57 protein-coding genes and 2 tRNA genes (2 of these 59 only partly in view) are annotated in these 55,599 nt (G+C 58.9%); 28 read left to right on the top strand and 31 right to left on the bottom strand.

What is annotated here, in order from left to right:
* Nucleotides 1-303, top strand: partial view of a TrmH family RNA methyltransferase gene (locus ACN0SY_RS19180; protein ID WP_417690052.1) — the 3' portion only. Its footprint begins 501 nt before the window's first position; 303 of the gene's 804 nt are visible here — the last part of the coding sequence; its start codon lies off the left edge, out of view; it ends in the stop codon at nucleotides 301-303.
* A 26-nt stretch (nucleotides 304-329) separates the two neighbouring features.
* Here ACN0SY_RS19180 and ACN0SY_RS19175 read toward each other — a convergent pair whose 3' ends face one another.
* Both ACN0SY_RS19175 and ACN0SY_RS19170 read right to left on the bottom strand, forming a co-directional pair.
* Nucleotides 330-686, bottom strand: a complete 357-nt coding sequence (locus tag ACN0SY_RS19175; RefSeq protein ID WP_417690050.1) for a bleomycin resistance protein — start codon at nucleotides 684-686, stop codon at nucleotides 330-332.
* A gap of 88 nt (nucleotides 687-774) precedes the next feature.
* Nucleotides 775-1,083: an antibiotic biosynthesis monooxygenase family protein gene (locus tag ACN0SY_RS19170; protein WP_417690048.1), complete on the bottom strand. Its 309-nt coding sequence runs from the start codon at nucleotides 1,081-1,083 to the stop codon at nucleotides 775-777.
* A gap of 224 nt (nucleotides 1,084-1,307) precedes the next feature.
* Between ACN0SY_RS19170 and ACN0SY_RS19165 the strand changes: the two genes are divergently transcribed.
* The 4 genes from ACN0SY_RS19165 (at nucleotide 1,308) to ACN0SY_RS19150 (ending at nucleotide 4,072) form a co-directional block, all read left to right on the top strand.
* Nucleotides 1,308-1,383 (top strand) — tRNA-Thr (locus ACN0SY_RS19165).
* A gap of 277 nt (nucleotides 1,384-1,660) precedes the next feature.
* Complete coding sequence (locus tag ACN0SY_RS19160; protein ID WP_417690046.1) at nucleotides 1,661-2,542, top strand: trypsin-like serine peptidase; 882 nt, start codon at nucleotides 1,661-1,663, stop codon at nucleotides 2,540-2,542.
* A gap of 123 nt (nucleotides 2,543-2,665) precedes the next feature.
* Entirely contained in the window at nucleotides 2,666-3,466 is an 801-nt protein-coding gene (locus tag ACN0SY_RS19155; protein WP_417690044.1) for an NAD kinase, read from the top strand.
* A gap of 93 nt (nucleotides 3,467-3,559) precedes the next feature.
* Nucleotides 3,560-4,072 carry an Hpt domain-containing protein gene (locus tag ACN0SY_RS19150; protein ID WP_417690042.1) on the top strand — a complete coding sequence of 171 codons (513 nt, stop codon included), beginning with the start codon at nucleotides 3,560-3,562 and terminating at the stop codon, nucleotides 4,070-4,072.
* Nucleotides 4,073-4,130: 58 nt separating this feature from the next.
* Here ACN0SY_RS19150 and ACN0SY_RS19145 read toward each other — a convergent pair whose 3' ends face one another.
* From ACN0SY_RS19145 to ACN0SY_RS19130, 4 genes are all read right to left on the bottom strand, one after another.
* Nucleotides 4,131-5,264 carry a DUF2336 domain-containing protein gene (locus ACN0SY_RS19145; protein WP_417690040.1) on the bottom strand — a complete coding sequence of 378 codons (1,134 nt, stop codon included), beginning with the start codon at nucleotides 5,262-5,264 and terminating at the stop codon, nucleotides 4,131-4,133.
* A 97-nt stretch (nucleotides 5,265-5,361) separates the two neighbouring features.
* Nucleotides 5,362-6,384, bottom strand: a complete 1,023-nt coding sequence (locus ACN0SY_RS19140; RefSeq protein WP_417690038.1) for a transglycosylase SLT domain-containing protein — start codon at nucleotides 6,382-6,384, stop codon at nucleotides 5,362-5,364.
* Between the two features lie 249 nt (nucleotides 6,385-6,633).
* Entirely contained in the window at nucleotides 6,634-7,236 is a 603-nt protein-coding gene (locus ACN0SY_RS19135; protein ID WP_417690036.1) for a flavin reductase family protein, read from the bottom strand.
* A gap of 6 nt (nucleotides 7,237-7,242) precedes the next feature.
* Nucleotides 7,243-7,836 carry a nitroreductase gene (locus tag ACN0SY_RS19130; protein WP_417690034.1) on the bottom strand — a complete coding sequence of 198 codons (594 nt, stop codon included), beginning with the start codon at nucleotides 7,834-7,836 and terminating at the stop codon, nucleotides 7,243-7,245.
* A gap of 203 nt (nucleotides 7,837-8,039) precedes the next feature.
* On the opposite strand from ACN0SY_RS19130, the gene ACN0SY_RS19125 reads away from it, so the two are divergent.
* On the top strand, nucleotides 8,040-9,080 hold the full coding sequence (locus tag ACN0SY_RS19125) for a hypothetical protein (protein WP_417690032.1): 1,041 nt from the start codon (nucleotides 8,040-8,042) through the stop codon (nucleotides 9,078-9,080).
* Nucleotides 9,081-9,108: 28 nt separating this feature from the next.
* Here the strand turns inward: ACN0SY_RS19125 and ACN0SY_RS19120 are convergent, their stop codons facing one another.
* The 7 genes from ACN0SY_RS19120 to ACN0SY_RS19090 form a co-directional block, all read right to left on the bottom strand.
* Nucleotides 9,109-9,927, bottom strand: coding sequence for a lysophospholipid acyltransferase family protein (locus ACN0SY_RS19120; protein WP_417690030.1), 819 nt, complete (start codon nucleotides 9,925-9,927; stop codon nucleotides 9,109-9,111).
* Between the two features lie 142 nt (nucleotides 9,928-10,069).
* Complete coding sequence (gene thrS, locus ACN0SY_RS19115; protein WP_417690028.1) at nucleotides 10,070-12,052, bottom strand: threonine--tRNA ligase; 1,983 nt, start codon at nucleotides 12,050-12,052, stop codon at nucleotides 10,070-10,072.
* Nucleotides 12,053-12,499: 447 nt separating this feature from the next.
* Nucleotides 12,500-13,963: a RimK family protein gene (locus ACN0SY_RS19110; protein ID WP_417690026.1), complete on the bottom strand. Its 1,464-nt coding sequence runs from the start codon at nucleotides 13,961-13,963 to the stop codon at nucleotides 12,500-12,502.
* Between the two features lie 6 nt (nucleotides 13,964-13,969).
* A complete protein-coding gene (locus ACN0SY_RS19105) occupies nucleotides 13,970-15,091 on the bottom strand; it encodes a GNAT family N-acetyltransferase/peptidase C39 family protein (protein ID WP_417690024.1) in 1,122 nt (373 codons plus the stop codon).
* Between the two features lie 186 nt (nucleotides 15,092-15,277).
* A complete protein-coding gene (locus tag ACN0SY_RS19100) occupies nucleotides 15,278-17,062 on the bottom strand; it encodes a B12-binding domain-containing radical SAM protein (RefSeq protein WP_417690022.1) in 1,785 nt (594 codons plus the stop codon).
* 91 nt (nucleotides 17,063-17,153) lie between these two features.
* Nucleotides 17,154-17,471: a membrane protein insertion efficiency factor YidD gene (yidD, locus tag ACN0SY_RS19095; protein WP_417690020.1), complete on the bottom strand. Its 318-nt coding sequence runs from the start codon at nucleotides 17,469-17,471 to the stop codon at nucleotides 17,154-17,156.
* Between the two features lie 56 nt (nucleotides 17,472-17,527).
* Nucleotides 17,528-17,995, bottom strand: a complete 468-nt coding sequence (locus tag ACN0SY_RS19090) for an iron-sulfur cluster assembly scaffold protein (RefSeq protein WP_417690018.1) — start codon at nucleotides 17,993-17,995, stop codon at nucleotides 17,528-17,530.
* A 323-nt stretch (nucleotides 17,996-18,318) separates the two neighbouring features.
* Here ACN0SY_RS19090 and folE point away from each other — a divergent pair, with 323 nt between their 5' ends.
* Both folE and hisI read left to right on the top strand, forming a co-directional pair.
* A complete protein-coding gene (folE, locus tag ACN0SY_RS19085; protein ID WP_417690016.1) occupies nucleotides 18,319-18,945 on the top strand; it encodes a GTP cyclohydrolase I FolE in 627 nt (208 codons plus the stop codon).
* Nucleotides 18,946-18,983: 38 nt separating this feature from the next.
* Entirely contained in the window at nucleotides 18,984-19,439 is a 456-nt protein-coding gene (gene hisI / locus ACN0SY_RS19080) for a phosphoribosyl-AMP cyclohydrolase (RefSeq protein WP_417690015.1), read from the top strand.
* 51 nt (nucleotides 19,440-19,490) lie between these two features.
* On the opposite strand, the gene ACN0SY_RS19075 is transcribed toward hisI, so the two are convergent.
* Both ACN0SY_RS19075 and ACN0SY_RS19070 read right to left on the bottom strand, forming a co-directional pair.
* Nucleotides 19,491-19,922 (bottom strand): CBS domain-containing protein, encoded by a 432-nt coding sequence (locus ACN0SY_RS19075; RefSeq protein ID WP_417690013.1) that lies wholly within the window; start codon nucleotides 19,920-19,922, stop codon nucleotides 19,491-19,493.
* Between the two features lie 104 nt (nucleotides 19,923-20,026).
* Complete coding sequence (locus ACN0SY_RS19070; protein WP_417690011.1) at nucleotides 20,027-20,782, bottom strand: rhomboid family intramembrane serine protease; 756 nt, start codon at nucleotides 20,780-20,782, stop codon at nucleotides 20,027-20,029.
* A gap of 494 nt (nucleotides 20,783-21,276) precedes the next feature.
* On the opposite strand from ACN0SY_RS19070, the gene ACN0SY_RS19065 reads away from it, so the two are divergent.
* From ACN0SY_RS19065 to ACN0SY_RS19055, 3 genes are all read left to right on the top strand, one after another.
* The gene (locus ACN0SY_RS19065; protein ID WP_417690009.1) at nucleotides 21,277-21,942 is read left to right on the top strand and encodes a PAS domain-containing protein; all 666 of its coding nucleotides are present in this window, start codon (nucleotides 21,277-21,279) and stop codon (nucleotides 21,940-21,942) included.
* A 109-nt stretch (nucleotides 21,943-22,051) separates the two neighbouring features.
* A complete protein-coding gene (locus ACN0SY_RS19060; protein WP_417690007.1) occupies nucleotides 22,052-22,693 on the top strand; it encodes a PilZ domain-containing protein in 642 nt (213 codons plus the stop codon).
* 505 nt (nucleotides 22,694-23,198) lie between these two features.
* Nucleotides 23,199-23,813 (top strand): transglutaminase-like cysteine peptidase, encoded by a 615-nt coding sequence (locus ACN0SY_RS19055; RefSeq protein WP_417690005.1) that lies wholly within the window; start codon nucleotides 23,199-23,201, stop codon nucleotides 23,811-23,813.
* A gap of 167 nt (nucleotides 23,814-23,980) precedes the next feature.
* Here the strand turns inward: ACN0SY_RS19055 and ACN0SY_RS19050 are convergent, their stop codons facing one another.
* Together ACN0SY_RS19050 and ACN0SY_RS19045 are read right to left on the bottom strand one after the other, a co-directional pair.
* Nucleotides 23,981-24,508: a gamma carbonic anhydrase family protein gene (locus ACN0SY_RS19050; protein WP_417690003.1), complete on the bottom strand. Its 528-nt coding sequence runs from the start codon at nucleotides 24,506-24,508 to the stop codon at nucleotides 23,981-23,983.
* Nucleotides 24,509-24,530: 22 nt separating this feature from the next.
* On the bottom strand, nucleotides 24,531-24,854 hold the full coding sequence (locus ACN0SY_RS19045) for a DUF6949 family protein (RefSeq protein ID WP_417690001.1): 324 nt from the start codon (nucleotides 24,852-24,854) through the stop codon (nucleotides 24,531-24,533).
* Between the two features lie 235 nt (nucleotides 24,855-25,089).
* Between ACN0SY_RS19045 and ACN0SY_RS19040 the strand changes: the two genes are divergently transcribed.
* A complete protein-coding gene (locus ACN0SY_RS19040; RefSeq protein ID WP_417689999.1) occupies nucleotides 25,090-25,806 on the top strand; it encodes a hypothetical protein in 717 nt (238 codons plus the stop codon).
* A gap of 92 nt (nucleotides 25,807-25,898) precedes the next feature.
* Here ACN0SY_RS19040 and ACN0SY_RS19035 read toward each other — a convergent pair whose 3' ends face one another.
* A complete protein-coding gene (locus tag ACN0SY_RS19035; RefSeq protein WP_417689997.1) occupies nucleotides 25,899-26,117 on the bottom strand; it encodes a DUF3126 family protein in 219 nt (72 codons plus the stop codon).
* A 77-nt stretch (nucleotides 26,118-26,194) separates the two neighbouring features.
* The gene (cysE, locus tag ACN0SY_RS19030) at nucleotides 26,195-27,061 is read right to left on the bottom strand and encodes a serine O-acetyltransferase (protein ID WP_417689995.1); all 867 of its coding nucleotides are present in this window, start codon (nucleotides 27,059-27,061) and stop codon (nucleotides 26,195-26,197) included.
* A 157-nt stretch (nucleotides 27,062-27,218) separates the two neighbouring features.
* On the opposite strand from cysE, the gene ACN0SY_RS19025 reads away from it, so the two are divergent.
* Nucleotides 27,219-28,025 carry an enoyl-CoA hydratase gene (locus tag ACN0SY_RS19025; RefSeq protein ID WP_417689993.1) on the top strand — a complete coding sequence of 269 codons (807 nt, stop codon included), beginning with the start codon at nucleotides 27,219-27,221 and terminating at the stop codon, nucleotides 28,023-28,025.
* 201 nt (nucleotides 28,026-28,226) lie between these two features.
* Here the strand turns inward: ACN0SY_RS19025 and ACN0SY_RS19020 are convergent, their stop codons facing one another.
* Together ACN0SY_RS19020 and ACN0SY_RS19015 are read right to left on the bottom strand one after the other, a co-directional pair.
* Entirely contained in the window at nucleotides 28,227-29,099 is an 873-nt protein-coding gene (locus ACN0SY_RS19020; protein ID WP_417689991.1) for an alpha/beta fold hydrolase, read from the bottom strand.
* Between the two features lie 5 nt (nucleotides 29,100-29,104).
* Entirely contained in the window at nucleotides 29,105-29,860 is a 756-nt protein-coding gene (locus tag ACN0SY_RS19015; protein ID WP_417689989.1) for an alpha/beta fold hydrolase, read from the bottom strand.
* Nucleotides 29,861-30,085: 225 nt separating this feature from the next.
* On the opposite strand from ACN0SY_RS19015, the gene ACN0SY_RS19010 reads away from it, so the two are divergent.
* From ACN0SY_RS19010 to ACN0SY_RS18990, 5 genes are all read left to right on the top strand, one after another.
* Complete coding sequence (locus ACN0SY_RS19010) at nucleotides 30,086-30,331, top strand: zinc-finger domain-containing protein (protein WP_417689987.1); 246 nt, start codon at nucleotides 30,086-30,088, stop codon at nucleotides 30,329-30,331.
* A 70-nt stretch (nucleotides 30,332-30,401) separates the two neighbouring features.
* Nucleotides 30,402-31,586 (top strand): FAD-dependent monooxygenase, encoded by a 1,185-nt coding sequence (locus tag ACN0SY_RS19005; RefSeq protein WP_417689985.1) that lies wholly within the window; start codon nucleotides 30,402-30,404, stop codon nucleotides 31,584-31,586.
* Nucleotides 31,587-31,694: 108 nt separating this feature from the next.
* Complete coding sequence (locus ACN0SY_RS19000; protein ID WP_417689983.1) at nucleotides 31,695-32,438, top strand: competence/damage-inducible protein A; 744 nt, start codon at nucleotides 31,695-31,697, stop codon at nucleotides 32,436-32,438.
* A 34-nt stretch (nucleotides 32,439-32,472) separates the two neighbouring features.
* Entirely contained in the window at nucleotides 32,473-32,982 is a 510-nt protein-coding gene (gene gpt / locus ACN0SY_RS18995; protein ID WP_417689981.1) for a xanthine phosphoribosyltransferase, read from the top strand.
* A gap of 222 nt (nucleotides 32,983-33,204) precedes the next feature.
* Nucleotides 33,205-33,870 (top strand): L,D-transpeptidase family protein, encoded by a 666-nt coding sequence (locus ACN0SY_RS18990; protein WP_417689979.1) that lies wholly within the window; start codon nucleotides 33,205-33,207, stop codon nucleotides 33,868-33,870.
* 9 nt (nucleotides 33,871-33,879) lie between these two features.
* Here the strand turns inward: ACN0SY_RS18990 and sfsA are convergent, their stop codons facing one another.
* The 3 genes from sfsA to ACN0SY_RS18975 form a co-directional block, all read right to left on the bottom strand.
* Nucleotides 33,880-34,584, bottom strand: a complete 705-nt coding sequence (gene sfsA, locus ACN0SY_RS18985; protein WP_417689977.1) for a DNA/RNA nuclease SfsA — start codon at nucleotides 34,582-34,584, stop codon at nucleotides 33,880-33,882.
* A gap of 59 nt (nucleotides 34,585-34,643) precedes the next feature.
* Entirely contained in the window at nucleotides 34,644-36,128 is a 1,485-nt protein-coding gene (locus ACN0SY_RS18980; RefSeq protein ID WP_417689975.1) for a TrkH family potassium uptake protein, read from the bottom strand.
* Nucleotides 36,129-36,354: 226 nt separating this feature from the next.
* Nucleotides 36,355-36,439: transfer RNA gene (locus tag ACN0SY_RS18975), tRNA-Leu, on the bottom strand.
* Between the two features lie 206 nt (nucleotides 36,440-36,645).
* Between ACN0SY_RS18975 and map the strand changes: the two genes are divergently transcribed.
* The 3 genes from map to ACN0SY_RS18960 all read left to right on the top strand — a co-directional run bounded on the left by map (nucleotide 36,646) and on the right by ACN0SY_RS18960 (nucleotide 40,700).
* The gene (gene map / locus ACN0SY_RS18970; RefSeq protein ID WP_417689973.1) at nucleotides 36,646-37,476 is read left to right on the top strand and encodes a type I methionyl aminopeptidase; all 831 of its coding nucleotides are present in this window, start codon (nucleotides 36,646-36,648) and stop codon (nucleotides 37,474-37,476) included.
* 52 nt (nucleotides 37,477-37,528) lie between these two features.
* The gene (gene radC, locus ACN0SY_RS18965; protein WP_417689971.1) at nucleotides 37,529-38,239 is read left to right on the top strand and encodes a RadC family protein; all 711 of its coding nucleotides are present in this window, start codon (nucleotides 37,529-37,531) and stop codon (nucleotides 38,237-38,239) included.
* 166 nt (nucleotides 38,240-38,405) lie between these two features.
* Nucleotides 38,406-40,700: an EAL domain-containing protein gene (locus ACN0SY_RS18960; protein ID WP_417689969.1), complete on the top strand. Its 2,295-nt coding sequence runs from the start codon at nucleotides 38,406-38,408 to the stop codon at nucleotides 40,698-40,700.
* Nucleotides 40,701-40,725: 25 nt separating this feature from the next.
* Here the strand turns inward: ACN0SY_RS18960 and meaB are convergent, their stop codons facing one another.
* Nucleotides 40,726-41,676, bottom strand: a complete 951-nt coding sequence (gene meaB / locus ACN0SY_RS18955) for a methylmalonyl Co-A mutase-associated GTPase MeaB (protein ID WP_417689967.1) — start codon at nucleotides 41,674-41,676, stop codon at nucleotides 40,726-40,728.
* A gap of 50 nt (nucleotides 41,677-41,726) precedes the next feature.
* Nucleotides 41,727-44,393, bottom strand: coding sequence for a pyruvate, phosphate dikinase (gene ppdK, locus ACN0SY_RS18950; RefSeq protein WP_417689965.1), 2,667 nt, complete (start codon nucleotides 44,391-44,393; stop codon nucleotides 41,727-41,729).
* A gap of 278 nt (nucleotides 44,394-44,671) precedes the next feature.
* Here ppdK and ACN0SY_RS18945 point away from each other — a divergent pair, with 278 nt between their 5' ends.
* Complete coding sequence (locus ACN0SY_RS18945; protein ID WP_417689963.1) at nucleotides 44,672-46,468, top strand: tetratricopeptide repeat protein; 1,797 nt, start codon at nucleotides 44,672-44,674, stop codon at nucleotides 46,466-46,468.
* A 10-nt stretch (nucleotides 46,469-46,478) separates the two neighbouring features.
* Nucleotides 46,479-47,366, top strand: coding sequence for a 4-(cytidine 5'-diphospho)-2-C-methyl-D-erythritol kinase (locus ACN0SY_RS18940; RefSeq protein ID WP_417689961.1), 888 nt, complete (start codon nucleotides 46,479-46,481; stop codon nucleotides 47,364-47,366).
* 2 nt (nucleotides 47,367-47,368) lie between these two features.
* On the opposite strand, the gene ACN0SY_RS18935 is transcribed toward ACN0SY_RS18940, so the two are convergent.
* Nucleotides 47,369-48,385: a polyprenyl synthetase family protein gene (locus ACN0SY_RS18935; protein ID WP_417689959.1), complete on the bottom strand. Its 1,017-nt coding sequence runs from the start codon at nucleotides 48,383-48,385 to the stop codon at nucleotides 47,369-47,371.
* Between the two features lie 154 nt (nucleotides 48,386-48,539).
* On the opposite strand from ACN0SY_RS18935, the gene ACN0SY_RS18930 reads away from it, so the two are divergent.
* Both ACN0SY_RS18930 and ACN0SY_RS18925 read left to right on the top strand, forming a co-directional pair.
* Nucleotides 48,540-48,779 carry a DUF2007 domain-containing protein gene (locus ACN0SY_RS18930; protein WP_417689957.1) on the top strand — a complete coding sequence of 80 codons (240 nt, stop codon included), beginning with the start codon at nucleotides 48,540-48,542 and terminating at the stop codon, nucleotides 48,777-48,779.
* Complete coding sequence (locus ACN0SY_RS18925; protein WP_417689955.1) at nucleotides 48,776-49,594, top strand: tRNA1(Val) (adenine(37)-N6)-methyltransferase; 819 nt, start codon at nucleotides 48,776-48,778, stop codon at nucleotides 49,592-49,594. Before ACN0SY_RS18930 ends, ACN0SY_RS18925 begins: the two co-directional genes overlap by 4 nt.
* A gap of 36 nt (nucleotides 49,595-49,630) precedes the next feature.
* Here ACN0SY_RS18925 and ACN0SY_RS18920 read toward each other — a convergent pair whose 3' ends face one another.
* The 3 genes from ACN0SY_RS18920 to ACN0SY_RS18910 all read right to left on the bottom strand — a co-directional run bounded on the left by ACN0SY_RS18920 (nucleotide 49,631) and on the right by ACN0SY_RS18910 (nucleotide 50,884).
* Complete coding sequence (locus ACN0SY_RS18920; protein ID WP_417689953.1) at nucleotides 49,631-49,903, bottom strand: usg protein; 273 nt, start codon at nucleotides 49,901-49,903, stop codon at nucleotides 49,631-49,633.
* A gap of 127 nt (nucleotides 49,904-50,030) precedes the next feature.
* Complete coding sequence (locus ACN0SY_RS18915; protein WP_417689951.1) at nucleotides 50,031-50,387, bottom strand: c-type cytochrome; 357 nt, start codon at nucleotides 50,385-50,387, stop codon at nucleotides 50,031-50,033.
* An 83-nt stretch (nucleotides 50,388-50,470) separates the two neighbouring features.
* Nucleotides 50,471-50,884, bottom strand: a complete 414-nt coding sequence (locus tag ACN0SY_RS18910; protein ID WP_417689949.1) for a rhodanese-like domain-containing protein — start codon at nucleotides 50,882-50,884, stop codon at nucleotides 50,471-50,473.
* Nucleotides 50,885-50,977: 93 nt separating this feature from the next.
* Between ACN0SY_RS18910 and ftrA the strand changes: the two genes are divergently transcribed.
* The 3 genes from ftrA to ACN0SY_RS18895 all read left to right on the top strand — a co-directional run bounded on the left by ftrA (nucleotide 50,978) and on the right by ACN0SY_RS18895 (nucleotide 54,302).
* Complete coding sequence (gene ftrA, locus ACN0SY_RS18905; protein ID WP_417689947.1) at nucleotides 50,978-51,961, top strand: transcriptional regulator FtrA; 984 nt, start codon at nucleotides 50,978-50,980, stop codon at nucleotides 51,959-51,961.
* A 126-nt stretch (nucleotides 51,962-52,087) separates the two neighbouring features.
* Nucleotides 52,088-53,032, top strand: coding sequence for an AAA family ATPase (locus tag ACN0SY_RS18900; RefSeq protein WP_417689945.1), 945 nt, complete (start codon nucleotides 52,088-52,090; stop codon nucleotides 53,030-53,032).
* Nucleotides 53,033-53,078: 46 nt separating this feature from the next.
* On the top strand, nucleotides 53,079-54,302 hold the full coding sequence (locus ACN0SY_RS18895) for a vWA domain-containing protein (protein WP_417689943.1): 1,224 nt from the start codon (nucleotides 53,079-53,081) through the stop codon (nucleotides 54,300-54,302).
* A gap of 927 nt (nucleotides 54,303-55,229) precedes the next feature.
* Here the strand turns inward: ACN0SY_RS18895 and ACN0SY_RS18890 are convergent.
* Nucleotides 55,230-55,599, bottom strand: the 3' portion of a protein-coding gene (locus tag ACN0SY_RS18890) for an LrgB family protein (RefSeq protein ID WP_417689941.1). Its footprint extends 350 nt past the window's final position; 370 of the gene's 720 nt are visible here — the last part of the coding sequence; its start codon lies beyond the right edge, outside the window; its stop codon occupies nucleotides 55,230-55,232.

Below are 55,599 nucleotides of genomic sequence, written 5' to 3'. Positions count from 1 at the left end.
GCACTCGACATGATCCGTCATGTGCGCGTCAGGAACATGGCCCGTTTCGTCACGGAGATGGGTGAGCAGGGCTTCCAGTGTATTGCGCTGGACAGTGACGGCCCCGCCACGCTCGAGGACACCGTCTTCACCGACAAGACCGTTCTGGTGCTCGGTTCTGAAGGCAAGGGCGTCCGTCAGGGCGTGCGCGAGGCCTGCAGCACCCTCGCACGGCTCGACATGCCAGGCGAAATCAGATCGCTCAACGTGTCGAACGCTGCAGTGCTCTCACTCTATCTTGCGCGCTCCAAGATGGGCCTTTGAAGCCCCGAACCTGCGAAGTTGGATGATCAGGGGATCCGCGCGAAGGTCAAAAGATTTCCGTGCGGATCATGAATATAGAACTCCTTCATGTCCCAGGGGCGAACCTCATAATCGCTTAGCCCCGGTACTTTTCGTTCCGAAAACTCTGCATAGAGCGCATCGATCCCGCCGCCACGCAGGTAGCAGCTCGAGTTTTCGCAAAACACTCGCTGGTCTGTCTTCCAGAAATGCAACTCAATCTGCACGCGGCGTAGAATGAGCCGCGTCGCGCTCGAGTAGACGACACCAAATCCAAGCTCGTCACCATAGAACGCTTGGGTTTCGTCAAAATCGAGGGACGGCAACACAGGCAGGACTTCGATCGCCATATCACTCGTCGGCATGTTCTGCTCCCAATGGATAAAGAGAAAACGGATCGCGCAAAGTTCGCGCGCACGGCCGGCTGACTTTTAATTCCCAACCTTGGTCAGGTCACAAAACGGACTCAAAGCCTTCGAAATTTGGTGCGCCCGCGTAGAGGCCCTTGTTTTGCCCTGCATTCTTGTGTGCGTTGCGAAACTGCTCGGATTTCGTCCAGGCAACAAAGTCCGCCTTGCTGTCCCAAATCGTGTGGGATGCGTAAAGAACGGTTGCTCCGTCTTCAGCCTCGGGGCCCTTCAGGAGGTCGAACGTCCTGAAGCCAGACATCTCGCTTAGCTGCGAATCCCGATTTCGCCAGACGGCTTCGAAATCGCTTTCCTTGCCCTTGTTTACACGGAAACGATTCATGGCCACAAACATGACAACCTCTTTCTAATCAATATTGGCTTCCGACGCTTTGGCGGCTTCGAGCTACTAAGGCCTCGCGCGCCCTGATTTAATATGAATATAATTCTCATATTAAAATAGATTTTGCCAAATATGATTGCGTGAAAATGGAGAACCCTTGGACAACCAACCAAATTGGGAAGAAATTCAATTCGGGACTGGCAATTCAGATTCAATCTGCTAGAAGCCTTCCCGGCGCCGGTATAGCTCAGCTGGTAGAGCACGTGATTTGTAATCTCGGGGTCGCGGGTTCGAATCCTGCTGCCGGCACCATTTTTCCCATTCCTATCGTTTCGCTTGCCTGACGGCGTCCGAAAGCCTCTTCACGAAGGTTTAAGGACCCTGTCTCAGGCTGCTCCTGCGTTGCAGACTGCCATAGGGCCGCATCACGGTGACTTGGAACCGGCAGGAGTCTGTCCACTCCCTGACGGCAGAGCAGATCGTTTGCACGCTGAAGGCCAACGTGGGTGTGATCATGCATTTCCCGGAACTGCCGCGAGCCTCTCGCCATAAAGCCAGGACATCGTCGCCGTTCGATCGGCCGCATATTATGACGCGCCTGATCCGGGCCCAAGCCGCCTTCGTCATTGCGACCCTGTCAATTACACCTTCACTTGCGGCTCCAACCCGTAAGACGGAAACGCGAGAGCCCAAAAGACTCCAGGTCATCGATTCGCGGGATTCGCCCTGGCAATCGATCGGCCGGGTCAATGTTGCCGGCTATCGACGGACGTTCATGTGCACCGGAACGCTGATAGCGCCGAAGATCGTGCTGACCGCCGCACACTGTCTGTTCAACGGCATTTCGGGTGCAGCGTTCAATCCAAAGGATGTGATCTTCCTCGCAGGCGTGCGGCGTGACCAGTATTCAGCGCGCCTGACAGCAGATTGCTTCAAGATCCACGAGGCCTATTCGCCTGGCAAATCTCCTGAGCTCAAGAACCTCTATTCGGATGTCGCCCTGATCATCCTGAAGGAGCCGGCAGAGCTGCCACCCGTGCCTCAAATGGAAGCTTCCCTTCTGGAGCCTGCACCTAGGGACGCCGTGCTTGCCACGGCCGGATATCATCGTGACCGCCGCTTCCTGCCGACATTCGACCCGAAATGCAGTATAATCGGCGACGTCTCCGGCAGCTGGATTACCAATTGCGCCTCCAAGCAGGGAGCGTCCGGCGGCCCCGTTTTCATCCGCAACGAAGAAAAACTTCACGTTGCAGCCGTCATGTCGGCAACAGCCGGCAACAACACATCGGTTGTGGTCCCGCGTGCGCAGTGGCAGGCCCTCCTCCAAAATCCCGTTTGCCCGCCCGCAGTTGACCCATTGCTGGACGCGATCCAGACAGGCGAGAGTGACCAGAGCGGCGGCACGACCGTGTTTCCCGAAACCGGCCTGGTGCTGCGCCCGGCAATATTGCCCGAAGCTCAAGACTGAATATCCATACCTCTTGGGTCTTACGACAAATTTCAGCCTTGGCCTGAGAGGGCCCGATGCTGTTAATTAGCTTTGAGCCCATAGAACCCAACCAACCCGGGCCAAGCCACGTCAGGGAGACAAATGGACCAGCCTGAAGCCGTCGCGATGACAGGCATTCGAACGGATAAGCTCGCATTCCTCGCCAGCGATACGGAAGAGGCACACGAAGCCCTGGAGCGCTTGACCGAAATTTACGGCAGTGTCCCGCCGAAGCAGGCGGATGTGATCGTTGCCCTTGGCGGCGACGGTCTGATGCTTCAGACGCTGCATGCCTACATGGGCACGAGGAAGCCGATCTACGGCATGAACCGCGGCTCGGTGGGCTTCCTGATGAACGAGTATCGCGAAGAAGGGCTGCGGGAGCGCTTGCAGGAAGCGGATGTGACCACAATCCACCCGCTTTGCATGGAAGTCATCGATCAGACTGGCTACAGCCATGTTGCCCGGGCCATCAACGAAGTCTCGCTGCTCCGGCAGACGTCCCAGGCCGCCCGCTTGAGGATTTCCGTCGATGGCCGGGTACGCCTCGAAGAGTTGATCTGCGACGGTTGCCTTGTCGCAACGCCTGCAGGCAGCACCGCGTACAACCTTTCGGCCCATGGCCCGATCCTGCCCATCTCCGCATCGCTGCTGGCGCTTACGCCAATCAGCGCATTCCGTCCACGCCGTTGGCGTGGTGCCTTGCTTCCCAGCCACGCAAAGGTTGACATCGAGGTTCTGGATCCTCTCAAGAGACCTGTCAGCGCATCTGCGGATCACACGGAAATCCGACACGTCGCCAAGGTCTCGATCCACGAGGAACGAAGCGTCAAGGGACTCATCATGTTCGACTCCGACCACAGTTGGGACGAACGCATCCTCACTGAAATGTTCCGCTATTGAGATTTCTGTCGTTACCAAAGTCTCAACGGAAACCCGCTGTTAAGCCGGCAACGGCATATTTGGTTACGGTGAACTCGCCGAAGGGGAAATGGGATGACTGCCGAATTGCTCGAGGATGACGACTATGAGGTACTCAAGCCGCCGTCAGACCTGCGCAAGAAAGTCCGGGTCATGAGTCCGCGGGAGGCTGCAAAGTTCGATCCGGTAAAGGCGGCCGAACAAGCCCTCGAGCGGCTCTCGCACAACTTCGGCACCTGGATGGCGAACGAGAGCAAGACGCTTTTCGGTGCCTGGGACGAGGTTCAGACCAACGGCTTGTCGGCAGAGCGTATCGATCGGCTCTATCAGTGCGCGCATAACATCAAGGGCCAGGCGCAAACGCTTGGATATCCGCTTGTCGGATCGGTCGCCGCAAGTTTCTGCCACCTGATTGAGAGTGTCCCGTCTCCGGAGGCCTTGCCGCTGCCGCTCGTCGAACAATATGTGGAAGCCATCCGGGCAATGGTCGCCGAAGGTGCGAAGGATGACAAGAACACAACCGGCGCAGCCCTTCTCGACAAGCTGACTGAAGTCACCGAAGACTATCTCAACCACATTCGCAAGTAAGAGACGCTCCCGCCATAAGGCACGAGGCGATTTACCAGGTTCAAGGGAATCCTGAGTCTTATGCTGCGCTGAGTACCTTCTGGGCCGTCTGCCTCAGGTAGTCGCGCGCCTCAAGCCTTGCCACCTCCACTGAGAAGCGCCTCAGAAAGCCCAGGATGTCGCCGTCGCTGCCGAGTGCCTCGTCCTGAAGCTCGGCCAACAGGCGTTCTGTCAGCCCACGCGCCATATGGAGCGGGAGATCCTGCCCAAGATCAGCCCCGCCTTCCCGGGCGATATCGATCGCAAGCTGGAACGCCTGGTGCGTACGCATTGGCAGACCTGCTTTTCTGAGCACAGCGCGCAACGCTGCCGGCCGCGCTGCGAAGAGCGCATCGGACACTCGGCCCTCGGGCATCCCGGACAAGATCGCGAGAGCGATTGCAAAGAACCTGAAGCGTCCGCAACAAACGGCACGCAAAAGAAGGCGCGTGTTCAACAGGCCCCGTGCCCTGAGCGAATGGCCAAGCAATTCGAGCTGCGCATCCGAAACACCCTGCATCAACCGCAAGGCAAAGCGGTCCGAAACATCCGACAAGACCTCTTCGCTCGGCTCATCTTCATCGCTGCGAAGGGCTCGAGCGTGAGCAAGAAGCAGAACATGTCGAATATCCAGTGGCAGGTCGCGGCACTTCAGCAGCCGCTCACGGACCAAAGGTTCCGAGGAGAAGCGCTCTGCCAGCCTGACCAGGGTGCTTGGCACCAGACGGGCGGACGTGTTGTCAAGCAGAGCCGCACAGGTGACGCTGTCGGATACTTCGGCAATTGCGGCAGCCACAGAGGGCGACAGGGAGCGGCGTTGTGCGATCGCCTGGTGAACTTCCACGTCCGGATGTGCGAGCCCGTCAATGAGTTCGACGTCCGAGAGCAAGGGCGACTGCGACAGAACCACCGACGCGATGTCTCCGTGTTCCTGTGCCAGGGACAGGATGATGTGACGGGGAGCGTCAGTGCTGCGCGCCAGATTCTGGGCAAGGGTCATGCGCACATCTTCGCTGGGGTCTTCCAGCAGCAAGGTCAGCGCGGCAGAGGCACCGCACCGGGTTTCCTCATCCAGGTCGGAAAAAAGCCAGGCGCGGGCAAGAGCACCAGCGGCCTCCGCACGCGGTCCCTCAGGCGCAGTCTCAACCCAGTTCAGAAAATCATGAATGATCATAGCGACGCACAACTGCCTCAAGTCTTTGACGACACTATCGCCGCCAAAGCCTTAACGTTCGGTTCACCATAAATCTGACGAGGGCGCCAATTGGCAATCAGACCGGCGGCAGCAGGTCTTTCTGTTCCTTCTCCTCACGATAGGAAAGGAACTTCGTGAGGTCCAAAGGCCCCTCCCCGGTCAGGGATGCGAGCTGCTGGGCAGCCACCTTTGAATCGCCGGTGTTCAGGGCCGAGAAAAGCTTGGCATGTTCCACCGCTGCGAAAGCCGAGGTGAAGCGGGAACCAAAAGGCTTCTCGTCGGCCTTGTTCGTCGTCCGGAACAATGCTTCGAATGGGTCAGCCGTTGCGGTCGCCTGGAACGCGTTCAGGACACGCCGGGACGGCACATCATTGTCGGTTGGGGTCACAGCCGGTTCATCTTGCGGCTTGCCGGTCGGCAAGGCTGCAACATTCACAAGTTCGCTCGGTTTCGCACTTGGAACCGTCGCACTGGCGATCATCGTGACATTATTGTGCTTGCTTGTGATGACGTCGTAAACCTCGGCCGTACTACGCGCCGTGCCATTCCGATTGTAAAAAATCGCCTTGTTTGCTCTCGCCTGGGCCGGAAACAGTTTGTCGGCGCGAAGATCGCCACTGTCCTCGGCAGCTCGGATAAGGCGGTTTGCGCCATTGGCTCCCAGGAAATGCGCCATGTAAAGCTCGCCCTCGGAAGGGTCACGGCCCAGTTTGCTCTTCAGATGGTTTGCGTTCTTCTGCGTCAGTGCACCGGCCATGAGGGAAGAGATTTCCGGATCTTTCCGAAGGTTGAGAATCTCCTGGCGCATTGCCGGATCCGCGACTTTGTACTTGCCACTACGCGTCCGGTGAATCTGATCAGAATATTTTTGCAACCCATGCTGTGGACCAGCTTCTTTCATGGTCTCGAGCCACGTCGACTCGATGAACTGAAACAGCCCGGTCGCACTGGATGTGCGCGCCTTGGCCGCTGGGTTGAGTGAGGATTCGCGCTGCGCCGTCTTCACGAGATACTCGAAAGATGTTCCCGTAGAGGTGCTAGCTGATTGAAATGCCTGCTCGATCCGAGACGCGATCGAGGCGGTGTCAGCTACTCGCATGGACCCTTCTCCCCGATGAAACCGTTACCGTTTCATTAACTTTCGCGCCGCAAAGGTTAACAAAACCTTAACGCGGTGGACGAGCTGGAGATCGTTGAGGAAGGGGTACTCGAATCGAGCGCTCAGACCCTGCCATTTATGACAGGGGTTGTCGAGGTAGCCAGACGGCAGAAATTCCGCCCGAGGCAGGCATCAAAAAAGGTGCCGCGCAGCCGCGACACCTCACTTTCAACTTTGGAACCCGAGACCTCAGACGTTCGGCCGGTCCATCTGAAAGACTTCATCCACGACCGAATAGTCCTTGTAGCCAAGGCGCGCCAGCGGACGGATCTTTGTGATGTCCAGCTTGCCGTCGACAAGCATCTGGTCATTGATGTGAACTGCAACGACCTGACCAAAGACGACCCAGGACTCGGTGTCCTTTCCGTCAAGGTCCTTCATGCGAACCGTCTGCAGGTGCTTGCACTCGAGCGCAGTATAGGCCGCTGCGACCCGCGGTGCCTTGACCAGCTTCGACGGGGCCATCTCAAGACCAGCACGCTCAAACTCAGACACGCCATGCGGCAATGGCGCAGATGAGATGTTCATCTGGTCCTTGAGGTCATAGCTCGCCATGTTGCAGACGAACTCGCCGGTCTCCGCCACATTGGCAGCACTGTCCTTGAAGCCGTTGGACGAGAACATGACGATCGGGGGCGTGTCCCCAATGCCGTTGAAGAAGCTGTAAGGAGCAAGATTCGGCTTGCCGTCCTTGTCCAGCGTTGAGATCCAGCCGATCGGACGCGGTGCCACAATGGCCTTGAACGGATTGAACGGCAGGCCATGATCGTTCTTGGACGTTTCATAAAACATGAGGTGTCAGCTCTCGGACCAGTCAGTGCAGATGTCGGCCAGATTCGGGCGGGGCCGCTCGAACGGTGCCTGGGAAGGCGTGCCGATATGGATGAAGCCGGCGAAACGCTCGGCATCGCGGCACCCTAGATATCGGGCAGCGGCCTCATGAAAGCAATACCACTCGCTCAGCCATTGGGACGCGTAGCCGGACGCACTGGCTGCATTCACAAGGCTCATGCAAGCCGCACCGGCTGAAAGCTCCTGTTCCCATACCGGGATTTTTGGGTGCACGGCAGCAGTGCTGACGACGCCGACGACGAGAGGCGCACGGGTGAACCGCGTGAGTTCCTGTTCCTTTCGTGCATCATCGAGAGCCCCATTGTCAGCCTCTGCAAACTCGAGAAGTTTCCGCCCGATGCTCTCCCCTTGTTCCTTCCGGTAGACAATGAAGCGCCAGGGCGCGAGCTTGCCGTGGTCAGGCACACGGGCGGCAGCTGTCAGGATATCCTGCAGCTCCTCTGCAGACGGAGCCGGCTCCGTCATGGTGACGCATGGATGCGAACGCCTGGTCAGAAGGAACTCCAGCACTTCGGGCCGGCGGGGAGCAAAGGTCGACATGGATCGCTGTACCTGCAGATTGCGGTTTGTGTTGACCCACTGACGTAATTCATTGACCGCAGTTGTCAACTTTAGAGAAAATGTCTTGAATTGTCCCAATTTGCGGCTCAGAAGACAGGCGTGAGCTTTTGGCTGGAACGTGCTAGATTCCGAGCGCTAAAGGCCGTCCAAAGTGGAATAGCAAGAGAAGGTCGCAAGTCAGCGTGAGAACTTTCGCACACAAGATTGCTCTACTGGCCACTTGTCTGACGTTTCTGCTGGCATTTGTCTCGGCGGCTAGCGCCGAGACTGCGCCGATGCCTCCGGCCCCAAAACCCGATCCGAATGCGCAGGTGACGGAGCCTGCCAAGGCGATCGAGAACCTTCTGGACCGCGCTCCCGAACCACTTTTCTCCGACACTCTCGTTCCCTACGCCCCTTCCGTCAATTCGACAGGCGGATCCGGCGCCGGTATTGAACAGGGCGCGCTTTACCTGATGGCAAAGCTGACACGCGATACGCCGCCACTCGACAATGGCCTGATCTGGCGTATTTACAGCGAGACGACAAACGACGAGGGGCGGCTTGAACTTGTGGCAACCGCAGAGGGCGGGGACGCAGAGTTCCGCCTGGACCCGGGCGCCTATCTCATTCACACGTCCTACGGTTATGCCAGCGCGACAAACCGCATTGTCATGGGGCGTGACATCAAGTCGAAGATGGTCATCCTGAACGCCGGAGGCATCAAGCTTTCAGCTGCCCTGTCGGACGAGGAAGCGATCAGCACCGGCCCCGTTCATTTCGACATCTACGGTTCGGAATTCAATGAACGCGGCGAGCGCAATCTCGTTGCCGGGAGCGTTTCATCCGACAAGATCATTCGGCTGAACGCGGATACCTACCATGTCGTCAGCCGCTACGGAAACGTCAACGCGGTCATCCGCGCCGACATCCAGGTCATTCCGGGCAAGTTGACCGAGGCAACCGTTTATCACAAGGCTGCCGACATCACCTTGAAGCTGGTCAATTCCCCCGGAGGCGAAGCGATCGCCAACACCCGTTGGTCCGTACTCAGCCCCGGTGGCGACGTTGTCGTCGAGGCAAACGGCGCGTTCCCGGATTTCGTTCTCGCAGCAGGCGATTATGAGGTCATTGCGCGCAACAACGGCGAGACCTTCCGTTCCGATTTTTCCGTCGTGTCCGGTGAGGATCGCGAAGTGGAAGTCGTGACCAGCAGCGCCGAACGCATGCCGATCTCCAACTAGACCAAACGGCAGCGGAGACCATCGAATCCTATCTGAAATCCCGCAGGCTCATGACCTGACCTTGCAGGAAGTCCATGATCTCCTTCTGATCACGAAACCCGGCGAGCGTCTCGAACGGAATTGGTGCGCCGGCCCGGGCCGTGATGGCGGTTCCCAGGATGCGCCGGAATTCACGCACCAGGAGGGCCAGGCGCAGCGTCAGCGAATAGCGCGACACCAGATGAAACAACCAGGAATTCTGGCCGTCGAAATAGAGCGGCAGGACGGTTGCGCGCGCTGACCGGATCATCTTCGCGGTGAAGGTCTTCCAAGGCAGCTCTTCGGCCCGTCCGAACGGCTTCGAAGCCGTCGCAACGCCGCCGCCGGGAAACACGATGATCGTTGTGCCCTCGCTCAACAGTCGCAGGGCTTCCTTGCGCGTCTCCATATTCGTCTTCAGCGCCTGCTTGGTTTCCTCAAAGTCGACAGGCAAAGAAAACGGCCTGACCTCTGGAACCTTCAGGAGCTCATTATTGATCAGGATGCGAAACGGACGACCCAATTGCTCCGCGAGAGCGAGGATCGCGAGCCCGTCACCGATTCCATAAGGATGATTGGCGATGAGAACCAGCGGTCCTTCGGGCAGGTTCGCTGGCGGCCATTCCCCTTCCGCAACCGCAACGTTCAAATTGATCAGCTTGAGCAGATCGCTCCAGATGTTATGCGAAACGCCCACGCTGGTATTTTTCCAGATCTCGTAGAGATCAAGCAGGCGCCTGCGTCCGGATATCCCTTCGATTGAACGGATGACCCACCGCTTGAAGAACGGATGTTCCGGATTTGCGTAACTGAATTCGGCGTAGTCCAAGGCGAGCCCGTTTTGTCCATCTGCGGATCGAAATGATCGCAAGCCATATCCGCAACCATGTTGCGATTTGATGACGGCGCAAAGCCTCAAAAAGAAAAGCCGCGGGTTTGGCCGCGGCTTTCCTCAGTTTATCATGAAGATCCTATTTCAGGTCCTGCTTGAGATCGGGCGCAATGGCCTCGTTCCGGAAGGCGGCAATCGCATCATCGAGGCTCATGGCCGTCTGGTCCTTGGAACCAAGCCGGCGGATGTTGACCGTCCGCTCCTCGGCCTCGCGCATGCCACAGACGACGATGACCGGCACCTTGGCCAGCGAGTGCTCGCGAACCTTGTAGTTGATCTTCTCGTTCCGGAAGTCGGTCTCGACCGACAGACCTGCCTTCTTCAGCTCCGCAGCAACCTCGCGGCCATAGTCGTCGGCCTCGGACGTGATCGTCGCAACCACGATCTGAAGCGGCGACAGCCACAGTGGGAAGTGACCGGCGAAGTTCTCGATCAGGATGCCGAGGAACCGCTCCATGGAGCCGCAGATCGCGCGGTGGATCATCACCGGAGTCTTTTTCTCGCCATTGCTGTCGACATAGAACGCGCCGAAGCGCTCCGGCAGGTTGAAGTCCACCTGGGTGGTGCCGCACTGCCACTCACGGCCGATGGCATCCTTCAGGGTGTATTCGAACTTCGGACCGTAGAACGCCCCCTCACCCGGAAGGATGTCGGTCTTGATCCGGCCGCCCGACTGGTCCTCGATGGTCTTCAGAACCTTGGTCATCACCTCTTCGGCGTGATCCCAAAGTTCGTCGGAGCCGACACGCTTCTCGGGACGGGTGGAGAGCTTCACGACCACTTCATCGAAGCCGAAGTCCTTGTAGACCGACAAGATCAGGTCGTTGATCTTCAGGCACTCTGCCGCCATCTGTTCTTCGGTGCAGAAGATGTGGGCATCGTCCTGGGTAAAGCCGCGCACGCGCATCAGGCCATGCATGGCGCCCGACGGCTCGTAGCGGTGCACGATGCCGAATTCGGACAGGCGCAGGGGCAGGTCGCGGTAGGACTTCAGGCCATGCTTGAAGATCTGAACGTGACCGGGACAGTTCATCGGCTTCAGAGCAAAGACGCGGGTGTCCTCGGCTTCCGTGTCGGCGCACTGCACGGAGAACATGTTCTCCTTGTACCAGCCCCAGTGTCCGGAGGTTTCCCAAAGCGAGGTGTCGAGCACCTGCGGCGCGTTCACCTCGTCATAGTCATCCTTCAGGCGGCGGCGCATGTAGGACACGAGGCTCTGGAACAGGCTCCAGCCCTTGGCGTGCCAGAAGACCACGCCCGGACCTTCCTCCTGGAAGTGGAACAGGTCCATTTCGCGGCCCAGCTTGCGGTGATCGCGCTTCTCGGCTTCCTCCAGCATGTGGAGATAGCCCTTCAGTTCCTTCTCCGAAGACCAGGCGGTGCCATAGATGCGCGTCAGCATTTCGTTGTTGCTGTCGCCGCGCCAGTAGGCACCGGCCACCTTCATCAGCTTGAAGTCGTTACCGACCTGGCGGGTATTGGCCATGTGCGGACCACGGCACAGGTCAAGCCACTCGCCCTGCTTGTAGATCTTGAGTTCCTGATCGGCCGGGATCGCGTCGACGAGCTCGACCTTGTAGTCCTCACCCTTGGCCTTGAAAAAGGCCTTGGCTTCATCGCGCGTCCAGATTTCCTTGGTGAAATCGGCACCGCGGGCGATCACTTCACGCATTTTCTTCTCGATGACCGGCAGGTCTTCCGGCGTGAACGGCCAGTCCTGCTTGGTGTCGGGATGCACGCGCTTGAAGTCGTAGTAGAAACCGTTCTCGATCACCGGGCCGATGGTCACCTGGGTGCCCGGCCACAGTTCCTGAACGGCCTCGGCCATCACGTGGGCGGCATCGTGGCGGATCAGTTCCAGCGCACGCGGGTCGTCACGGGTCACGATCTCGATCTTCGCATTGGCGGTGATCGGATCGGAGAGGTCTTTCAGGTCCCCGTCGAGCGCAACGGCCACGGCCTTCTTGGCCAGTGACTTGGAAATGCCTGCGGCAACGTCGGCACCGGTGGTACCAGCGTCATACTCGCGCACGGAATTGTCGGGGAAGGTCAGCTGAATCATATCGCGTCTCCGGCTCACTCCTGCAAACAAGGCAGGTAAGCATTTGTGTTGTGAAGTGGACCTCACATAAGTGATTTGGAACGGCGGGGCAACCGGTGCGAGCTCCCTTGCCCAAACCTCTCCGTCGTCATCCCGCACGAAGCAGGGCTAGAAACACGCTCTGCTTTGTCATCCCAACGAGGGCTGGGATCCAGTATTCGGCGCATCAGCCGAATTCCACAAACGGGGACAGCGGTGACTGGAGCCCGGTTCCGCCGCTTGCGCCAAACCGGGAAGACAACGGCGAGGGTACGGAAAGATCGAGACCCAGCTCTCACACCCTCATCTTGAGGAGCTTGGCAAAGTCCAAGCGTCTCGAAAGATGGGCCGCTTGCTCTGACGTATGCCGCCCATGCTTCGAGACGCCGCTGGCACGGCTCCTCAGCATGAGGTCATAAAGGTACACCCTCACCTGTTCTCCAGCCGCCGGACATACCAGCGGATCAACTGATCCCAGACCGCATCCTTTTCCGCCGAGTCCTCGCAGCCATGGTCGAGATTGGGGTTGTCGTTGATCTCGATGACGACAACACGGTCGCCGATCATCTTCAGATCGACGCCATAGAACCCGTCTCCGATGAGCCGCGCGGCGCGGACCGCATTTTCGACGACTGCCGGCGGCGTTTCGGCAAGCGACACCGTCCGGAAGCTTCCCTCGACCGACTTCTTGCCGTCCTCGTGACGGACGATCTGCCAGTGTTTCTTGGCCATGAGGTACTGGACCGAGAACAGCGGCTCCCCGTCCAGAACGCCAATGCGCCAGTCGAACTCCGTCGGGCAATACTCCTGTGCCAGGATGATGTCGCTGTCCTCGAGCATCTCCTTGACCTTGGCACGGATGGCCTCGTCGCCGGTGACCTTGAACACGCCGCGGCTGAAGGAACCATCCGGAATTTTCAGGACGACCGGCGACCCGAGCTTTTCTTCAAGTCCTTCGGCCTCCTTCAGCGAGGACAGGATCACCGTCTTCGGCATCGGAATGCCGTTCGCTTCGAGCAGCTCCGTCAGATAGACCTTGTTGGTGCAGCGGATCATCGAGACCGGGTCGTCAATGACCGGCATCCCTTCCTGCACGGCCCTACGGGCAAAGCGATAGGTGTGGTTGTCGATATTCGTCGTCTCGCGGATAAACAGCCCGTCGAATTGGGCCAGCCGGTCGAGATCGCCCTTGCCGATCGGAACCAGCTCGACGCCGTGCCGGGCCGCCACCTTGGACATGTATTTGAGAGACGAAATGCTCGACGGCGGCAGCTCTTCCTTCGGGTCGGACAGGACGGCCAGCGCATATTTCATCGTCGCGCGCTGCTTGGGCGCCCGCCATGGACGGTCGGTGTATTTCTCGAGCGAGCCAATCATGAATGCCCGCTCATGGTCGGTCAGATCTGATATCGGCAGCGACCGGATCCTGCGGATCTTGCTCCAGCTGCCCTGCTCCACCGACACTTCAAGGATCGGCGTTCTGTACCAGTCGAACAGAAGCCGGGAGAAAGGCTCCAGCGCCTTGTCCTGAACCTGTCCGAGACACACCAGGATGCGGGAAACCTCTTGTCCGCCGTCGGTCATCTTTCGCAGGCACTGGTTGAGGCGATCCTCAAGCTCCGGCAGGGAATGCCGGTACATGGTCTTGCTCGACAGGTCGATCATGGTCTCCACGTTCGGGAGAACACGGTGCTGGCGCGCTTCGGCAAGCAGCGAGGCATAATAGCCGCTGCCCTGGTAGCCATAGGACCGTGAGAAATTGAGAATATGGGGATTGATGCCGGTGAAGAGCTTCGGCCGGACAAGATACTCTCGCACGGTCATCACCTTGTGCGGCGTGTCCGCGTTCGAGAAGTCTTTCAGACTGTCAACAAGTATGACCCAGGCTGCCATGGGTGTTCATGCCTTTCTCAAGATCACCTGGGCACGCACTCCGGTGCGCCCCCATTTCGCCATCCGGTCGAACTCGGCGTCCGGAATCGGAAGGTTCGCCGCATCGGCGGCACTTTCATGTCGTTCGTGCTCCAGCCACGGATCGTGCACGATCAGATGACGGTCATCGCTGTCATGGACAAGCAGCCAGTGCGGCTCCTTCTTCCCGAACATCCGGTAACCGGAAATCAGGACCAGGACAGCTGCCCCGTTCCGGACGCAGCTGGCAAGCTCGCGCGCCGACAGGGGTTCTGCCCCCGTCGTCACGCCCAGCGCCCGAGCTTCTTCCCGGTAGCCCTCCTGAACCAGCTCCATCACACGGCGTTTTTCCTCGTCGCGTACCGACGAAAGGAAAAGAAGATCATCCGGCATGAGCCGGACTTCCGCGGAAAGCCCCCGGCGCGCGGCCGCATTTGCAAGGCCGAACGGGCCACAGCCGCCATGACCAGAGGCAAGATAGATGGTGGTGGCTTCCCTCCAGAGGGTCAGCTCGTCAAGTGTCGTCGGCGAGAAGCTCTCGCTGAACCGTCCGAGAGCCATCAACAGGCATGCCGGGCCACAGGTGAACTCGGTCGTTTGCGCATAATAGGGAGCTCGGCCCGAGCCCACCATGGGGCCATGGAGCAGCTTTTCCATCCGCCAGGCAGCACAGCCATCTTCGTAGTAGTCTTCCACCGATCCGAAGGTTCGATAGCCGGACTTTTCATAGATGCCGATCGCCCGCGCGTTGTCCTGGCGAACTTCAAGCCGGAGCACAAAGCGGTCTTCCTCGAAGGCAACGGCTTCGCAGGCTTCCATCAGACGCGCGGCGATGCCGGTTCCACGCCGAAGGGGATCAACCGCAAGGGAGTAGAGCCGTGCCAATGCCGTGCCCTTGCGCAAGAGCAGAAGCGCATATCCGACCAGTGTGCCGCCTTGCTCAGTGACGATCACGCACGCGCTTGAACTGGCGAGAAAGCGGCGCATGCTTCTCCTGGAGATCCGGTCACTGTCAAACGAACGGTTTTCCAGATCGACCAGATTATCTAGGTCGGTAGCCAAAGCACGACGAACGCATGTTGCAGCGTCCAGTTCAGTCAGGGAAGTCACAGGCGACAAACTTCAAACTGCCTTCCCGCCGGCGCGGGACAAGAGACGATTATCGAATCGCAGGTAGCAGCGAAACGGCCCCTTGCAAGGTGGGAAAATTATATTCCCCTGGCCGGTTCTTGTCTTGCGGAAAATATCCGGCAAACCCGTGGTCTGCGCGCGACGGAACAGTGCGGCTTTCAGCGCCTAGACGGTCTCTCGCGCTCGCGCCTTTCCGGCCTCCCGAAGCTCATGGTCACGCTTGGCCTTGGCCACGGCTTCCTGACCGCCCCTTGTTTCCGTCAGCATCGAAAGATCCCTGTCGTTGTCCTGATCTACAGGGGTCAGCGCCAGATCCATGAAGGACGCACGGTCGGGTGAGCGCTTGATTGCCCTGTAGCGCAGGTAGAAGCGCGCAACCGTCGAAACGACGCCCCAATGCTTCGCGACGATTTCGGCGAGGTAACGGGGATAGAACACAAACGGGCTCTCGATCGGAAGTCCTGAGCGGCGGTCCTTGCGGGTCTTGATCCTGAAGTATCCGCCTTCCAACGGGTGCACGCCCTCATAGCGGACCATCAGGTAGAACCACATCATCAGGAACAGCTTGTTGCCCGGCCGGCCGCGCGGGCTCGCCGCAGCTCGCCTCAGAACTGTCGTGACATGCTCCTCGCTGTAATAGCTGTCCCAGGCCTCACGATAGGCTTCCTCCCACTCGGTATCGGACATTTTCGGATGATGCGTCACCCTGTGGTTCAGATCATATTTGTTCAGATCCGGATCCATCCAGACACCCTTCTCCAGGAGCACCTTGTGATCTTCCGATCCCGGCAAGGGCGTCAGGTAGAAGAATTCCAGGAGATCGAGCGGAAGCTCCTTCTTGATGATCTCGACATCGCGCAGCACGGATTCCTTGGTGTCGCCAGGGAAGCCGATGATGTATCCGGCATAGGTCGTGGCACCATGGTCCCGCCAGGCAAGCAGCATCTCGCGGTACTCGGTGATCTTGTTCTGCCGCTTCTTCGCGGCCATCAGGTTGTCCGGATTGATATTCTCCAAGCCGATGAAGACACGGTTCACACCCGCGCGCGTCGCCTTCTCGATAAAATTCTTGATCCGGTGACAGAGCGTATCGACCTGGATGATGAACTTGATGTCGAACCCTTCTTCCTCCCGCAGGATGATCAGACGGTCGAAGAAGTCTTCCCACTGGCGGTTGCGGGCGAAGTTGTCATCCGTGATGAAAAAGCGATCGATCCCTTGGGCGTAGTTGTCCCGGATGATCTGCTCGAGGTCGTTCGGAGAGCGGAACCGGCTCTTGCGGCCCTGAACGTTGATAATCGTGCAGAAGGAACACTGAAACGGACAGCCGCGCCCGAGATCGAAGCTGGAATGAGAGCCGGCTGTGAACTGAATGTGCTTGGACGGCAGGATCGGCGTTGGCTCGCCCTCAAGCGACGGCAGAGCCGACATGAAATTGTAGATCGGCTTCAATTGCCCGGCGTAGGTATCGCGAAACACATCATCGATCCGCAACTCTTCCGCTTCGCCGGCAAAGAAGGAAATGCCGAGTGCCTGTGCCGAAACCATCTCGGGCGGCATTTCCTTCAGCATGGACATGCAGCCGGAAACGTGAAAGCCGCCGATCGCGACGGGCAGCCCGGCATCGATAAACTTGCGAGCCAGGTCGACCGCGCGCGGAAACTGGTTCGATTGCACCCCGACAAGGCCGATCAGCGCCTTGCCTCCGGATTTCCTGATCATGCTGATGATCTTGTCCGGCTTCACCCGCGTGTTGGTTTCATCGAATGTGTGAAGATGGATCGCAACGTCTGTCCCGAGCACCGCACGACCGCGGGCGGCTTCGGCCAGCCCATTGAGGCAGGCAAGGGTATTGGAAGGAATGGCAGACCGCAGCCATTGAATCGGATAGCCATCGTCATCGTAATGAGTCGGCTTGATCATTACGAAGTGAAAATCTTCCACGCCCATAAAGCTCTCCCCACAGAGTTGGAAAGCCCCTCCATCCGGGAGTTTGGCAGCAGCCTGTCGTTAGGTCAATCTGACAAGGGAAACACAACCGTCAGTCGAGACGTGTCGCCTCGTCCATATGGCTTCCGCTCCAGTAGCCGTAGCGCCAGGGCAAGTACCAGCGCGCAGCTTCGGGCAGGCGTTCCGGCACGGGATCGTAGCCTGATGCGCCCCACGGATTGCACCTGAGGATGCGGGCGAGACCTATCCACCCACCCGCCCAAAGACCATAGCGAGTAAGCGCCTGCGCGGTGTAGTCCGAGCAGGTCGGAGCATATCGGCATCCGCGCCCCATCACGAGCGAAAGGGAGTGACGATAGATCCAGATGAACGCCAGGCCTACACGAGCTGGTATCGTGACCTGGTCCATCTTCCTCTCTGAATTGCGGTGATCAGTGCACACTGAAAAAACTGCCCAGGCGCCCCTCAGGCACAGGCCCCGTTTGCCGCCGGACCGTCTACAAGAGACCCCTTCTCGATCTGGTCGAGAGCATCCACGACGGCGTCGAACGTCAAAAGAGTGGAGGCGTGCCGGGCCCTGTACTCCCGAACGGGTTCGAGAAACTTCAAATCCTCGAAGCGTCCCTCAGGCGGAGCGCCATTCTCCTTGAGCATGGCATGCATGACCTTTCGGACCTCGCGCAGCTCGTCGGGTGTCGCACCCACGATATGGCTGGCCATGATTGATGAAGCTGCCTGGCCGAGCGCACAGGCTTTGACGTCATGAGCAAAGTCGCTCACGACCCCGTCGCGCAAGATCAGGTCCACGATAACCGTCGAACCGCACAGTTTGGAGTGCGCCTTGGCGCTCGCCTGCGGGTTCTCCAAGCGCCCGAGAAGCGGGATGTTTCCCGCAAATTCCAGGATCTTGGCGTTATAGATATCGTCCAGCATACTCGCCTCTTCGTGATCCCGCACGCATTGCAGGGCGTCTACGTTTGCTTATATAGATCAGTCGTTGGACGATTTCTGCAAGGGGATTGAACGACGCAGGCTCAATATCCCTCGCACGTTGACCCGGCGAAGGGAAAGGATTATCTCCGCCGGACCCAGGCAGATCGAGGCGCGGCGAGACTGCTACGGTAGGGCGGCGCATTTACAAATGCGCCATGATCCGTCTGATAAGGTCATCCGTATCTAGCCTAGATCATGGGCGCTGCGCGATTTCCGGCAGGATGGTCATGACGGTAAGGCAATACGAGGTCGCGAGAGTTACCATGGACGCTGTGCTAAAATCTGCTGTCAAGAAGCTGGAACGCAAGCCGCAAAGCGAGCTCGTCCGCCCCAGCCGCGAAGAGGCCGAAGCAGCCGTCCGGACCCTGTTGGCATGGACCGGTGACGACCCCGAACGAGAGGGCCTTCTTGATACGCCCAAGCGTGTGGTGAAAGCCTACGAACAGCTTTTCGGCGGTTACTTCCAGGACCCGAAGGAACACCTGGAACGCACGTTTGAAGACGTTGGCGGATACCAGGATATTGTCATGGTGCGCGGGATCCCTTTCCACTCCCACTGTGAACACCACATGTTGCCGTTTGTCGGCACCGCTCATATCGCCTATTACCCGGCGGAGGGTGTCGTGGGCCTTTCGAAGCTCGCTCGCGTCGTCGACATTTTCTCCAAGCGCCTGCAGACACAGGAAAACTTGACGGCACAGGTCGCATCGGCCATTGACGACGAGCTTGCCCCGCGCGGGCTAGCAGTGATGATGGAAGCGGAACACCAGTGCATGACCATGCGCGGCGTGCAAAAGCCGGGCGTTTCGACCATTACCACTCAGTTCACGGGAATTTTCCAGGACGACCCGGCCGAGCAGGCCAAGTTCATGTCCATGGTTCGCGGCTAGGCCGAAGCGCCTTGCCGACAAAGGCAAGGTGCCGAGGAATGACAAGCTCGATCTTCCCCCCGCAGGGTAACAAATCCGAAGTCGAGACCGGACAGGTCTTTCAGCCGAAATTCGACAAGGACGGCCTAATTGCCGTCGTGGTCACAGATCACGGCACCGGCGAGGTCCTGATGGTCGGCTATATGAATGATGAAGCTCTCAAGCGCACCATCGAGACCGGCGAGGCTTGGTACTGGAGCAGATCCCGCCAGGAATACTGGAAGAAGGGCGCGACATCCGGTCAGGTTCAGAAGGTAGTAGAGATCCGCACGGATTGTGACCAGGACGCCATCGTCCTCAAGGTCAACGTCGAGGGCAATGGAGCCACCTGCCACGTCGGATACAACTCGTGCTTCTTCCGCCGGGTCGTCAAGAGTGATGCAGGAGAGATTATCCTTGCTCGCCCTGATGAAGATCGCGTCTACGACCCGAAAGAGATTTACGGCGAAAAATGACGCCAACTATGCGGCGGCGGGATTGATCCTGCCACCGCATGGGTCTCCAGGTCAGGCCGTAGTGATATAGCTGCGCATGTGTTCAGCTTCCTGCTCGACCTGCGCAATCCGGAACTTCACCACGTCGCCAATCGAAATCACGCCGACGGCCTTTTCGTCCGTAACGACAGGAACATGACGGAACCGTCCCTGGCTCATCTTGTTCATGATCTCGTTGATTGTAGCATCCTCTGAACAGGTCACGACCGAACGGGTCATGACGTCTCCAACGGGGAAATTCAGCGCCTTCGATCCCTGACGGGCTACCGCCTTGACGATGTCGCGTTCGGAAATGATCCCTTCGATGTGTCCGGAGCCATCGGTGATCAGGATCGCGCCGATCCCTTTTTCCGCGAGCACCTCACAAATTCGGGAGAGAGGGGTCGAAGCCTTTTCGGAAATGATGTCCCGGCCCTTCCCACTCAAGATTGCGGCAACTGTCATGTGCGAGCTCCTCCCATCGCATGACCGGACCGGGGCCTCTCCCCGGCCTGGCCCTCCATCATGGCAAAGATTCACGCGCTGGCAAATACATCCTTGCCGCTACATTAACGTTCCCCCCGGCGGGCCACCGGATCGAGTAGCGGAAACAGCAAGAGGCCCATTATAAAGCCTCCGATATGCGCCTCCCAGGCGATTGAGGCACCGCCTCCGGTCAACGGCGTGCTGGCAAGGCCAAAGACGATGTTGAGCCCGAACCAGACCGCCATGAAGCCCATGACCTGGCGGTTTGAAAGAGCGTCCCGCAGGCCTACGGCGGGCACCTTGTAGGCTCCGAGATCCTGGCGCCTGAATGCCCCCAAAGGCCCGCCCAGTTCGAATACGAACCGGAGCGCTGCGGCCATGTGACCCGAAATCGCGGCCGAAGCTCCGACCATCGGCACCGTCTCGCCAAAATGAAACAGAAGATGGGTGGCCGCGCCTGCGGCCGCACATACTGCCGATAGGACGAGAAACCGTACGGCACCAAATCGCCGTGCAACCGCACTGCCGAAAATCGCCATCCAGAGAAGGTTGAAGACGATATGAGTGGTGCCGCCGTGCAGCAGCCCATAGGTCACAAATGACCAGAGATCGGCGGCAATCCCGCCCGGTGCAGCGCCAGTGCCAAGGTATTCGGGACTGTATCTGATCGGCCAGAACGCGAAATTCAGCAGGACGTATGCATTCCAGGCATCAGTCAGCACGAACGAGCGCGACAGATGAATAACAATCATCGAACCTGCAAGCCAGACGATAACGCGAGGCAGATTGAAGGCTGGCTGGCTGACGGGATGCTGGGGGCCGGGGAAATGCTGGTTCATCGAAGCTCCTGATCGGGTCTTGGCACAGATGTATGCCGGCGAAAAGCTCCGGCAACCCCACGAAGACACTCCGGGACAGTGTCACGTCCCGTTTCTGGACAAGAACGGCATCGCACCTGCCCGAAACAGATGTGCCTGCCGCCTCCAAGAGACCGCAGGCACATCGGGTCGCGTCCCCCACGCTCCCCTTGGATAATTTGCCAAGGCCTGAGGCTCAACCGGGAAAACACCCCCGCAACGCCGCGGCCCAAGTCAGGCTGAATAGATCGTTACCATGCATCGAACACCCGCATGCCGGCAACGAGAAGCTTCTGTTAACCCTAACCGTACGCTCCGGTGAGCAATTTTTGCATGTCTTTCCGCAAGTTGGCATGCGCTCTGCAACGTCCCGGTCAAACAGCATGACTGGGAAGTCAGCGTCCCGTTTCAGGACAAAAAGTGTCTCACTTGTCCGGAACGAGCACGGTGTCCCGAAGATAAAGAGGCGTTACCAGATGAAGAACGGCGTTACTCAGACACTCTACAACTACTGGGACGACCTGCGCGGTACACGGCCTGCTCCGAACCGTAGCGAGATCGATCCGGGGCATATCCGAGGTCTGCTCGGAGACACTTTCATTCTTGAGACCCATGATCCGCACACCGTTCGCTACCGGCTTGCTGGAACACGACTTTGCTCGGCGCACTGCCGCGAACTCAAGGGACGCAATTTCCTGCGTGGCTGGAGCGAAAAGGATCGCGAGGCAATGGCCAGCCTTCTGACAGCAATTACCGAGGATGCCGCCGCCGCCGTCGTCGGCATTGCGGGGCATACCGAGCGTGAGCAAGTCCTACCCATGGAAATGCTGCTCTTGCCGCTGAATGTTCCTGGCGAAGGTCGCATTCGCATTCTCGGTTCCTGCACACCCATGGAACGCCCTTACTGGCTCGGACTGCATCCGATCATGAAGCAGTCGATCACCAGCCTGCGCCTAGTCTGGCCGGATGAGCGTCCGTATTTCCTCAACCGCGGGGACAACGCGGGCATTCGTTCCAATCCGATCATGCCCCGCTTCACGGCTGAAAACATGGCCATGCCGGCAGGTGCGATGGCACCGATGCCCCAGGGTGCCGAGCGCCGGGTTGGTCATCTGACGGTATATGACGGCGGCAAGGCGTGATCGATCCCAATCCGGTCATGAGCATTACCTATCATTAACCCCAGCTCCTGTAGGGTGGACTTCCTAGGGACCGAGTGCGACCCGTCGCACGGGAAACGGGTGATCAGACATGAATGCCGGATTGGCACCAGCAACGCACGGAAGCAAACCGCTTCACGCCGCCGACCGGCGGCGTCATCAACGCGTTTCTGTGAGCATTCTCGGCCGCTTCATGCTCGAGGATCGTCACGAGTATCCCTGTCAGGTCATCGACATGTCGCCGGGTGGAATGGCCATGATCACCCCGGTCTCCGGCCGTGTCGGCGAGCGCGTCATCGCCTATCTGGACCATCTGAGTCGGGTTGAAGGCGAGATTGCCCGGTTGATCGACGGCGGTTTCGCCGTCGAATTGCGCAACACGCCGCGCAAACGGGACAAGATCGCCAACATCCTGACCTGGCTCGCCAACCGCGACGAACTCAACCTGCCGGAAGATCGACGTCACGACCGTTTCGTCCCAAAGAACCCGATCACCAAGATCGTGTTGCCCGATGGCTCGGAACACGTGTGCCGTATCGTCGACGTTTCACTGTCGGGTGCCGCTCTGGCAACAGACATCGTTCCGGAAATGGGCGACAGCATCGCTCTTGGAAAGATGAGGGCACGCGTCGTTCGACAGATCGAGGGCGGGATCGCAGTGGAATTTGCCGCGATCCAGAACCGCGAACTGCTCGAGCACCACATTACCAGCCCGAACAGCAACGGCAGCTGAAACAAGCTTTCCCTCCGGATCACCTCATCGCTCATCTGATACGGCGACGTGCGCTCAAAGCGCTCGCGGCGCAGGCTTGCCATTGCGTGAACGCAACCTCGTCTTGCGCGCACCGGCCCTCGTAAATCCCGACAAGGCCTTCTTCCGCAAGTCTTCACGCCCGGCCCCCGCATCTGCGGCCGGCGTCACTTTTTTTAATTTTTTTTCCTCTTGAAGACGCCTTCCACAAGGTCGGAATCAACTTGCCTGGCCCTGAATCGCACGCCTGCGAAACGGCGAATTCTATCTCTGCGTACCATCGAAAAAACGATCTGCCCCAACGACTTATGCCCGAGTGCATAAAATTTTATACAAACTTTCGTCAAGTATTACTCAAAGTTGATTTCAATTCGATTTAAAATAAAATAAAATACATGTAAAGTAATATTCAAGTTCTATTTTCGCAATTACCGAGTAATAAAAACGGGAATGTCATTGTGGTGCCAGCCTTGGGGAGGGCACTACTATGAAACAGAGAAATTCACTTCTTTCTGCAGCACTGATCGCTCTTACGAGCCTGGCGCTATCAAGCGCAGCGAGCGCCGCTCCGGCCCGCTTCATGGCGATGGGAACATCGGTGAAAGCACCGCTGGGACATATCCAGTTTTGTGAAGAGAACCGCACCGCCTGCAGGGGGAAGAACGGTACGCCTGTTGTGGTCAAATTGACCGAACAGCGGTGGCAGGAGCTCATCGACCTGAATGACCGCATCAACCGTGCCATCCGGCCGGTGACCGATGAGGTCCTGTTCGGGAAGCTGGAATACTGGACATATCCGAACGGTGGCGCGGGCGACTGCGAGGAATACGTCCTTGAGAAACAAAGGGCACTCATCGCAGCGGGCTGGCCGCGCAGTGCGCTACTCATCACGGTCGCCAAGGATATCAAGAACGCAGGTCATGCCGTGCTGACGGTCCGCACGGATCAGGGTGACATGATCCTCGATAATCAGATCGAGGCAGTCCTGCCCTGGTACTCGACGCCGTACCGCTACATCAAGCGCCAGTCCACGGAGCATCCCGCCAAGTGGACAGGCATCGCAGACACCCGTGTCGCCACAGTCGGGAGTGTAGGCAACTAGAGTTCGGGATTTGGGATTGCCTCAAAAGGGCAAAAGGGAAGATCCGGTCGCGTCCCCACCCTCCCCATCCCTACCACGGCCGGATCCAGGGAGTCGGTCAGCCCCCGCAGACCGGCTCCCGCCTTTTTCAGGGACCGGCATGCACGCGGCAGGCGTTTCAACCTATGTCAAATTGGCTTCAGATCCGTCCGGAAACGCTGCCAGTTGCGCACATATCCTGCGGCCGACCTGGTAATTCCTTCAGCTGCAGCAGCGTCAAGCTGGCGCACGACTTTCCCAGGGACGCCGACCACCAGCGAATTGTCCGGGATTTCCTTGCCCTCCGGAATGAGTGCATTTGCGCCGATGATGCAGTTCGAACCGATCACGGCACCGTTGAGAACGGTTGCGCCCATTCCCACAAGGGAATTGGATCCGATGGTGCAGCCGTGCAGGATCGCCTTGTGCCCGATGGTGCAATCATCGCCAATAGTCAGTGGGTAGCCCATATCGGTGTGGAAGACGCATCCGTCCTGCACATTTGACCGAGCTCCGACATGAATAAGTTCATTGTCGCCCCTAAGAACCGCACCGAACCATACGCTCGCATCCTCGTCGAGCCTGATCTTGCCGATCAGTGTCGCATTCGGCGCAACCCAGCACCGGTCCGAATCGGCAAATATGGGGCGGTGACCACCAAGTTCGAAAAGTCCCAACGCTTCCTCCCAGGGTCCTTGTTCAGAAAGTCGCGACGAGGCTGAGCGCGAAATGTGTCACGAACAGGCCGGAGACGAGACTCCACATTCCGGCAATCGTTGATGATGCCACGAGCCAGCCGATCGGGCGTCCCTCGATTCGGCGTCCACGAATGGCATTGCGCATGATGATGAAGGGCCCGGCCAGGAGACACAGGCCCACCACGGCAATTGTACCCAGAAAGGTTTCGACCGCGATGTTGAAACGGGGAGGCTGATTGGTCAAAAGCTGATAGAAGCTGCCAATCACTCCTGCGGCAACGAATCCCGCACAACCGATATAGAACGCGACGAAAAGTTCGGACACCACAACATTAACCTTTCGTTAACCTTTTGGAGACGAAGCTGCTCCAGGAAACACAAAGGGTCAAGAGCAAACGCCGTGCCGTTTTCATTCTGGCGTTAAGATGGCGGAAACCCTGACTATATGGGCAAGCAACGAAACATTCGCCTATCCCACAATGGGACATTAGTCCCTCGACGGGACATGGCCGGGCCACTCGCCAACAAAGGTGTGCTGCTATGGCATGCCGGAAAGGCTTGTGATGTTTCCTGTTGAGCTTCCCAGCGCGAGTGGCATGCGGCCGCTTCATTTCACGATACTGACGGTGGGCATTGCGATTCTCGCGTTGCTGTACCTGACCTATATCGGCGCACGGTGGAGCGGTTACTGGCAAAGCGACAGGATCTGGCTTGAAGCGCCCTTCAAGCAATCGATTCAGATCGGCGACAAAATGTTCGTCGTTCCAGTCGAAATGCTGGTGGGCTCCGTCCCAGCCTATTCGATCCTTCCTGGCCCTCACCGTGAAGACACATTCAGCCTGAAGGTCTCATGGCCGGAGATGAAACCCGCCAGGCGCTCGACCAACCAACCTTCCCGTCCCGCTGCTGACACCAATACGATCCTGATCAACGTAGTGGCTTCCAGTGAGGGTGAGACGATGCGCGACCGCCTGGCACCGGTCTACCGGCGTCTTGCACGCGGGCCTGAGTTGGAAGGCCCCGCAGGCCTCAAGATCCTGACACTATCTTCTGCGGTCTCCCTCGAAAGGGACGAAATAGTCTTCGAGGAGACGTCCAGGGGTAGCGGCTTTATTGCCCGGTGCCGGCAGTCCCGAGAAACGGGCTCGCAGTGCTCACGCGAGATGCGATTCGGCGACAATCTGACCGTCACCTACAGTTTCCACCGCAAGTTCCTGACCAACTGGGGACGGCTCGACCGGAAGGTCTCCCAACTGCTCAATTCCTTGCGCAGCTGAACGGCCGCAATGCGTGCGTGATCCCAAAAAGGAAAAGCCCGGCGCTTCTTACAGCGGCCGGGCTTTTTGATGCGTCAGGTAGACGCTGTCACTCAGGCTTCTTCGAGGTCGAACTGAAGAATTGCCATCTGGAAGTTCCAGCTCAGATCATCGTCATCCTCGTCATCGCGATAGATAACGCCGATGAACTCCTCGCCGATGTAAACTTCAGCGCTGTCGTCTTTTTTCGGACGCGCGCGCACCTGAAGATTGTCCAGTTTAAACTTTCCGCGCAGATACGCTTCGAGTTTGCGAATTTCATCGGGTTTCACGCGCTTTTCTCCAATTCATCGTGATCGTTTCGAGGGGCGGACCCTACAGATTTCTAAGGCTGTGCCAACCGGTCAGATCAGCTTTCCACGTCTTCCACCAAGCCCCCGTCGCTGAGGAGCTGATCATCGGCTGCAAGCAACTGGTTCATGGACCGGGCAGGCTCCGAACATCCGGCCTTGCCAACGATCCGTGCCGGAACGCCTGCGACCGTCGAGTTCGGCGGCACGTCCTTCAGGACGACAGAACCGGCGGCAATACGCGAGCAATGTCCAATTTCCAGGTTCCCCAGAACCTTGGCCCCTGCCCCGATCAGGACCCCGCGCCGGATCTTCGGATGCCGGTCGCCGCTTTCCTTGCCGGTGCCGCCAAGCGTCACGCCCTGCAGGATGGAAACATCGTCCTCGATAACCGCGGTGCCACCTACGACGAGGCCGGTACCGTGGTCGATGAAAATTCCCTTCCCAACCGGAACAGCCGGATGAATGTCGACCTGGAACACCTCGGAGCAGCGGCTTTGCAGGTAGAGCGCAAAGTCATGACGGCCCTGACGCCAAAGCCAATTGGCCAGACGGTGGGTCTGAAGGGCATGGAAGCCCTTGAAGTAGAGGACAGGCTCCAGGAGACGGTTGCAGGCGGGATCGCGATCAAAAACAGCGACCATGTCCACGCGGAAGATATCTGCAAGCTCAGGCTCGCTTGAAAGCGCTTCCAGGTAGGTCTGGCGGATGAGCGAGGCCGAGACCACGTCCCGGCCGAGCCTGTCGCCAAGCCGGTGAACAACGGCCTCTTCCAGGGTACCGTGATTGAGTACCGTCTCGTAGACAAAGGACGACAAGGCGGGTTCGGCCACGACCATGGCTTCCGCTTCCTGTCTCAGCTGTCGCCAGACCGGATCATGCATCGCCAGAGTTGCTGCGCTCTGGCGCGGAGTCGGGTTCGACATGGCTTGTCTCCTTTTCAAGCCGTCCGTTACGGCCCTCTAAGATAGGGGCGTTCGGCATAATTCCAAAGTCAAACTTGCCGGGAGCCGTTCCAACTGGTTTGCTTCCCGTTAAATATGGTTGCCTTGCAGTCGCTTGAGCATTCCCCGGAGACCGATTTTGAGCAATTTCCAATCCGCTCCCGCAGGCGCGATCCGCACGCATGTCGACGGATCCGTCGGCTGGCTCGTAATCGACAACGAGCCCAAGCGCAATGCCCTGACCCTCGACATGTGGAAAGACTTACCCCGCGCCGTCCAGCAACTGGACACTGATGATGCAGTCCGCGTCATCGTTGTCCGAGGGGCTGGGAGCATGAGTTTCGTCGCCGGCGCCGACATTTCCGAATTCGAGGAAACACGCTCGACGGCGGAACTTGCCAAGGCCTATGACAAGATAAACGTCGCCGCATTCAAGGCCCTCAAACATGCCTCGAAACCGACGATCGCAATGATCCGCGGGCATTGCCTTGGCGGCGGGCTCGGCATTGCCCTCGCCTGTGACCTGCGCATTGCCGCGATCGGCAGCGTCTTTGGCATCCCCGCCGCGCGCCTCGGCATAGCCTACCCCCTGGATGCTGTCGGCGACATCCTCGAAGCGGTTGGCCCCATGATCGCAAAGCAGCTGCTCTTTACCGCGGAGCGCTTCGAAGCCGACGCCGCCGCCCGGTGCGGTATCGTTGGAGAGGTTACGACCGACGCACAGCTGGACGGACGCATCAGGGGTTTGTGCGCGACCATCTCAAACAACGCCCCGCTGACCCTGAAGGCCGGGAAAAGTGCTATCAATGCGATTGCCGGCGGCTCAGCGCCGCAGGACATGGTCAAGGCCGCAACGGCCGCAGAAGCCTGCTTTGACAGCAAGGATTTCGAGGAAGGACGCAATGCCTTTCTGGAAAAGCGTAATCCGCACTTTACCGGAACCTGAATCATCAAGAGAACCAAAGGCTCCAAATCCCTTATTTGACTCACGGTTTGGAGCAATGCCCCGGACGTTTCACCGGGAGCGTTGAATCAGTTTCTCAACTGAACATCGAACCTCAGGCATTACTTCAAGAGCATCTACAGGCTCCGATTGGAATCAATCTTCCAGTTTTCGGCCCCAACCGATTGAGTTCAAATGTCTTCCTCAATCGGCATCGGCAAGGTGCAGCTGCTTGAGGAAACTCTCGATCGCTTCCGCGAATACGTCGTTCCGGTCACCAGCCACCATGTGACCGGCGCCATGAATGTCGACAAATTCGGAATGGGGAACAAGCTTCAGGAACTCCTCGACATGCTCTTCGGCCACGAGTTCCGAATTGCGCCCGCGAACCAGGAGGACAGGAACATCCAGCTCCTTCGCTGCAGCTGTCATCTCCGCCTCGATCATGGCAGCCTGTGCGCCACCTGAGGCTTCCTTGGCTGCGATGAACTTTGGATCCCAGTGCCAGCGATAGCGACCGTCGTCATGACGCCGAAGGTTCTTGGAGAGCCCGGAAAGATCCTTCGGGCGCTTCCGGTTCGGCAGATATGCGGCAATTGCATCAGCCGCTTCCTCGACGCTTGCAAAGCCCTCCTCGACCTTGTCGCCCATGAAACCGAGAATCTTGGCAACGCCGCCCAGATCCATACGCGGCGTCACGTCAACCAACACGAGCGCAGACAGGCTGCCCTTTGCGATCTTGCCCTCAGCCAGCATGGACGCAAGGCCTCCAAGGGAGGCTCCGACGACGACGGGACGCTCACCGGTTCGCTCGAAAATGACATCGGAGATTGCCACGAGGTCACGGGCATAATCCGTGAAAGCGTAATTGCCCGAAGGCACCCATTCACTCTCGCCGTGCCCGCGCTGGTCGATGCAGTAGACCACATGTCCGAGCGCTGCGATCCGCTCCGACGCGGCATCCCAGGAGTGCCGGGTCTGGCCGCCGCCGTGCAACATGACCACGGGCCTTCCGCCCGTGCCGTAGCGGTCAGCGACGATCCGGTTGCCTTCGGCGCCGAGAAACTCCTCCCTCATCGGCCTCACCCCATGTAGCCGTTCAGGAAGTCCAGAACGCCCTGCTTGTAGACCTTGTCACCGACGGCGACCATGTGATCGCGGCCGGGAATCTCAAGCACCCGTGCATCTTCCATCAGTCCGGCAAGTTTCTGCGGCGAGCCTGCGATATCGTCCTTCGTTCCGACTGCAACCAACGCCGGAACTTCAATCCGAGAGACATCTTCCTCGGAAATTTTCTGGCGCGACGAGCGCATGCAGGCCGCAAGCGCAAGCCTGTCGGACTTGGTCTGCTCGGCAAACGCACGAAAGGCACGCCCGGTGCGGTCGGAAACGTCCTGCAGGCGCTCGGCCTCCAAGGCAGACGCGATCGGCTCCGGATCGCCGACACCGCTCACCATGCCGTAGCCAAGGCCGCCAAAGATGACCCGCCTCACCCTTTGCGGATGATTGAGGGCCAGGAACGCCGAGATACGCGCGCCCATGGAATAGCCCATGACGTCGACTTCATCCAGCCCAAGGTGATCGAGGAGCCGGCGCGCATCTTCAGCCATGACCGGCGCACCATAGGCGTCCGGGTCATAGAACTTGGAGCTCTCGCCATGGCCCCGGTTGTCCAGCGCGATGACACGTCGTCCATCCTTGACAAGCAGATCGACCCAGCCCGGATTTACCCAGTTGATCGACTTGTTGGAAGCGAAGCCATGGATCAGAAGGATCGGCTCCCCCTCTCCCTCATCCAGGTATGATATTTCAATTCCGTCTTTTTCGAACTTGGGCATTCTTGAACCTTACTTTTACGTAAAGGGTAATCTGTCTAGGCGCTAGCTTATGTCGAATGTCCGGACTGGGAAAGATCGATCGAGGGCGATACGGTCCCAAGTCGCCAAAGTTTTTCCCCTTTCAGTGCAAACCTGCCGGGGATCTGAGGCTCTTTCCCCTATTCAAGCGCGCGTCAGTTGAGTATGGTCCGCCGCAATACGAACCAAGATGGAATGGATTGACCCATGGCGGATCAAATCGTCCCGCATTTCCAGAACTCGAGCGGCCATGATTCCGTCGCGATCGGCGCCCGTGAATTCATGTGCATCGGCGCGAATCCTCCGTTCGATCATCCCCACGTCTTTCTCGATCTCGGAAACGAGAGCGAGATCGTATGCCCCTACTGCTCGACGCTCTACAAGTTCGACCCGACCCTGAAGGCCGCGGAATCCTCTCCGGCCGATTGCACCTGGGCACCAGCTGCGGCCTGACCCCATGGCGGGCGCGCCGGGCCACGCCCGGCCTCTTGGCGACAAGACACCTGGTGACTGAACAAGAGCCATGACCGATCCGGTCCTTATTGCAGGCGCAGGCATTGGCGGGCTTTCCGCAGCCCTTGCTCTTGCGCGCAAGGGACATCAGATCATCGTCTGCGAGCACGCCAAGAGCCTTAAAGAAGTCGGAGCGGGACTGCAGCTCTCTCCTAACGCGACCCGTTGTCTTAACGAGCTGGGCGTCCTTGCACCGATACGTGCACGCGCATTCGAACCGGCGGACGTGTGTATTCGTTCTGGCTCGAGCGGCCAGAACCTGGCCCAGGTCCCGCTTGGATCTGAACTCGCGTCCCGTTACGGCACCCCCTATCTCGTCGTACATCGCGCCGACCTGCAGCGCGCGCTTTTCGAAGCTGCCCTGGCAACTGGCGCCATCGACGTTCGCTTTAGGCATGACTTCGAGGACGTCTCGGCGTCGAAAAACGGCCTGAGCGCAAGTTTCAAGAACGATGACAACGGTCAGGTCTCAATCGATGCATGTGCTCTGATCGGCGCCGATGGTGTCTGGTCGAAGGTACGCACATGCGTTGCTGGACATTCGGAGGCCGCATTCACTGGCCGGACGGCGTATCGCGCGACCATTCCGGCCTCCGACGTCGACGCTGAACTGTTGCGAGACACGGGGCTATGGCTTGGAAGCAATGCACACCTCGTGCACTACCCGATCCGTTCAGGAACGGAATTCAACATCGTCGCGCTTGTCGCCGAAGACTGGCACGAAGAAACATGGTCGGCCCCTGCGGACAGGAACGCGCTGCTAGCCCGTTTTTCGAACTGGGCGAAGCCTGCACGTGACCTTATGGCCAAGCCTGACAGGTGGCTGAAATGGGCCCTGTGCGGTGTTCCTGCGAATGCGCCATGGATTTCGGGACGCATCGCCCTGCTCGGCGACGCGGCCCATGCCATGCTTCCCTTCGCCGCCCAGGGCGCCGCAATGGCGATCGAGGATGCACTTGTTCTTGGCAGTGTTCTGGACCCGGCGCCCCTCGATGTACCCGCAGCCCTACGGCACTACCAGTCCCAGCGCCAGGCACGGGTTGCAAAGGTTCAGGCGACCGCGGCGAAGAACGGCCGCATCTATCATATGAGCGGACCGATGGCCTTCGCCCGCGACACGGTTCTGCGCATGTCGTCCCGGCAGAGCCTCGGTGCCCGGATGAACTGGATCTATGGCTGGCGCCCGCCACGCTGACGATCCTCGTTTGCGCCCGGCAAATCGGCGAAAAATACCGCAAAACCTTGAGTGGCAGCCCGGCTTGGGCTAAAGGCATCGTCCATTCGAATTCCTGGGAGACGTGCCATGTCGGACGGAAAGGCAGAGATCGAGGTAACCGCCGGTTTCCTCGTGATCGGCGATGAAATCCTGTCGGGCCGGACCAAAGACAAGAACATCGGCTTTCTGGCCGAGTATCTTACGGCGGTTGGCATCGATCTGCGCGAGGTGCGCGTTGTTCCGGACATCACCGAGAGGATTGTGGAGGCCGTCAACGAGCTGCGCGCGCGCTACACATATGTCTTCACGTCCGGCGGCATCGGGCCGACGCATGACGATATCACCGCCGACAGCATTGCGGCCGCATTTGGCGTCTCAGTCGATGTAGACCCGCGGGCCAAGGCAATCCTCGAAGCCCATTATCCTCCCGGACAACTGACACCCGCCCGCCTGCGCATGGCCCGCATTCCGGCCGGAGCAGAACTCATCGAAAACCCGGTGTCCAAGGCTCCGGGTTTCACCATCGGCAATGTCCACGTAATGGCCGGTGTGCCTTCGATCATGCAGGCGATGGTCGATGCCGTCGTCCCGACACTGAAGACCGGCCGCAAGATGCTTTCAACGCATATCGATGCAGATGTGCCCGAAAGCCGGCTCGCAGAACGGATCGGCGAAATCCAGAAGGAGTTCCCGGCGACGCTGATCGGTTCCTATCCGCGCACCAATGATGGCCGCTTCACAACCCAGATTGTCGTTCGCTCACGCGATGAGGCCGAACTCGCCAAGGCCGCCAAGGCCGTTGGCGAAGCCGTCGCGCAGGCCACCGCTTAAATTCCGCACGGAAAACGATTCAAAGGAAACACTCATGGAAAATCCCGCACAAGACAAAGCCTTCCCGGTCTCCTGGGACATGTTCCACCGCGATGCCCGCGCGCTGGCCTGGCGCCTGTCAGGCCAAGGCGACTGGAAGGCCATCGTCTGCATCACCCGTGGCGGCCTCGTACCTGCCGCTATCGTCGCCCGTGAGCTTGGCATTCGGACCATCGAAACGGTCTGCATTGCCTCGTATCACGACTATGACAACCAGGGTAAGCTTGAAGTCATCAAGCCGGTCGATCCCAAGGTGATCGACCTGGAAGAAGGCCAGGGTTCGGGCGTTCTTGTCATCGATGATCTCGTCGACACCGGCAAGACCGCTAAGGTTGTCCGGGAAATGCTGCCCAAGGCCCATTTCGCCACTGTCTATGCCAAGCCGGTTGGCTGTCCGATGGTCGACACCTTCGTGACGGAAGTCTCTCAGGACACCTGGATCTATTTCCCGTGGGACATGGGATGGCAGTTCCAGCCGCCGCTGTCCCGCGAAACCGCCGGCTGATCTCGCCGAATCGAAAACTGTCTTTTTTCAAGGGCTTCAATCCTTCGTGATCAAACGCGGGATTGGTGCCCTTGCCACTTTGTCGGCCCAATTACCCGGCAATGGCTTCCCAAGCAATGGGAACCACTTCGCCCCTTGTGCGTATGAAACTAAGGAGGCTCCTGCCCGGCCTCGACAGTATTCCTGCCCCGACAGAAAAGACACGATCACCAAGGCTGCCGAATGTCCCTGACCCGTAGAACCTTTTGCCTGAGTGCAACCGCCGCTCTTGCCGGATGCGCAAGCTACACACGCACTCCTCCGCTGAACCAGGCAACCATACCCGGCGAACCTCAGATACCGGCAGAATATCTACAGATGTACAGGGCAATGCCCGAGGAGCGGTTTCCGATTCCGGCGGTAAACCTGCGAAAGATCCACCCGACGTATTACCGCCAGTACGTGGACTATTATTCCCCCGAACCTGCCGGTACGATCATCGTCGATACGCCAAACCGCTTTCTCTACCTGACGATGGAAGGCGGAAAGGCGATGCGCTACGGTGTTGGCATAGGCCGCGCCGGCTTTGAATGGGGCGGCACAGCCCGGATCGCCTACAAGCGGGAATGGCCGACCTGGACACCGCCGGCGGAAATGATCGACCGCCAGCCCGAGCTTGAGGAATACCGAAACGGCATGCCCCCTGCACTCGACAACCCGCTGGGTGCCAGAGCGCTGTATATTTTTGAGGGCAACCGCGACACGCTGTACCGCATTCACGGCACCAGTGAGGACTGGTCCATCGGCAAGGCTGTGTCATCAGGGTGCGTACGTCTTTTGCACCAGGACGTCATCGATCTCTACAACCGCGTTCCCAATGGCACACGGATTGTCGTTCAACAGGCCTGAGCCTAAGCGTCAAACGGCAAGTTCAACCAATTTGTCGACTTCAATGCCATCGGTCGTGACGGCGCAACCGATGGCATAGGCCTCGACCCCGGCCTTGCGGGCAATTTCGTAAGCCTTGGCATAGTTGGGGTCTATGTCTGCAGCCAGGGACATGCGCGCGCAATCAGGACGCTGAACCAGGAAAACCATCGCAGCCCGATGACCCTGTCCGACCATGTCGGCCATTTCGGCAAGATGCTTGGCACCACGGGCTGTCACGGAATCGGGAAACTCAGCAAGGCCTGCCTCGCGCATGAGGTGCACGTTCTTGACCTCGACATAGACATTCTTTCCGCTCTCGTGCTCCAGCAGAATATCGATGCGCGAATTCTTGCCGTATTTGACTTCGCGGCGCAGGGAAGAAAACCCGCTCAGCTCCGGAATGACCCCGGCTGTCAACGCTTCCTCCACGAGGCCGTTCGGATGAGCCGTGTTGATACCGACGAGCGCACCATCGGCCTCCATGATTTCCCAGGAGAACTTGAGCTTGCGCGTCGGGTTGTCGGAGCGCGAAAGCCAGACGCGCGAACCCGGTTCCTTCAAGCCGAGCATAGAGCCCGGATTGGCGCAATGAGCCGTGATTTCAGAACCATCCTCATCGAGAATGACGTCGGCGAGAAAGCGCTTGTACCTCTTGACGAGGCGGCCGCTGACAAGGGGAGCTTGGAATTTCATGAAACCTGTTTACCGTGAGAACAAACAGGAAACAAGATTATCCTCGAACTGATTTCGGATCAACGGGACCAGAAGTCCGGATCCAGCAGCACCAGAACGGTGAAAAGCTCCAACCGGCCCAGGAGCATGGCAAAGGACAGCAGCCATTTGGCACCGTCGGGAAGCGGAGCAAAATTCCCCGCCGGACCGATGATAGGCCCGAGCCCTGGCCCGACGTTACCCACCGACGTCGCCGCGGCGGAAACGGCCGTCACCAGGTCCAGATCGAAAAGCGAAAGGGCAAGCGTGATCACGCCGACCGAACCGAGGTAGACGACGAGGAAGGCAAGGACCGAGAAGGACAGTTCAGGCGTCAGGCGCGTTCCGCCATATTCTTCCGACATGATCCGGTGAGGCCGGACCATACGGCGCAAGTGCGCGCGAACGGTGCCGAAGAAGACCAGGAAACGGAAGATCTTGATGCCACCTGTCGTCGAGCCCGTACAGCCGCCAACAAACTTCAGCAGAAGCGCCAGGCCGACCACAGGGGGCCCCCACTGGGTGTAATCGCCCAGCGCATAGCCTGTGCCGGTAACGACCGAGATTACGTTGAAAGTTGCCTTGAGCAGCGCTTCATCGAACGGAAACCGCATCTCGATGCCGAGATAGATCGTCAGGGCAAGCGAGACGATTGCCAGAAAGCCCACCAGAGAGCGCACCTGCGGATCACGCCAAAGCAGCATCGGCTGCCCGCGCAAGGCCTGGATGATCAGGACGAACGGCAGCGAACCAATGATCATGAACACCACTGCGACCCAGCCCGAGGCAGGATTGGTGAAATAGCCGAAGGACTGGTCGTGCGTGGAATAGCCACCCGTCGCGATGGTTGTCAGCGCATGATTGAAGGCGTCGAACAGGTCAAGGCCGGTGGCCAGATAGGCGACAATGCAGAGTACAGTCAGGAAAAGGTAGGCAAGGCCAAGCAGACGAATCAGCTCGACTGATCGGCTGACGATCTTCTCCGACCGGTCGGAACTTTCGCTCTGGAAAAGCTGCATTCCGCCGATCCTCAGGAACGGCAGGAGCACGATGGCCATGACGATGATGCCGACGCCGCCCATCCATTGCATGATCGAGCGCCAGACGAGAAGACCCGGCGGCAGACTGTCGAGGCCGGACAACACAGTTGAACCGGTCGTCGTGAAGCCGGACACAGCCTCGAAGACCGCATCCGCATAGCCGATCCCGAGCCAGAGAAAGGGTAGCGCACCGAAGGCAGGCAACGTCGCCCATGCGAGGGTCGTCAAAATGAAGGTCTGACGGGTATCAAGCCCCTTGGACAACGATCCGCCAACCGCGATCGAGAGCAGCATTCCGATCAGGCCGGTAAGCAGCGCGGAAAAAACGAAAGCCTGCCAGTCGGCATTCTTCGCCACGACGTCCACGATCGCCGGAATCAGCATCGCTGTTGCCAGGCCGACGTAAAGAAATCCCAGGACGTTGAGGACTGGACGAAGTGCAATCAATGGGGTTCTCGGGTCGCTCGGCGGTTCCGGCGGAGCCATGGCCCCGCGCATTTCATGCGTTGTCGTTTCGCCTTGCGCGAATTTCGCAGTGCGTCTTAGGCTCTTTCCCTACACTGAAGCGAGGATTTTGCCAATCTCTCCTGCGATCACGACGCGGTAGCCGCTACCACTTTCCGCGGGAATTCAACATTTCAGGCCGCTGCACCCTCAACCCATCAAGGAACCGGCCCGATAGGCTGGTCAACGGTGCCGACAAGGGAAGAAGTGGTGCGGGCAGCCGGGCTCGAACCGGCACGACCTAAGTCGAGGGATTTTAAGTCCCTTGCGTCTACCAATTTCGCCATGCCCGCGACGCCCCAATTGGGTAACCGCCAGCCCGGAAAACCGCAAGGCACGACAGCATGTTTTTGCAGGGGTTTCCTCACGCCCCTAGAAATCGGCGCAGCAAAACGATATTTGATCGGGTAATGGTTTTATAGATGGCAGCCCAGAACTGCGCAGGATCCGTTTTACCCGCGCAAATTCGGACGCCGAAAAACAAGAGCTAAAAGCATAGATGGTCACTTACGTCGACGCCGCCGAAGCCCCGCTGAAGAACACTGGCCAGATCCGCCTTTACGGTCCGGAAGACTTTGCCGGAATGAAGAAGGCCGGCCAGCTGACGGCCCGATGCCTCGATGCACTCGCCGACATTGTCCAACCGGGCGTAACGACCCAGGAAATCGACGACTTCGTCTACAAGTTTGGCCTCGATCACGGTGCTTTGCCGGCGACGCTGAACTATCGCGGCTACACCAAATCGAGCTGCACCTCGATCAACCATGTCGTTTGTCACGGCATTCCGAACACGAAGCCCTTGCGCGACGGTGACATCGTCAACATCGACGTTACCTACATTCTCGACGGCTGGCATGGTGATTCCAGCCGCATGTATCCTGTTGGCCAGATCAACAGGAAGGCAGAGCGCCTGATGCAGGTCACGTATGAATCCCTGATGCTCGGGATCGAGGCCGCAAAGCCAGGCAACACCACTGGGGACATCGGCGCCGCCATTCAGACCTTCGTGGAAGGCCATCGCTATTCGGTAGTCCGTGACTTCTGCGGTCATGGTGTCGGCCGCCTCTTCCACGATACCCCGAACATTCTCCATTACGGACGTCCGGGTGAAGGTGTCGAGCTCAAGCCTGGCATGATTTTCACCATCGAACCGATGGTCAACACCGGACGGCCTCAGGTGAAGGTGCTCAGCGACGGCTGGACGGCTGTCACACGCGACCGCTCCCTGTCTGCGCAATACGAACATTCCATCGGCATCACGCCGGACGGGTGCGAGATCTTCACGCTCTCCCCCGGGGGCCTTCACACACCGGGTCTTACCCTCGAATAGGCGGCCCGCCATCGGATTTTGCGACAGCGGGAAATATCAGGGACGGAGGTGAATGACAGAAAGCAGCCGAGGGTTTGAAGAAAGGCAGATAAAGTCCGACAAGGACGGCCACCGGAAAAGATTACGCCAACGCTTCCGCGATCATGGTCCGAATGGTTTTGCCGATTATGAATTACTCGAGCTTCTGTTGTTTTCAGCCGTCCCACGCCGCGACACAAAGCCGATCGCAAAAGCCCTGATCGGTCATTTTGGCTCGTTCTCTGGTGTCCTTGCGGCATCACCGGCCCGTCTCAAGGAAGTCCCCGGCGTTGGAGAGGCCATCACCGACATACTCAAGATCTCGCAGGCAGCTGCCCTGCGTTTTGCTCGCGGCGAAGTGGACGAGCGCCGCCCTCTTTCGTCCTGGTCCAAGGTCATCGACTACATCCGGACCGCGATGGCATTCGCGGATGTGGAGGAATTCCGTATTCTGTTCCTCGACAAGCGAAACGGCTTGATTGCCGACGAAGTTCAGCAGAAGGGAACCGTAGACCACACGCCGGTCTATCCGCGCGAAGTCATACGCCGGGCTCTCGAGCTGTCCGCGACCGCAATCATCCTGGTTCACAACCATCCCTCCGGGGATCCGACCCCGTCTCGTGCGGACATTCAGATGACGCGCCAGATCATCGACATCGCCAAGCCACTTGGGGTCGAGGTCCACGATCATATCGTGGTCGGCCGTGAGGGACATGTCAGTTTCAAGGGACTACAGCTGCTCTGAGAGGAGCGTCGAATTCACAAGGTTTTGAAGTAATTACTTCTGTTAACCCTTCAAGCGCTGCCCAATCCATCAGAATTTTTCATCATCAGTTTCTGTTAACCAGAAATCTCCGTCGTTCATTAACAGCTCTGGGGCAATACTCACCCCGGTTTTGCTGGAGCTGGGAATGAAAGCTGTCACGGAAGGTTCAGGTGGGCGGATAGCGAATGCGATCATCATCCCGATGATCGCCGTCGTCGTGTTAGCCGTCGCATGCGTCTTCGGTCTTATGATATGGTCGTCTCAAACCTCTGACGAGAGCGCCGTATCGAGCCAGCGCAAGTTACTTGAAGGCGCGGTCAAGCTGAAGCTTGACCAGATCATCCGCCAGCAGACCGGTACGGTGGTCTGGGATCAGGCCTATTTCAAATCGGCAAGTGATATCCCGGATCATTCCTGGCTCTACAACAATGTCGGATTATGGCTGGACGAGACCTATGGGTTTTCCCGTGCGCTCCTGATCGGCAGGAACGGCAAGGTGACTTTCAGCTACGACCGGGAACTTTCCCGCACCTGGGTCGACGATAGCCTGCTGAATGAACTCAACACGGTGGTCAGCCGCGTTCGGGCCAAGTACATCACCTCTTTCAAGCGGACCCCATCAGGTCTCTACCGTTTTCTCGGACACCAGCAGTCCGACGGCAATCGCCTTGCCGACACAGGACTGGTGTCGATGGGCAACGAAATCTATTTCTATGCCGCTTCGGCCATCACCCAGGAAGCCCACACGATCTCGGCGATCAGGCGACCGCCTGCTGTCCTCGTAAGCTTCGAGAAGATGAACCAGGCAGCGCTATCGAAGATCGCTACCATCTCGGGTCTAAACAACCTGCATATGGTCACTCGGCCGAGCCCGGTCGCCTCTCTGGCGACAGCCGAACTGCGTTCGGTGAAGCGCCAGAACATCGGCTATCTCCAATGGCAGGCCAACCGGCCCGGAACGGAGATGCTGTCCCAGGTCACACCCGTCCTGCTCATCCTGGCCCTTGCGATTATCGGCCTGACGATCGGCGTCATGGACTTCATTCGCCAGACAACCAAGAAACTGGCCAGCAGTCAGGCCAAAGCAGTGCATACAGCCCAGCATGATGCGCTCTCCGGCCTTCCCAACCGATCGCAGTTCGCGCAGCTTCTTGAAACGGCGCTGACCAAAAGTCAGACGGAAACTGACGGCAGCGCCGTGGTCTATATCGATTTGGATCGCTTCAAGGACATCAACGACACTCTCGGTCATGCGGCCGGCGACGAAGTCATCCGGGCCGTCGCTGCCCGTCTTCAGGCTGTCGTTCCGGAAACTGGTGTCATTGCCCGCATCAGCGGTGACGAATTCGCCATGTTGCTGACCAACTGCGACAGTCAGGAATGGATCGAGCATATTCTCACCCGCGTGCAGGACCAGCTGGTTCGTCCAATCCGGATAGAAAACAACGAGCTGCATGTAAGCCTGTCGATGGGAGCAGCAATGTCCCCGCGTGACGGGACGGATCCCGGCGAACTTTTGCGCAAGGCGGACATCGCGCTTTACGATGCGAAGGGCAACGGCCGTGGACGCTGGTCATTCTTCGACCCGTCGATGCAGGAACACGTGCTGGCACAGGACAAAATGTCCCGCGAACTTCGCAAGGCGATCGACGAGGACGCCCTCGACGTTGCCTATCAGCCCCAGTACGACGCAAACGCCAACCGCATAGTCGCAATCGAGGCGCTCGCGCGATGGACCCATCCGGACCTCGGCCCGATCTCTCCGGCAAGCTTCATTCCTCTGGCGGAAGATACCGGCCTGATCAACGACCTCGGCATCTGGGTTCTGAGGCGCGCCTGCAGGGACGCACATCGTTGGCCAGATCTCGTCGTCTCCGTGAACGTGTCGCCGACCCAGTTCAAGCACCCCCGTTTCGTCGAGAAGGTGCTGGAGATTCTTGAGGACTCGCACGTTGCCCCCGGCCGTCTGGAGATCGAGGTTACGGAGAGCGTTTTCGCAAGTCAGCACAAGACGATCCTGACCTCGATGAAGCGGCTCAAGGACCTCGGCGTCAAGATCGCGCTTGACGACTTCGGATCAGGATATTCGAGCCTTAGCTATCTGCGTCGCTTCCCGTTCGATACGCTCAAGATCGACCGTGATTTTATCTCCAACATGGATCAAAGCGCCGAGGCTCTGGCGATCCTCACGACAATCATAAGCCTGGGCAGAGCTCTGGGCATGGCCACTGTCGCGGAAGGAATCGAGACGTCGGATCAGGTCATTTTCCTGACGAAGAACGGATGTCACCGGATGCAGGGATATTTCATCTCGCGCCCGCTGACCGGCTCGGGACTCGAAGACTACCTGGAAGACTGGGCCATCAGGCGCGCGATGGAGGCAGAGTCCGCTGCTGAAGGGCAACGGCATCGTGCGCCGTTGCGTGCGGCCGAGGCGTGATACGCAAACTGCGGCAATTCAGGGCTCAATCCGCAGCCGGTCGCTCCAGCCGCGCCGACAGCTCCAGCGCGATCCGGCGATAGGTACCAAACGGCTGCACTGACGTCTCGGACAGCTGCTTCACGACAGTTTCCAGACCGGCCGTACCAAAACGGGTGCGCACCATGTCCCGTAACCAGTGCCCCTGTTGCCTAAGCCTTTTCGGGACAAGCGCTCCGGTTCGATCCATGAACTCGCCATGATCCGACACGGCGGCAACAAGATCGTCCAGCCCCTGCCCCGTACGAGCAGACACCTCACACACAGGCACTCTCCAGCCCGTCTGCATCTGGCGTGAAAGTGACAGGGCTCCGGCAACATCCGACGCTGCCCTGCGTGCAGAAGCTCCCATATCGGCCTTGGTGACCGCAACGACGTCCGGCAGTTCCATGATACCTGCTTTCATGAACTGAAGGCTGTCGCCAGAACCAGGCTGGATACAAAGCAGCAGGGTGTCGCAGGCCTGCACGAGGTCGCCCTCCGACTGCCCGATGCCGACCGATTCAACGATGACCCGGTCAACCACCGCTCTCAGCATCGCAATTGCCGCAATGGCATGGTCGGAAAGCCCGCCCAGCCGGTCACGCGCCGCCATGGAGCGTACGAAAACGGCGGCATCGTCGGGATCGGTCTGCAGCCGTGTCCGGTCCCCCAAGAGCGCACCGCCGGTAAACTGTGAGGAGGGATCGATTGCCAGCACTGCAACCGACAGTCCGGACGACCGGTAGTTCCGGATCAGGGCATCAGTCAGCGTGGACTTGCCAACTCCAGGAGGACCAGTCAGTCCGAGGACAAGCCCTGCTCCATTCGTGCAGGCTTCATCAAGAAACCCAGCCACCTCCGCAGTCTCCGCCTCGGTTTCGAGCCGTGTGAGCATGCGGGACAAGGCGAGTTTTCCGCCTTTCCGAATGTCATCAAGACTGGGGAGAGGCCGCATTACTCCCCTCCCGCAGAACTACCTGTATGCCTATGTCCCCCCACCGGGGATCAGCCCTTCGCCTTGAGAGCCGACTGGGCAGCGGCAAGGCGGGCGATCGGAACGCGGAACGGCGAACAGGACACGTAGTCCAGCCCGACGCTTTCGCAGAAGCGGATCGATGCCGGATCGCCGCCATGCTCACCGCAGATGCCCAGCTTGATTTCTGGACGTGTCGAGCGTCCCCGCTCGGCGCCGATCTTCACCAATTCGCCGACGCCATCCTGGTCGAGAGAGACAAACGGGTCCTGCTCGATCAGTCCCTTGGCCTGGTATGTACCAAGGAACGAGGCGGCGTCGTCACGCGAGATACCGAAGGTCGTCTGCGTCAGGTCGTTGGTCCCGAAGGAGAAGAACTCCGCGGACTTCGCGATCTCGGCTGCCTGCAGCGCTGCTCGCGGCAACTCGACCATGGTGCCGATCTGGAACTCCAGCTTTACCCCGGTCTCGGCTTCCACAGCTTCCGCTGCCTTCTCGATGCTTGCGCGTACGAGATCCAGTTCGCCCTTCAGACCGACCAGCGGCACCATGATCTCCGGAACCACGTGGTCTCCCGAAGCCTTGCCAGCCTCAACAGCAGCCTCGAAAATGGCTCGCGCCTGCATTTCCGCGATTTCCGGATAGGAGACTAGGAGGCGGCAGCCACGATGCCCCAGCATCGGGTTGAACTCATTCAGCGAAAGAGCGCGGTCCCGCAGCTTGTCAGCGGAAACGTTCATCGCTTTCGCAACTTCGGCAAGTTCCTCGTCGCTATGCGGCAGAAACTCATGCAGCGGAGGATCGAGAAGTCGAATGGTGACCGGCAGCCCCTTCATGATCTCGAAAAGATCGGTGAAGTCCTTGCGCTGCATCGGCAGAAGCTTCGCCAGAGCGGCGCGTCGGCCTTCCTCGGTCTCGGCCAGGATCATCTCGCGCACTGCAACGATCCGCTCGCCCTCGAAGAACATGTGCTCGGTACGGCAAAGGCCGATGCCTTCGGCGCCGAACTCGCGCGCGACCTTGGCATCCGCCGGAGTTTCCGCGTTGGTACGAACCTTCATCCGGCGTACGCCGTCCGCCCAGCCCATGAGCGTGCCGAAATCACCGGAAAGGGCAGGCTGCAGCATGTTGACTTCACCGGCCAGAACCTGACCGGTTGCCCCGTCGATGGTGATGATGTCGCCCTTGTTCAGGACACGGCCACCAGCCATCAGCGTCTGCTTGCGGTAGTCGATGCGGACCATTCCCGCGCCGGAGACACAGGGTTTGCCCATGCCGCGCGCCACGACGGCTGCGTGAGAAGTCATGCCGCCGCGGCTGGTCAGGATGCCCTCGGCCGCATGCATGCCGTGAATGTCTTCCGGGCTCGTTTCAACACGAACCAGGATGACCTTCTTGCCGGCGGCCTTGGCCTGTTCGGCCTCGTCGGAATTGAAGACGATTTCACCGCATGCAGCTCCGGGAGAAGCCGGAAGCCCGGTCGCGATGATGTCTCGCTCTGCCTTGGGATCGATTGTCGGATGAAGCAGCTGGTCGAGTGCGGCCGGTTCGACGCGCATGACCGCTTCTTCCTGGGTGAGCAGGCCCTCGGCTGCCATGTCGACAGCGATCTTGAGCGCAGCCTTGGCCGTGCGCTTGCCGGCGCGGGTCTGCAGCATCCAAAGCTTACCCTTCTCGATGGTGAATTCGAGATCCTGCATGTCGCGGTAGTGGGCTTCAAGCTTGTCGCAGATCGCCTGAAATTCGGCGAAACACTCAGGCATCAGGTTTTCAAGCGACGGCTTGTCGGATCCCGCTTCCTTGCGTGCCTTTTCAGTGATGTCCTGGGGCGTGCGAATGCCGGCCACAACGTCTTCACCCTGCGCGTTCACGAGGAATTCGCCATAAAGCGTCTTTTCACCCGTGGACGGGTTGCGGGTGAAGGCAACGCCGGTTGCGGATGTATCGCCCATGTTGCCGAACACCATCGCCTGGACGTTCACCGCAGTACCCCAGTCGGCGGGAATGTCGTGGAGGCGGCGATACGTGCGTGCGCGCGGTACCATCCAGGAACCAAAAACCGCCCCGATCGCTCCCCAGAGCTGCTCCTGCGGATCCTGCGGGAAAGGCTTGCCGAGATCGCGTTCAACGAGAGCCTTGAACTTCTCGATGATGCCGACCCAATCTTCGGCGGTGATTTCCGTATCGAGCGACAGGTCGTTCTCGGCCTTGTGGTCCTCGAGGATTTCCTCGAACTCGTGGTGATCTACGCCAAGAACGACGTCCGAGTACATCTGAATGAAACGGCGGTAGCTGTCATAGGCAAAGCGCATGTCGCCCGCGTCTTCGCCGATTGCCTTGACCGTCTTGTCATTGAGGCCAAGGTTCAGGACCGTGTCCATCATGCCGGGCATCGACACGCGTGCCCCCGAACGTACAGACAAGAGAAGCGGCATGGCTTCGTCGCCGAACTTACGTCCGGTTGCCGTACCCACTTGGGCAAGTGCGGCCTCTACCTGAGTGGCCAGATCATCCGGATAGGAATTTTCGTGATCATAATACCAGGTGCAGACTTCGGTAGTGATCGTGAAACCGGGAGGAACAGGAAGGCCGAGGTTGCTCATTTCCGCAAGGTTTGCGCCTTTGCCGCCGAGCAGATTTTTCATATCCGCCGCGCCGTCTGCGCTGCCATTGCCGAAATTGTAGACCCACTTGGTCATTGATCGTCTCCGTTAAGATCATATTCCTGCGCACGCCGCTGCACCTGGCGTTTTGCACCGCACATTCCTGCAATGGGCCGCCCGGGGAAACAAGTTATTTTTTCGACGTACTACGTGGGAAAACCTATGGTTTGCAGGCCACACGTCGCTTCAATGGATTTAAAGAAGCCAACAAACTTTCGTCCCCCTTCCCTTGTCGCCCGGCCTTAAAGACGCCATTGTCACAAGCGAGGATTCTATCGACGCTGCACCAATGCGGCGGACGGATGCGAGGTTCCATGTCCATTTTGCCGCGTGTTATCGCAAACAAGTTGTCGGCCCGGCCGTCGCTGAAGCGTCTGGCTGTATCGACGGCTCTGGCCGCATCTCTGGCTTGGGCGCCGCAGGCCGTCATGGCCGATACCAAAAGCGACGATGCGCCGCATTTCGGCACCCCCCTCGACCTGCCGATCACGCTGACGGGAAGCTATCTTGCCGCGCGACTTGCAGGTCTGGAGAATGATTTTTCCTACGCGGCTGCATTTTTCCAGGAGACGCTCGTCTCGGACCCGGACAATCCGATGCTGATCGAGCGGACCTTCATGCTGAAGCTCGCAAACGGCGATATCGTCGAGGCGGTGAATTACGCACGTGAGCTCGACAGGGTTGGGGTCGACAATTTCCTGGCCCAGCTCACACGGGGCGCGGATGCACTCAAGATGGGCGACCACGCCAAGGCGGCAGATCTTTTCGCCTTGTCTGCTGCTGGTCCCCTGGCTGACCTTTCACTCGGCATTGCCCGCGCCTGGGCGCTTCAGGGACAAGGCAAAACCGATGACGCACTGAACACCATCGATCAACTCAAGGGACCCGAGTGGTTCGACGTCTTCAAGTCCACCCATCAGGCCCTGATTTCCTTCGCGGCCGGGCGCAAGCAGGATGCCCTGTCGCAAATCGAGGATGCCTACAAGGAAGATCGTGGGGCCGTCCGTGTAATCGACAGCTACGCACGTATCCTGGCCGCAAACGGCCGCGGCAGCGAAGCACTGAAGGTTCTCGACGAATATAGCAGGTTACTGCGCGGTCATCCGCTCCTTGATAGTGCACGCGAGGAGATCGCGTCCGGAAAGAGCGATTTCGCGCTCGTCTCCACGCCAGCGGCCGGTATTTCCGAACTGCTTTACGGATTGGGCGCAGCTATCGGACGTGATGGCGCTGAAGAACTCTCCGCATCCTATCTGCAACTTGCCCTCTATCTCGATCCGACTGCCGAATTTGCTGCCGTTGCCCTTGGAGGCATGTTCGAGCGGATGGGGCAGCCGAGCCGTGCAATCGAGGCGCTGATGATGGTGCCGGACGGCTCTGCCCTGAAGCGCGACGCCGAAATCCAGATCGGGCTCAACTACAACTCTCTCGATCAGGTCGATGAAGCACGCGCCCATCTCGAGGCATTGATCGAAGAAGACCCGTCCGAACTCGAGGCCATCATTTCGCTTGGCAATGTGCTGCGGACACACAAGATCTTCGATGAGGCGGAAGCCACATACACCAAGGGGCTGGATACCGTCAGCGAAGTGAGCCAGGAGCATTGGCTCCTATTTTATTTTCGTGGCATCTGCCGTGAGCGGCTAAAGAAATGGGACAGCGCCGAGGCGGACTTCCGCAAGGCACTTGAACTGTTCCCCGACCAGCCTCTGGTGCTGAACTATCTCGGCTATTCGCTTGTTGATCAGGGTCTCAAGCTCGATGAAGCCCTCGGCATGATCAAGAAGGCGGTCGAACTGCGTCCGACAGACGGATACATCGTCGACAGCCTCGGCTGGGTCTTCTATCGCCTCGGTCGCTATGAAGAAGCCGTTACCCAGCTCGAAAGAGCCATCGAACTCCGCCCCTCTGATCCGGTGATCAACGACCACCTTGGAGATGCCTACTGGAAGGTCGGAAGGCGCAACGAGGCGCGGTTCCAGTGGAACCATGCCCGTGATCTGGAGCCGGAAGACGAGGAGCTTCCCAAGATCCTCGACAAGATCGCCAACGGCCTGAAAGAAGATGTGACCGAAGAGGTCAAGGCCGACGACAAGAAGAACGGCGGCTGATCTTTCGACGATGACTGCCGGATCGACGGACTTCACGGCGACGGAGTTTGCGCGCGCCAAGGTGAACCTGGCGCTGCACATCACGGGGCGGCGGGACGATGGCTATCATCTGCTCGATTCACTTGTGATCTTTCCGCGCATCGGCGACGTGCTGGGCGCGGATCCGGCAGAGCGCCTGTCACTCAAGATCGACGGAGCGTTCTCTCAAGGCCTTCAGTCAGACAGCAGCAACAACCTGATCATTCGCGCAATCGAGGCATTTGCCGCCGCGACCGGAGCCTCCCCGCCAGCGCTGAAGTTTCACCTGACCAAGAACCTTCCCGTCGCCTCCGGAATTGGCGGAGGGTCTGCGGACGCTGCCGCCGCCCTGCGTATCATGCAGCGGGTCAGCGAGCGTCCGTTGACGCCTGAGGCACTGGCAAATGTCGCCCTCGGTCTCGGCGCAGATGTTCCGGTCTGCTTGTTACAAGAGCCTGTCCGCATGCAGGGAATCGGCGAAATTCTGAGCCCAGCGCCAAAGATGCCGCAACTTGGCATCGTGCTGGTCAACCCGGGAAAGGCCGTCTCCACTCCGGCGATCTTCAAAGGCCTGACGCGCCGGGACAATCCGCCGTTGCCGCAGTTGCCTGATCGCTTTGCCGACCTGGATGATCTGATTTCCTATCTCAAGGCCACGCGAAACGACATGCAGCTGACAGCCGAACAGCTATGCCCGAACATCTCGACCGTCATTGAAACGATGTCATCGGCACCTGAGACCAGGCTGGCGCGCATGTCGGGTTCCGGCGCCACCTGCTTTGCTCTGTGCGCCAGTGGTCAGGAAAACGATCTGGCTGCCAGGATACAAAAAGGCCACCCGGAATGGTGGGTGGCCTCTTCAAATGATGTCGGTTCCTGAGATCAGCTGACGCGTGAGATACAGAAGGCGACGGCGTCGGCAAGTGCGTCCGTGTGAGCGCCTTGCGGAAGCTTTTCAAGTGCCTTCAACGCACCGCTTCCGTAGTCGCGTGCGCGCTGGACCGTGTCAGAAATCGCGTCGTACTTGCCAAGCAGCTCAATGGCATGTTCCAGATCGCCATCCTGGATGCCATCCGTCTCAAGACAACGCTTCCAGAACGTCCGGTCTTCATCTGTGCCGCGGGCGACAGCAAAAACGACCGGCAGCGTGATCTTGCCTTCACGGAAATCGTCGCCGACCTGCTTGCCGAGATCAGCACTCGATCCACCATAATCAAGCGCATCGTCGACGAGCTGGAAGGCGAGGCCCAGTTCCATGCCATAGGCACGGGCCGCCTTTTTCATCGCGTCGCTTTCTCCGGCGATGACGGGACCGACTTCGGCTGCTGCTGCAAAGAGCGCTGCGGTCTTCGCCTCGATGACACGGAGATATTCGGCTTCAGACGTAGCGATGTTCTTGGCTGCGCCAAGCTGAAGCACCTCGCCTTCGGCAATAACGGCGGAAGCTTCGGCGAGAATGCGAAGTGCTTCCAGAGAGCCGACGTCGACCATCATCTTGAAGGCCTGGCCAAGCAGGTAGTCGCCAACCAGAACGCTCGCCTGATTGCCCCAGAGCTTGCGCGCGGCGAGCTTGCCGCGGCGCATGTCGCTTTCGTCTACGACGTCGTCATGAAGCAGGGTCGCCGTGTGCATGAACTCCACACTGGCAGCAAGCGTAACATGTCCATCGCCCTGATAGCCGAACATGTCGGCACAGGCGAGTGTCAGCATCGGCCGCAGGCGTTTGCCACCAGATGAGATCAGGTGCTTTGCAATTTCCGGGATCAGCTCGACATTCGATCCCGCCTTGGAAAGAATGATCTGGTTGACCTGTTCCATTCCACCCGTGACCAGATTGACAAGCGGCTGGATCGAAGGCTGGGACTTCTTGCTATCGGATTGGGTTGCGACCACGCCCACCTAAGGAACTCCTATATTGAATTGAGCGGACAATATGGCGCGAGGGCTGATACGGCAAGTCGCTCTTGAGTTGACAAACCGTTGAAATGCTTTCACCAGCACGATTTATTGGGTCGCCCGACCCTATACCCTGACCAGCGCGATGCGAGCATTCATGGAAGAACTCGTCAGAACCAATGACCCTGTACTGATTTCCTTGCTGGAATCTCTTCTGGATGAGGCCGGCATTGCTCATTTCGTCGCAGATGGCAACATGAGCATTCTGGAAGGTTCGCTAGGCATGCTGCCCCGCAGAATTCTGGTGGATAGCGAGAAGGCCCAAATGGCGCGCCGCCTGATTTCAGACGCTGGCCTTGCCCACGAACTGCGTCTGGATACAGGGCGGACCCCATGAACGACAATCCAGCAGGCGACGGCGTAGCTCTGGATCCCGGCGCCACTACGCATGACGCCTTTCTTGGCGGGCAGGTCTATGTCCGGCAACCGAAGAAGGGACGGCACAGGGCAGGCCTTGACGCGGTCTATCTGGCTGCGGCCCTGCCGGACGACACCAGAGGGCACGTGGTTGACCTCGGATCTGGCGTTGGCACCGCGGGACTTTGCGCGGCGGCGAGACTTCCGAGCATCAATGTCACTCTCGTCGACGTCGATCCGATCGTCCTGGCGCTCGCTCGTCACAACCTGACCGATCACGCGAATGCGGCATTCTCGGATCGGGTCTCGGTTATGGAAGCCGACATCACCGCAAAGGGATCGCTCCGCCACGCTGCGGGCTTGCAGCCCGGCATGGCGGACCACGCCATCATGAACCCGCCTTATTACGAATCCGACCGCTTCCGCGCCTCGCCGGCCGAAGCTCGTGCCGGTGCCCACATGCTGGACGACCGGGGTCTGGAGCCATGGGCCCGTACCGCGACCGACATTGTCCGCGAAGGCGGAACCCTGACGGTGATTTTTCGTGCCGATGGCCTGCGGGAAGTTCTGGATGTGCTTCAGGGCAGGTTCGGTGCCATTGACGTCATTCCCTTGCGCCCTCGCCCGGACGCACCGGCAACCCGTATCGTGTTGCGGGCCGTCCGTGCCAGCAAGGCACCATTGCAGCTTTTGCCCGGCTTCGTTCTCCATGAGGGCGACGGCTCGGATTTCACCGCCCAGTCACGCGGGGTAATGCGCGATGGCAAGGGGCTGGGGCTGCCGGGCCGCCGCTAGAATGCGGGAACATGGTGGTTCCCTACCGCCTCGATCCTAGTGGACCAGGATCTCTCCGGCCGCATAACGATAGTCCACCGGCTTCAACAGGTCCTGATGGGCCACCCGCACCGAATGAATCTTTGCCTCGATTTCCTTGTCCCAGAAGTCCAGGAATTTTTTGAGTTCGGGAAATTCGGGAGCCATGTCCTCCGTCTGCCACAGGAAGCTTTGCAGGAAGGTCGGATGCTCGGGCATCCGGTAAAGAATCTCGGCCGTCAGGAGTCCGTAACCGAGGATGCGCTTTTGAAAATCAGAACCAACCGTCATGATCGCCTCGCTTTCGCTTCAAGCTACTCAAAGAGGATCACGCCGAGGGACCTAACGGAATCTGAATTTTCATATTTTCACATAAATTTCAATAACTTGGCAGCACAAACACATGAGTGCTGCCAGATTAGTCCTGTTGGATTGCCGTCAGGTATCCAAGGAAAGCATCGATGTCCTCGGGTTCAAAGGCGAACTCCGGCATGCCCTCATGACCGGTGACGATGCCCTCTGCGAGGCTCTCCTCAAGTGCCGAGATCGGGTAGCGGCGACCAAGATAACGGAAGGCGGGAGCGAGCGGCTGGGCGCTGGCATCACTTTCCCCAACACCGTGACAGGCGGCGCAATGAATTTCGGCAAGCTCCCGTCCGGTGGCAATGCTGGCCGCGTCGGTCGGATACTCAGCAGCAGCCAGGGCAACCCCTTCGACGGACGCTGTGGCCAGTGCAAACAGCGCACTGGCCTGCAGCTTCAAAAATAATCTCATGATTCCCCTCCTGCATCTGACCGTCTCTTTTACAGGACCGCAGGCGGCGCAACCATACGAGGGACTACGACCTTCCGAAGGGTCTAGAGATGCCCCGGTTCAGAGCCCGTGGCGAATGGGAGACCTTCATCTGCCCATCCCGTGATCCCGCCAATCATCAGCTTGACCGGACGACCGAGTAGCGCGAGCTTGTAGGCTGCCTTGTCCGCACCGTTGCAGTGCGGGCCAGCGCAATAGACCACGAATAGGGTTCCCTCAGGCCATTCCGACATGCGCTCAGCAGAAATCTCCCGATGAGGAAGGTGGATAGCACCGGGAACATGACGCCTTGCGTAGGCATCGGGCGTTCCGACAACATGTAGAAGGACAAAATCCGGATCGCCCGTTTTCAGGACACTCGCCACGTCGTCGCAGTCGGTTTCAAATCCGAGTTTTGCACCGAAATGGGCTGCTGCGTCCTCTGCCGAGGCGGTAGCGTACTGGCTGACAACACTCATGATATTTCCCTGTGTCTTTGCGTTTCGTGACTTAGCATTAGCTCCGACAGAATCCATTGACCTCTGGCAGAATTGCCATCTATCGTAAGAATCATGCCAAACGTTCCCGCACCGCCCTCACCCCTTGTTGTTGCCCTCGCCTATGACGGCCTTTGCATGTTCGAGTTTGGTGTCGCGGTAGAGGTTTTTGGTCTGGCGCGGCCGGAAATGGGAGACGACTGGTATCGCTTCGCCATTGCTTCAGCAGGTGACGACGAGATCCGCTCGACCGCCGGTTTGCGCCTCTCCGTCGATGGCGGTCTTGAGATCCTCGAGGAGGCGGGCACGATCATCGTGCCCGGTTGGCGGGGAGCCGACGCGCCTGTACCGAAGGCGCTCACCGAAGCCTTGAGGCGTGCCCATGACCGTGGCGCGAGGCTGCTGTCCATTTGCTCAGGCGTTTTCGTATTGGCTGCGACGGGACTTTTGCATGGCCGGAAGGTAACAACCCACTGGCGCTATACCGATAAACTTGCCGATCGCCACCCCGAACTCACCATCGTCCCAGGCGTCCTTTATGTTGACGAGGGGCAGATTCTGACATCGGCCGGCAGCGCCGCCGGGATCGATCTCTGCCTTCATCTCGTGCGCCGCGACAAGGGACCGGAGGCGGCGAACTCGGTCGCCCGACGGCTGGTCGTGCCCGCACACCGCGACGGCGGTCAGGCGCAATTCATCGAGACCTCGGTTCCGCAGGCCCATGAGGGTGCGCGCCTCGGCCGCCTATTTGATCACATGCGACTGTCTCTTTCCCGGCAGGTCACCCTTCCCGAACTGGCGAGGCTTGCAGGCATGAGTGAGCGGACGCTTCTGCGTCGCTTTGAAGCTGCGACCGGCATGACCCCGGCAAAGTGGATGCTCGGCGAGCGCCTGCGCAAGGCGCGGCGACTGCTTGAAGAAGGATCTGCCAATATGGAACAGATCGCTGAGACTTGCGGCTTCGGAACGGCAACCAACCTGCGCCATCATTTCCGCAAGGCGTTGGGCGTCACACCGACTGCCTATCGCGCCGGATTCACGCGTGTGAACCATCCTTGAGACAGTTTCAGCCATTGAATTCCATTCACGGCCGTTTCAACCATGTAGAAACAGCCAGAGTCCCTATATGCTGACCGGAAGCCATCCGCTTCAGAAGCGACAGACAGCCAGACCGAGCCACGCGACATGACCCAGACTGCCCTGCCCGCCTCTATCGATGAAACGCTCGAACTTCTGGAAGGCGCCGGCTACGTGGCCGACCGGTCATTGGCGACAGTGCTCCACCTCGCGCTCAGGATGAAGCGACCGCTTTTCCTTGAGGGTGAAGCTGGCGTCGGCAAGACCGAGATTGCCAAGGTGCTTTCAACGACGCTGGGCCGCGATCTGATCCGTCTTCAGTGTTACGAAGGCCTGGATATTGCCTCTGCCGTCTACGAGTGGAACTACCCCGCGCAGATGGTGGAGATCCGGGTCGCCGAGGCCTCTGGCGACCTTGAGCATTCAGAACTCTCCAAGTCGATTTTTGACGAGCGTTTCCTGATCAAGCGCCCTGTTCTTCAAGCGCTCGAACCCTCGCTCGCCGGCGCGCCGGTTTTCCTCATCGACGAGCTTGACCGGGCAGACGAGGCCTTTGAGGCGTTTCTACTTGAGGTTCTTTCCGACAGTCAGGTCACGATCCCCGAACTTGGGACCGTCAAGGCAGCCGAACCTCCCATTGTGATCATTACCACCAACCGGACGCGGGAGATCCACGACGCCCTCAAGCGGCGCTGTCTCTATCACTGGGTCGATTACCCGGACGCCGAGCGGGAACTGGAGATCGTGCGCACCAAGGTTCCAGGCGCGGCGGAGCGTCTCGCCGCCGAGATCGTTGCCTTCGTCCAGAAGTTGCGCACGGAAGAAGACCTCTTCAAGCAGCCGGGCGTCGCCGAGACGCTCGACTGGGCGACGGCGCTCAGCGAGCTCAACGAGATCGCCCTCGATCCGGACATGGCGTCCGACACGCTAGGCGTTCTGCTAAAGTACCAGGACGACATCGAGCGTGTTCGTGGCTCCAAGGTGCGCCAGATGATCGACGAGATCCGCAAGGAAGCTCCACTGGCTGCTTCGGCCACAATGCCGAACGTCTGAACCCTTCGATGCGCAGTCTTCCGTCAAGAAGCGAGGGGGCTCACCGATGACCACCGTGCCAAAGCCAGAAGCACCCCACGGCAAGATCGTTGACAATATCGTCCATTTTGCCCGGACCCTGCGCAAGGCGGGCCTTCCTGCTGGCCCCTCGTCTGTGGTCGACGCGGTCCGTGCAGTGGAAGTCGCCGGGATCTCGAACCGAGATGACCTTTATTGGACGTTGCATGCAGTCTTTGTCCGCAAACGCGAGCACAGGGTTCTGTTCGACGAAGCCTTCCGGATCTACTGGCAAAGCCGCGGCCTGATCGAGAAGATGCTCGCAATCCTCTCCCCGGTAGCACCGCCGCGCGGAAAGCCGGAGAAGCCCAAGGCCGGCCAAACTCGCGTCTCGCAAGCCTTTCAGGCCGCCAAGGAGCGCGCGAGCGAACAGACGAAGCCGGAAGTCGAGGTGGATGCCAAGTTTACGGTTTCGGGCAAGGAACTGCTGCAAGCGAAGGACTTTGCGCAGATGACGGCCGAGGAAGTCGAACAGGCGAAGCAGGCGCTCAGGTCGTTGTCCCTGTCGATGGACAAGATCCGCACCCGGCGCCTATCGCCAGCCCCGCGTGGCCGCATTGACCCGCGCCGGACACTCAAGTCCTCCATGCGGGCCGGTGGCGACATCATCGATCTGAAGTTCCGGCGCCATCAGGAAAAGCGTCCTCCACTCATCGCCCTTTGCGATATCTCCGGTTCCATGAGCCAGTACACCCGGCTCCTGCTGCACTTTCTCCATGGCGTGACCGAGCAACGCCGGGACGTCCACACGTTCCTGTTCGGTACACGGCTAACGAACGTGACACGGCAGCTGCGCATGAAGGATCCGGACGAGGCATTGGAAGCATGCAGCGACGGGGTCGAAGACTGGTCCGGTGGCACGCGCATCGCAACCGCGCTGCACGACTTCAACCGGGTCTGGTCGCGCAGGGTACTCTCCGGCAATCCGACCGTGCTCCTTATTACCGACGGTCTGGAGCGGGATACGGACGAAGATCTGGAACGGGAAATGGACCGGCTGCACCGTTCGTGCCGCCGCCTGATCTGGCTGAACCCGTTACTGCGCTTCGACGGTTTCCAGGCGAAGGCCAAGGGCATCCGCGCCATGCTGCCCCACGTTGATGAATTCCGCGCCGCGCATTCCCTGAACGCGGTCGAAGATTTGGTGAAGGCGCTCACCGGCGGACGCGAGATGGGCTCGGGCTCGGTTTCTCCCCGGACGTGGCTCAAGTGATAAAGGCCTCATTTCGCAACCAGCTTCCGCAAACGACATATCTGTCAAGAACACTGCAACTTCGGGGCTTGCACAGATTTTCCGGGCCCAGATCCTGTCATTGACAGTAAAAGTGAAGACTGAATCATCGGAGAAATGGTCCGAAACCCTGCTCAAATTCATATAGTCAATACTCACGGCGGTGATGCCGGAATAACTCAAATAGTACTTGAGCAACGGGACGAGGCGGATTGTCCATCCAGAAAGCCACAAAACAGTCTTGAAGCCATGCTCTTTCAACGACAAAAGACCGGTCATGTCCCGGCTTTCAACGAACACATTCCTCGAATATCCCAACTCTTTCAAACGCTCGGCAAACGCTGTGATTTGACTTGGTTTCAGCTCGTCGAGGTTTTTGAAGTCCAGCCATACATAAATGGACGAGGGAATATCAAACCCTGACAAGGGCAATCCCTTGGCCAGACCTTCCTCGTGAGGCGGATCATGGGATACGATTATCTCATCCTCGTCCACTGAGTAGAAGACATCCAGTTCCACACCGGGAAACCCCTCCTGGATCGCTTGTTGAACCCCCTCAGGACTATTGTCGGGAAACAGGCGTCCGCCAGATCCTCTGTGCCCCCAGGTATGAATAGCCCAAAAATCGGAATTCTTGCTCACCGGCATGGAGACTGGGAGTAAATAACGATTTACGTATAAAAGTGAAATGACAAGCACGAGGGAACAAGCGGATGCAAATAAAAATGAAATACTAGAAGACCTCCGCCGAAGCCCTATATCAGGAATGTTATCAAACATAATAGCGCCCAGTGAAAGTATAGCAATTCAAGAGGCTAGTATGAGCGATAATTAAAAACAACACCTAGTAAACTGGGGTCGAACATTTCGAAATTAATGATTAATTAACCCAACAAACGCCCCCGCAGGCTAGAAAAACCATCTCCACAACAAAGGCAGAAGGATTGCCGTGGCAAGGGCATTGAGCCCCATGGCAAGGCCTGCAAAGGCGCCGGCAACATCGCTGACCTGAAACGCTCGCGCCGTGCCGATACCGTGCGATGCCGTACCGATCGCAAGCCCGCGCGCTGCCATGTCCTTGATGCCCATGAGGTTCAGAAGCAAAGGGCCCAGAGCGGCACCGATGATCCCTGTCAGGATCACAAGCACCGCTGTCAGGGATGGAAGGCCGCCTAGCTGTTCCGCTATACCCATGGCGACCGGCGCCGTGACCGATTTGGGGGCGAGTGACACCAGGATATCCTTGCTGCCCCCAAAGGCCCAGGCAATGCCGACCGCA

This window comes from Roseibium sp. (assembly GCF_048261595.1).
Classification (GTDB): domain Bacteria; phylum Pseudomonadota; class Alphaproteobacteria; order Rhizobiales; family Stappiaceae; genus Roseibium.
Note: the sequence above shows the minus strand (reverse complement) of the source record. Positions and strands in the feature narration are given on the sequence as shown.

Coding starts and splice junctions, on each gene's coding strand:
- ACN0SY_RS19175 (WP_417690050.1), bottom strand. CDS start 686: ATGCCGACGAGTGATATGGCGATCGAAGTCCTGCCTGTGTTGCCGTCC.
- ACN0SY_RS19170 (WP_417690048.1), bottom strand. CDS start 1,083: ATGTTTGTGGCCATGAATCGTTTCCGTGTAAACAAGGGCAAGGAAAGC.
- ACN0SY_RS19160 (WP_417690046.1), top strand. CDS start 1,661: ATGACGCGCCTGATCCGGGCCCAAGCCGCCTTCGTCATTGCGACCCTG.
- ACN0SY_RS19155 (WP_417690044.1), top strand. CDS start 2,666: ATGGACCAGCCTGAAGCCGTCGCGATGACAGGCATTCGAACGGATAAG.
- ACN0SY_RS19150 (WP_417690042.1), top strand. CDS start 3,560: ATGACTGCCGAATTGCTCGAGGATGACGACTATGAGGTACTCAAGCCG.
- ACN0SY_RS19145 (WP_417690040.1), bottom strand. CDS start 5,264: ATGATCATTCATGATTTTCTGAACTGGGTTGAGACTGCGCCTGAGGGA.
- ACN0SY_RS19140 (WP_417690038.1), bottom strand. CDS start 6,384: ATGCGAGTAGCTGACACCGCCTCGATCGCGTCTCGGATCGAGCAGGCA.
- ACN0SY_RS19135 (WP_417690036.1), bottom strand. CDS start 7,236: ATGTTTTATGAAACGTCCAAGAACGATCATGGCCTGCCGTTCAATCCG.
- ACN0SY_RS19130 (WP_417690034.1), bottom strand. CDS start 7,836: ATGTCGACCTTTGCTCCCCGCCGGCCCGAAGTGCTGGAGTTCCTTCTG.
- thrS (WP_417690028.1), bottom strand. CDS start 12,052: ATGATTCAGCTGACCTTCCCCGACAATTCCGTGCGCGAGTATGACGCT.
- ACN0SY_RS19110 (WP_417690026.1), bottom strand. CDS start 13,963: ATGGCAGCCTGGGTCATACTTGTTGACAGTCTGAAAGACTTCTCGAAC.
- ACN0SY_RS19100 (WP_417690022.1), bottom strand. CDS start 17,062: ATGGGCGTGGAAGATTTTCACTTCGTAATGATCAAGCCGACTCATTAC.
- yidD (WP_417690020.1), bottom strand. CDS start 17,471: ATGGACCAGGTCACGATACCAGCTCGTGTAGGCCTGGCGTTCATCTGG.
- ACN0SY_RS19090 (WP_417690018.1), bottom strand. CDS start 17,995: ATGCTGGACGATATCTATAACGCCAAGATCCTGGAATTTGCGGGAAAC.
- folE (WP_417690016.1), top strand. CDS start 18,319: ATGGACGCTGTGCTAAAATCTGCTGTCAAGAAGCTGGAACGCAAGCCG.
- hisI (WP_417690015.1), top strand. CDS start 18,984: ATGACAAGCTCGATCTTCCCCCCGCAGGGTAACAAATCCGAAGTCGAG.
- ACN0SY_RS19075 (WP_417690013.1), bottom strand. CDS start 19,922: ATGACAGTTGCCGCAATCTTGAGTGGGAAGGGCCGGGACATCATTTCC.
- ACN0SY_RS19070 (WP_417690011.1), bottom strand. CDS start 20,782: ATGAACCAGCATTTCCCCGGCCCCCAGCATCCCGTCAGCCAGCCAGCC.
- ACN0SY_RS19065 (WP_417690009.1), top strand. CDS start 21,277: ATGAAGAACGGCGTTACTCAGACACTCTACAACTACTGGGACGACCTG.
- ACN0SY_RS19060 (WP_417690007.1), top strand. CDS start 22,052: ATGAATGCCGGATTGGCACCAGCAACGCACGGAAGCAAACCGCTTCAC.
- ACN0SY_RS19055 (WP_417690005.1), top strand. CDS start 23,199: ATGAAACAGAGAAATTCACTTCTTTCTGCAGCACTGATCGCTCTTACG.
- cysE (WP_417689995.1), bottom strand. CDS start 27,061: ATGTCGAACCCGACTCCGCGCCAGAGCGCAGCAACTCTGGCGATGCAT.
- ACN0SY_RS19020 (WP_417689991.1), bottom strand. CDS start 29,099: ATGAGGGAGGAGTTTCTCGGCGCCGAAGGCAACCGGATCGTCGCTGAC.
- ACN0SY_RS19015 (WP_417689989.1), bottom strand. CDS start 29,860: ATGCCCAAGTTCGAAAAAGACGGAATTGAAATATCATACCTGGATGAG.
- ACN0SY_RS19010 (WP_417689987.1), top strand. CDS start 30,086: ATGGCGGATCAAATCGTCCCGCATTTCCAGAACTCGAGCGGCCATGAT.
- ACN0SY_RS19005 (WP_417689985.1), top strand. CDS start 30,402: ATGACCGATCCGGTCCTTATTGCAGGCGCAGGCATTGGCGGGCTTTCC.
- ACN0SY_RS19000 (WP_417689983.1), top strand. CDS start 31,695: ATGTCGGACGGAAAGGCAGAGATCGAGGTAACCGCCGGTTTCCTCGTG.
- gpt (WP_417689981.1), top strand. CDS start 32,473: ATGGAAAATCCCGCACAAGACAAAGCCTTCCCGGTCTCCTGGGACATG.
- ACN0SY_RS18990 (WP_417689979.1), top strand. CDS start 33,205: ATGTCCCTGACCCGTAGAACCTTTTGCCTGAGTGCAACCGCCGCTCTT.
- sfsA (WP_417689977.1), bottom strand. CDS start 34,584: ATGAAATTCCAAGCTCCCCTTGTCAGCGGCCGCCTCGTCAAGAGGTAC.
- ACN0SY_RS18980 (WP_417689975.1), bottom strand. CDS start 36,128: ATGGCTCCGCCGGAACCGCCGAGCGACCCGAGAACCCCATTGATTGCA.
- map (WP_417689973.1), top strand. CDS start 36,646: ATGGTCACTTACGTCGACGCCGCCGAAGCCCCGCTGAAGAACACTGGC.
- radC (WP_417689971.1), top strand. CDS start 37,529: ATGACAGAAAGCAGCCGAGGGTTTGAAGAAAGGCAGATAAAGTCCGAC.
- ACN0SY_RS18960 (WP_417689969.1), top strand. CDS start 38,406: ATGAAAGCTGTCACGGAAGGTTCAGGTGGGCGGATAGCGAATGCGATC.
- meaB (WP_417689967.1), bottom strand. CDS start 41,676: ATGCGGCCTCTCCCCAGTCTTGATGACATTCGGAAAGGCGGAAAACTC.
- ppdK (WP_417689965.1), bottom strand. CDS start 44,393: ATGACCAAGTGGGTCTACAATTTCGGCAATGGCAGCGCAGACGGCGCG.
- ACN0SY_RS18945 (WP_417689963.1), top strand. CDS start 44,672: ATGTCCATTTTGCCGCGTGTTATCGCAAACAAGTTGTCGGCCCGGCCG.
- ACN0SY_RS18940 (WP_417689961.1), top strand. CDS start 46,479: ATGACTGCCGGATCGACGGACTTCACGGCGACGGAGTTTGCGCGCGCC.
- ACN0SY_RS18930 (WP_417689957.1), top strand. CDS start 48,540: ATGGAAGAACTCGTCAGAACCAATGACCCTGTACTGATTTCCTTGCTG.
- ACN0SY_RS18925 (WP_417689955.1), top strand. CDS start 48,776: ATGAACGACAATCCAGCAGGCGACGGCGTAGCTCTGGATCCCGGCGCC.
- ACN0SY_RS18920 (WP_417689953.1), bottom strand. CDS start 49,903: ATGACGGTTGGTTCTGATTTTCAAAAGCGCATCCTCGGTTACGGACTC.
- ACN0SY_RS18915 (WP_417689951.1), bottom strand. CDS start 50,387: ATGAGATTATTTTTGAAGCTGCAGGCCAGTGCGCTGTTTGCACTGGCC.
- ACN0SY_RS18910 (WP_417689949.1), bottom strand. CDS start 50,884: ATGAGTGTTGTCAGCCAGTACGCTACCGCCTCGGCAGAGGACGCAGCA.
- ftrA (WP_417689947.1), top strand. CDS start 50,978: ATGCCAAACGTTCCCGCACCGCCCTCACCCCTTGTTGTTGCCCTCGCC.
- ACN0SY_RS18900 (WP_417689945.1), top strand. CDS start 52,088: ATGACCCAGACTGCCCTGCCCGCCTCTATCGATGAAACGCTCGAACTT.
- ACN0SY_RS18895 (WP_417689943.1), top strand. CDS start 53,079: ATGACCACCGTGCCAAAGCCAGAAGCACCCCACGGCAAGATCGTTGAC.